Origin of the sequence: Aequorivita viscosa, from assembly GCF_900106795.1 — a bacterium.
GTDB classification, from domain to species: Bacteria; Bacteroidota; Bacteroidia; order Flavobacteriales; family Flavobacteriaceae; genus Aequorivita; species Aequorivita viscosa.
In genome coordinates this window covers 1-57671 of record NZ_FNNS01000005.1, presented here as the reverse complement: position 1 = coordinate 57671, position 57671 = coordinate 1, and the positions used below count along the sequence as shown (strand labels likewise).

The 57671-nt window shown below is 37.4% G+C and carries 40 protein-coding genes, 1 pseudogene and 1 riboswitch (1 of these 42 running past the window's edge); of the genes and pseudogenes, 11 read left to right on the top strand and 30 right to left on the bottom strand.

What is annotated here, in order from left to right; translation table 11 throughout:
• The 9 genes from BLW28_RS03915 to BLW28_RS03875 all read right to left on the bottom strand — a co-directional run.
• Positions 1–253, bottom strand: the 5' portion of a protein-coding gene (locus BLW28_RS03915) for a 3-phosphoshikimate 1-carboxyvinyltransferase (protein ID WP_073215224.1). Its footprint begins 989 nt before the window's first position; only the first 253 of its 1242 coding nucleotides appear in the window; the start codon lies at positions 251–253; its stop codon lies beyond the left edge, outside the window.
• Complete coding sequence (locus BLW28_RS03910; RefSeq protein ID WP_073215221.1) at positions 250–492, bottom strand: hypothetical protein; 243 nt, start codon at positions 490–492, stop codon at positions 250–252. The genes BLW28_RS03915 and BLW28_RS03910 overlap by 4 nt, the downstream gene beginning before the upstream one ends.
• A 1-nt stretch (position 493) precedes the next feature.
• Positions 494–820 (bottom strand): nucleotide pyrophosphohydrolase, encoded by a 327-nt coding sequence (locus BLW28_RS03905; RefSeq protein ID WP_073215220.1) that lies wholly within the window; start codon positions 818–820, stop codon positions 494–496.
• Entirely contained in the window at positions 820–2835 is a 2016-nt protein-coding gene (locus BLW28_RS03900; RefSeq protein WP_073215217.1) for a transglutaminase family protein, read from the bottom strand. Before BLW28_RS03900 ends, BLW28_RS03905 begins: the two co-directional genes overlap by 1 nt.
• A gap of 34 nt (positions 2836–2869) precedes the next feature.
• Complete coding sequence (locus BLW28_RS03895) at positions 2870–4885, bottom strand: transglutaminase domain-containing protein (RefSeq protein WP_073215559.1); 2016 nt, start codon at positions 4883–4885, stop codon at positions 2870–2872.
• Positions 4886–4898: 13 nt separating this feature from the next.
• Positions 4899–6803 (bottom strand): DUF3857 domain-containing protein, encoded by a 1905-nt coding sequence (locus tag BLW28_RS03890; RefSeq protein ID WP_073215214.1) that lies wholly within the window; start codon positions 6801–6803, stop codon positions 4899–4901.
• 139 nt (positions 6804–6942) lie between these two features.
• Positions 6943–7395 carry a D-aminoacyl-tRNA deacylase gene (dtd, locus tag BLW28_RS03885; protein ID WP_073215211.1) on the bottom strand — a complete coding sequence of 151 codons (453 nt, stop codon included), beginning with the start codon at positions 7393–7395 and terminating at the stop codon, positions 6943–6945.
• Between the two features lie 81 nt (positions 7396–7476).
• On the bottom strand, positions 7477–8424 hold the full coding sequence (rsgA, locus tag BLW28_RS03880) for a ribosome small subunit-dependent GTPase A (RefSeq protein WP_073215208.1): 948 nt from the start codon (positions 8422–8424) through the stop codon (positions 7477–7479).
• A gap of 665 nt (positions 8425–9089) precedes the next feature.
• Positions 9090–10172 carry a bifunctional 3-deoxy-7-phosphoheptulonate synthase/chorismate mutase type II gene (locus BLW28_RS03875; RefSeq protein ID WP_073215206.1) on the bottom strand — a complete coding sequence of 361 codons (1083 nt, stop codon included), beginning with the start codon at positions 10170–10172 and terminating at the stop codon, positions 9090–9092.
• Positions 10173–10423: 251 nt separating this feature from the next.
• Between BLW28_RS03875 and gldA the strand changes: the two genes are divergently transcribed.
• Complete coding sequence (gene gldA / locus BLW28_RS03870; RefSeq protein ID WP_073215204.1) at positions 10424–11335, top strand: gliding motility-associated ABC transporter ATP-binding subunit GldA; 912 nt, start codon at positions 10424–10426, stop codon at positions 11333–11335.
• A 135-nt stretch (positions 11336–11470) separates the two neighbouring features.
• Here the strand turns inward: gldA and BLW28_RS03865 are convergent, their stop codons facing one another.
• The 6 genes and pseudogenes from BLW28_RS03865 to BLW28_RS03840 all read right to left on the bottom strand — a co-directional run bounded on the left by BLW28_RS03865 (position 11471) and on the right by BLW28_RS03840 (position 17405).
• A complete protein-coding gene (locus BLW28_RS03865) occupies positions 11471–12220 on the bottom strand; it encodes a head GIN domain-containing protein (protein ID WP_073215201.1) in 750 nt (249 codons plus the stop codon).
• 7 nt (positions 12221–12227) lie between these two features.
• On the bottom strand, positions 12228–13337 hold the full coding sequence (locus BLW28_RS03860; protein ID WP_073215199.1) for an acyloxyacyl hydrolase: 1110 nt from the start codon (positions 13335–13337) through the stop codon (positions 12228–12230).
• A gap of 78 nt (positions 13338–13415) precedes the next feature.
• A complete protein-coding gene (locus BLW28_RS03855; protein ID WP_073215196.1) occupies positions 13416–13865 on the bottom strand; it encodes an OsmC family protein in 450 nt (149 codons plus the stop codon).
• Between the two features lie 78 nt (positions 13866–13943).
• A pseudogene (locus BLW28_RS16115) lies at positions 13944–15023 on the bottom strand (aspartate kinase); the annotation flags it as partial.
• Between the two features lie 40 nt (positions 15024–15063).
• Positions 15064–16071 (bottom strand): alpha/beta fold hydrolase, encoded by a 1008-nt coding sequence (locus BLW28_RS16110; protein WP_073215191.1) that lies wholly within the window; start codon positions 16069–16071, stop codon positions 15064–15066.
• 38 nt (positions 16072–16109) lie between these two features.
• A complete protein-coding gene (locus tag BLW28_RS03840) occupies positions 16110–17405 on the bottom strand; it encodes an O-acetylhomoserine aminocarboxypropyltransferase/cysteine synthase family protein (RefSeq protein ID WP_073215189.1) in 1296 nt (431 codons plus the stop codon).
• Between the two features lie 127 nt (positions 17406–17532).
• Positions 17533–17653: riboswitch (SAM riboswitch) on the bottom strand.
• A gap of 397 nt (positions 17654–18050) precedes the next feature.
• Between BLW28_RS03840 and metK the strand changes: the two genes are divergently transcribed.
• Entirely contained in the window at positions 18051–19307 is a 1257-nt protein-coding gene (metK, locus tag BLW28_RS03835; RefSeq protein WP_073215186.1) for a methionine adenosyltransferase, read from the top strand.
• Positions 19308–19516: 209 nt separating this feature from the next.
• Here the strand turns inward: metK and BLW28_RS03830 are convergent, their stop codons facing one another.
• Positions 19517–21067, bottom strand: a complete 1551-nt coding sequence (locus tag BLW28_RS03830) for a M20/M25/M40 family metallo-hydrolase (protein WP_073215183.1) — start codon at positions 21065–21067, stop codon at positions 19517–19519.
• A 305-nt stretch (positions 21068–21372) separates the two neighbouring features.
• Between BLW28_RS03830 and BLW28_RS03825 the strand changes: the two genes are divergently transcribed.
• A complete protein-coding gene (locus BLW28_RS03825; RefSeq protein ID WP_073215181.1) occupies positions 21373–21771 on the top strand; it encodes a lipocalin-like domain-containing protein in 399 nt (132 codons plus the stop codon).
• A 191-nt stretch (positions 21772–21962) separates the two neighbouring features.
• Here the strand turns inward: BLW28_RS03825 and BLW28_RS03820 are convergent, their stop codons facing one another.
• On the bottom strand, positions 21963–22610 hold the full coding sequence (locus BLW28_RS03820; protein ID WP_073215178.1) for a response regulator: 648 nt from the start codon (positions 22608–22610) through the stop codon (positions 21963–21965).
• A gap of 975 nt (positions 22611–23585) precedes the next feature.
• Between BLW28_RS03820 and BLW28_RS03815 the strand changes: the two genes are divergently transcribed.
• The 3 genes from BLW28_RS03815 (at position 23586) to BLW28_RS03805 (ending at position 27919) form a co-directional block, all read left to right on the top strand.
• Positions 23586–26612: a hybrid sensor histidine kinase/response regulator transcription factor gene (locus BLW28_RS03815; RefSeq protein ID WP_073215175.1), complete on the top strand. Its 3027-nt coding sequence runs from the start codon at positions 23586–23588 to the stop codon at positions 26610–26612.
• Positions 26613–26756: 144 nt separating this feature from the next.
• Entirely contained in the window at positions 26757–27131 is a 375-nt protein-coding gene (locus BLW28_RS03810; protein ID WP_073215173.1) for a hypothetical protein, read from the top strand.
• Between the two features lie 116 nt (positions 27132–27247).
• Positions 27248–27919 carry a hypothetical protein gene (locus BLW28_RS03805; protein WP_073215170.1) on the top strand — a complete coding sequence of 224 codons (672 nt, stop codon included), beginning with the start codon at positions 27248–27250 and terminating at the stop codon, positions 27917–27919.
• Between the two features lie 10 nt (positions 27920–27929).
• On the opposite strand, the gene BLW28_RS03800 is transcribed toward BLW28_RS03805, so the two are convergent.
• From BLW28_RS03800 to alaS, 9 genes are all read right to left on the bottom strand, one after another.
• Positions 27930–29813, bottom strand: coding sequence for a tetratricopeptide repeat-containing sensor histidine kinase (locus BLW28_RS03800; RefSeq protein ID WP_073215167.1), 1884 nt, complete (start codon positions 29811–29813; stop codon positions 27930–27932).
• Positions 29814–29937: 124 nt separating this feature from the next.
• A complete protein-coding gene (locus BLW28_RS03795) occupies positions 29938–30183 on the bottom strand; it encodes a hypothetical protein (protein WP_073215164.1) in 246 nt (81 codons plus the stop codon).
• Positions 30184–30312: 129 nt separating this feature from the next.
• Complete coding sequence (locus BLW28_RS03790) at positions 30313–32307, bottom strand: tetratricopeptide repeat protein (RefSeq protein WP_073215161.1); 1995 nt, start codon at positions 32305–32307, stop codon at positions 30313–30315.
• Positions 32308–32386: 79 nt separating this feature from the next.
• Positions 32387–38614 carry an Ig-like domain-containing protein gene (locus BLW28_RS03785; RefSeq protein WP_073215160.1) on the bottom strand — a complete coding sequence of 2076 codons (6228 nt, stop codon included), beginning with the start codon at positions 38612–38614 and terminating at the stop codon, positions 32387–32389.
• A gap of 78 nt (positions 38615–38692) precedes the next feature.
• Positions 38693–40147 (bottom strand): SUMF1/EgtB/PvdO family nonheme iron enzyme, encoded by a 1455-nt coding sequence (locus BLW28_RS03780; protein ID WP_159431746.1) that lies wholly within the window; start codon positions 40145–40147, stop codon positions 38693–38695.
• A 422-nt stretch (positions 40148–40569) separates the two neighbouring features.
• The gene (locus BLW28_RS03775) at positions 40570–42435 is read right to left on the bottom strand and encodes an outer membrane protein assembly factor BamB family protein (protein ID WP_073215155.1); all 1866 of its coding nucleotides are present in this window, start codon (positions 42433–42435) and stop codon (positions 40570–40572) included.
• A gap of 570 nt (positions 42436–43005) precedes the next feature.
• Positions 43006–43524, bottom strand: coding sequence for a Riean_0653 family protein (locus BLW28_RS03770; RefSeq protein WP_073215153.1), 519 nt, complete (start codon positions 43522–43524; stop codon positions 43006–43008).
• A 132-nt stretch (positions 43525–43656) separates the two neighbouring features.
• A complete protein-coding gene (locus BLW28_RS03765) occupies positions 43657–44640 on the bottom strand; it encodes a GSCFA domain-containing protein (RefSeq protein WP_073215151.1) in 984 nt (327 codons plus the stop codon).
• Between the two features lie 31 nt (positions 44641–44671).
• Positions 44672–47284, bottom strand: a complete 2613-nt coding sequence (alaS, locus tag BLW28_RS03760; RefSeq protein ID WP_073215148.1) for an alanine--tRNA ligase — start codon at positions 47282–47284, stop codon at positions 44672–44674.
• Between the two features lie 259 nt (positions 47285–47543).
• Here alaS and BLW28_RS03755 point away from each other — a divergent pair, with 259 nt between their 5' ends.
• The 5 genes from BLW28_RS03755 to BLW28_RS03735 all read left to right on the top strand — a co-directional run bounded on the left by BLW28_RS03755 (position 47544) and on the right by BLW28_RS03735 (position 50932).
• Positions 47544–48521 carry a M23 family metallopeptidase gene (locus BLW28_RS03755; RefSeq protein WP_073215145.1) on the top strand — a complete coding sequence of 326 codons (978 nt, stop codon included), beginning with the start codon at positions 47544–47546 and terminating at the stop codon, positions 48519–48521.
• Positions 48522–48599: 78 nt separating this feature from the next.
• Positions 48600–48929, top strand: coding sequence for a MerR family transcriptional regulator (locus tag BLW28_RS03750; protein WP_073215143.1), 330 nt, complete (start codon positions 48600–48602; stop codon positions 48927–48929).
• Positions 48930–48941: 12 nt separating this feature from the next.
• Positions 48942–49550: a LemA family protein gene (locus BLW28_RS03745; RefSeq protein WP_073215140.1), complete on the top strand. Its 609-nt coding sequence runs from the start codon at positions 48942–48944 to the stop codon at positions 49548–49550.
• Positions 49551–49606: 56 nt separating this feature from the next.
• A complete protein-coding gene (locus tag BLW28_RS03740; protein ID WP_073215137.1) occupies positions 49607–50071 on the top strand; it encodes a TPM domain-containing protein in 465 nt (154 codons plus the stop codon).
• A 54-nt stretch (positions 50072–50125) separates the two neighbouring features.
• The gene (locus BLW28_RS03735) at positions 50126–50932 is read left to right on the top strand and encodes a TPM domain-containing protein (RefSeq protein WP_073215134.1); all 807 of its coding nucleotides are present in this window, start codon (positions 50126–50128) and stop codon (positions 50930–50932) included.
• A gap of 848 nt (positions 50933–51780) precedes the next feature.
• On the opposite strand, the gene BLW28_RS03730 is transcribed toward BLW28_RS03735, so the two are convergent.
• The 4 genes from BLW28_RS03730 to BLW28_RS03715 all read right to left on the bottom strand — a co-directional run.
• A complete protein-coding gene (locus BLW28_RS03730; RefSeq protein ID WP_073215131.1) occupies positions 51781–51990 on the bottom strand; it encodes a hypothetical protein in 210 nt (69 codons plus the stop codon).
• Between the two features lie 44 nt (positions 51991–52034).
• The gene (locus tag BLW28_RS03725; protein WP_073215128.1) at positions 52035–56042 is read right to left on the bottom strand and encodes a GEVED domain-containing protein; all 4008 of its coding nucleotides are present in this window, start codon (positions 56040–56042) and stop codon (positions 52035–52037) included.
• A gap of 720 nt (positions 56043–56762) precedes the next feature.
• The gene (locus BLW28_RS03720; protein WP_073215125.1) at positions 56763–56996 is read right to left on the bottom strand and encodes a hypothetical protein; all 234 of its coding nucleotides are present in this window, start codon (positions 56994–56996) and stop codon (positions 56763–56765) included.
• An 18-nt stretch (positions 56997–57014) separates the two neighbouring features.
• Positions 57015–57671 (bottom strand): T9SS type A sorting domain-containing protein (locus tag BLW28_RS03715; RefSeq protein ID WP_143036834.1); only part of this gene is annotated, 657 nt, incomplete at its 5' end.

Sequence of the window (57671 nt, the reverse complement as noted above, 5' to 3'; positions counted from 1 at the left end):
CGCCTTCTTTTGCAGCGAAATATGCCGTTAAAAACCGCATAGCCGTTCCTGCATGGTGAACGTTTACGGTTCCATTTACTGTTTTCAAACCCTGCTGAAGAACATTTGTATCGTCACTTTCGGATAGATTTTTAATAGTAATGTTCTGAAATTGCGCTTTTAAAATCAATAACCGATTCGATTCGCTTTTAGAGCCACCAATATTGATAATGCTGTTCTTCGGAAATTTGCCACGTCCGAGAATAGCTTTCATTTTCGAGGATTATTTTCTTTAAGCTTCGCGCTAAACTTTCCGTAGGTGACAAAAAAACCATAAATAAAACCAGCTACAGCTAAGGTTAAGAAGAACACCCAAGGATTTCTTTCGGTAAAGTAAGCAATTTCAAAACCTTCGATAGCCCATTTTATTAGAGCAAACAGCACACCAAAGGCGAGTGCCAATGAAAATACAGATTTCCAAAAACCTTTAGTGTTAATTACTTTCTTAAACATTTTATTTTAGTTTTTCGTTGTTGTGATGTCTATCGTGGTCGCGTTTGGTTTTAATGTCTAGTTTTTTATTAAAAGCTTCTTCCAGATTTACACCCGTTTGATTTGCCAGACAAAGCACCACAAAAATAACATCTGCAAGTTCTTCGCCCAAATCTTTATTTTTGTCACTTTCCTTTTCGCTTTGCTCGCCATATCGACGAGCTATAATTCGGGCAACTTCACCAACTTCTTCGGTAAGCTGTGCCATATTTGTAAGTTCGTTAAAATAGCGAACTCCGTGTTGTTTTATCCAGACATCGACTGCCTTTTGTGCATTTTTTATATCCATTACGCTTTTATAAGTACAACTTTTTCTTTTTCTTTTGAAACTAATAGTTCAAAGAATTTTTTCAAATTTCCATATTCTTCAGGCGAAATAAACGATTGATCTATCGATAGTTCTACAGAGAGCTGTAAATTATTGCCCATTTGCGAGATTAAATATTTATAACCGCCAATGTTTTGACCCAAATCATAAACTATATTTTCGGGTAACGATTCTACTTGGTACCCTTCAGGCAGTGCAATGTTCAAGATGTAGCGATCTTTCATTGGAAATCCAAAATCTATTGGATATTCGCGTGTTTCTGATTTAAAAGGGTTTTCTTCAGTGGCTAAAAACAACATAGGAGAAAAATAAAGTTTTCCTGCCACATCTTCTATTCCTTCGAGTGTTTCAAAATCGTATTGCAATGATACTGGTTGTCCTAATTTATTCAAATTTTCAAATTCAACCGCTGATAATTCAGTTTGGTTTAAATTCTTCTCGAGCGATTTTAATTGTGCCTCTTTACTTAAGTTTTTATATCTCGTTCTGTATTGAAAGGCGTAATTACCAGTATATCTATTTCTAGATTTGCCTGTTACTGATAAATCTGGTTGTATTTCCATACTGAGCATGCTGCTTTTTACCGCAGGAACAAGTGATCGCAATGAAATCCAAGAAGATATACCACCTTCCTTAATTAAGCGACCATCGCCATTGATTATATCCGACTTTAACACTCCCACTTCGGCGTCTTTATTTGTTGCATCTAAAAGAATTACCCCTTGTGGCAATTCTACTGCCGTAATAACGTAATTAAACCCATTACGCGTTGGAAACAACGGAATTCCGTGCGATTTTGTACTCACCAAAACGGGATTGGCTTCTAAATTTGCGTAACGGAGCATTGCGGTCAACATTAAATTGATATCGGCAACGTTTCCAGAACCTCTTTTATACGCGGCTTTCACGCCATCATTAGAGAAATATCCGTAATATCCATTCCAGTTCATTTTTGTTAAAACGTACAGAAATATTCGAGCGGCTTTTTCTTCGGGTTTACTTACTCCCTCTAAAAGCGCATCTATGTCTTTTTCGAAATAATTTCGGCGATTTAATTCTTGTCCGAACGCTTCAATATCATAAATACTTTTTGACACGGCTTCCCAAGTTGTGGAGTAAGTTTTTATAGAACTACCATTAAAATCTTGATAGCTCATTTCAAATTGAAGCGCAGTAGTGTAATTGTTGATGTTTCCGGCGAAAGGTTCTTTTTTCATTGCAGGAACAGATTCCATTTCAATTTCGTAGGCATTTTCTTTAAATTTTACCTGTTGAATTCGAGTTTTAGACTTCATTTCGGATAATCGAGCGTTGTCGCGTTCAGTTATACTAATGCTCATACTTCGATCTTTTACAGTTGAATTTACCTGATATGGGATCCACCCGCGTTGATGGGTTTTGTACTGAAAATATTCTGGAGATTTAAAAACCACACTTACTTTGTCTAACGGAATTTCTTCTTGAAGTCGGAATTCATCAATATTATAGATAAACGGCGATTCTATGGTGTATTTGTATTCAATAACACTGCCTTCTTTAACATCGGGCATCGTTATTTTTGTCTGCGTTAAATACTTGCTCGTTTCTTGATCAAAAATTCCGTCTTTCCCCAGCTTCTCCTTATCTACTTTTCCTTTCGCATTTAGGAAATACGTATAGCCTCTTAGGCCTATTAATTTGTCTTCACTAGACCCTTTATATAGATCGATACTGATGTTGGCCCAATCAAAACCTTCTTTATTATAGATTTTTACACGTTCAAAATAATCGGTTACCATATACCATCCTGAACCTTGCGAGTACTGAAACTCTGTTTTTGTTTCGCGATAAAGTATGGCGGCATTTGCGGTAGGGTCAATGGGATGTTCCTTCTGAAGGAGCTCCTCTTCTGAAACTTTTCCAAATCTGAAGTCTTGAGCAACAGAAAAACTAAAGATTGATAAAAATAATAGGGTAAGTGTAATTTTTGTTTTCATAAAAATAATTTTTAAGCCTAGTTTTTAGAGTCTTTTACACTTTTACAAGAACAACCTTTTCGTTTTCCTTTGCAATTAAAAGTTCAAAGAATTTTTTAAGGTTGCTGTAATCTTCGGCGGCAATAAACGATTGGACAATTGCAAATTCAACAGAAAGTTGTAGTTTATTTGCCATTTGGGTAATTAAGTACTTATAATTTCCAACGTTGTCACCCAGCGTATAAACAGCATTTTCGGGCAGTGATTCCACTTGATATCCTTCAGGCAATGCGATGTTCACGATATAACGATCCTTCATTGGAAACCCAAAATCGATTGGATATTCGCGTGTTTCTGATTTGAAAGGATTTTCCTTTGTCGCCAAAAATACCATAGGCGAGAAATACAGTTTTCCTGCCACTTCCTCTACCCCTTCGAACGATTTAAAGTTATATTCCAATGAAACCGGCTGCCCCAATTGCTCCAAGTTTTTAAATGAATGATTGGATAGTTCAGTTTGATTAAGGTTTTCTTCTAACGACTTTAATTGAGTTTCACCATTGAGACCTTTGTATTTGGCTCTATACTGAAAAGCATAATTGCCCGTAAATCTATTTCGAGCCTCTCCAGTTACCGAAAAGTCGGGTTGAATAGTTACATTTAACATACTGCTTTTTACAGCAGGGATTTGAGAACGCAATGAAATCCAAGAAGAAACACCTTCTTCTTTAATCAATCGTCCATCTCCATTGGTGATATCTGATTTCAAAACTCCAATTTCAGCATTCTTGTTTGTACCGTCGAGAAGAATTAAACCTTGCGGAAGTTCTACAGCTGCAATTACGTAATTAAAACCATTACGCGTAGGAAACAACGGAATTCCGTGTGACTTTGTACTTACCAAAACTGGATTGGCATTTAGGTCTGCATGCCGTAGCATTGCCACTAACATAAGGTTTATATCTGCTACATTTCCTGAACCTTTTTTATAGGCAGTTTTCACACCTTCGTAGGTGTATAAACCATTGTAACCATTCCAATTCATTTTGTTTAAAACGTAATAAAAAATCATTGCAATCTTTTCCTCTGGCGCAGTTACTCCACTTAAAAGGTTATCGATATCATTTTCAAAATAATTATTTCGATTTAATTCTGTTCCAAATTCACTTACTCTGTATATACTTTTTGAAACGTTTTCCCAATTTGTGGCATACGTTTTAAGCGGCACGCCAGGAATGTCAATATAGTTCATTTCAAACTGTAGGGCTGTTGTGTAGTTGTCCAAATTACCTGTAAATGCTTCTTTCTTTAGAGCAGGAACGTTTTCCAGTTCTACGGTATAATTATCCTCCTTGAATTTAATCTCTCTAGTTGTAGTTTGCGGAATTCCAACACCAAAGTTCCTAGAATCCTGCTCCGTTTGTCTAAAGCTAATTGATCTATCACGAGAATAAATATCCACGTTGTAAGGCACCCAGCCTCTTCGATGCGTTTTGTAAACAAAATATTCTGGAGTCGTAAAAAGCACGCTCACTTTATCTACTGGAATGGTTTCTTGAAATCTAAACTCATCAATATTGAAAATAAAAGGGGAATTGATAGTGTATTTGTATTCAATAACACAACCCTCCCGAACATCGGGCATTGTAATTTTAGTTTGTGTAATATATTTATTTGTTTCCTCCTCAAAAATTCCATCATTTCTAAGCTTTACCTCTTCTATCTTTCCGTTGTCGCCTATATAATATGTGTACCCCCTAAGTCCGAGCAGTTTGTCTTCGCCTTCATCTTTATAAAGATCGATGGTAATATTTGCCTTTTCAAAGCCTTCTTTAGCATAAATCTTTACGCGTTCAAAATATTCAGTTACCATAAACCATCCTGAATCTTGCGTATATTGAAAATCGGTTTTGGTTTCACGATAAAGTATAGCGGCGTTTGCAGTGGGATCTAGAGGATGTTCTTTTTGAAGTAATTCCTCTTTTGACACCTTACCAAACTTATAGTTTTGAGCGTTTGAAACACCACAAATCACCAAAAAGAGCACGACAGTTAGGAATCTTAATTTCATAGTGTTCATTTAACTATTGTACGTTCTGTTTTAACAGGACTTTCGTTTTATCCAAACGGGCTATTGTACGGAGAAAGTCTCTATAATTATCGTATTCTGAAGGAGGATATTCGCCTTTTTCAATTTTAATTTTACGGGTATATCGCAATTTATTTTCGGTGGTTTTGGTAAAATTGACTTCGTATTTTCCAAATTGTGTTTCGAGTACAGTAGGTTCTGGAATGGCTTCTATTATGAAGTTTTCTGGAATTTCTATTTCGGCTGTATCTACATCTACATAGCTATGGCCAATATATAGTTTTTGATTTCTGTCTAGCACGCGAGGCGGAATATAACTGTTCTGATTAAAAATATTGGGACTAAAAAGGTAATCGTTCCCCACAGCGTTTGCATAGTTCGGAATATGAATATTCATTGTTTCGGTAAATGCAATACCCTTTTTATCATCATTAAAATTGATATCAGCAATAGAAAATCCGTTAATGTGGCTCCATCGATTTTTATAATAATTATCGATTTCGTCGGCTTTTTTCTTCGGAAGTAAATATTTATCCTCGTACTGTATTCCGTTGGAAACGCTGCTAAATTGGGCAGCTACACTACCGTCTGGTTCAACTTTAACCGCTATATTGTTTATTTGAGTGTTTTCGGAGGCTTCGTATATTTTGGTTCGTACAATTTTCCCACCTTCGGGAGTAATGATTAGTACATTTCTGTCATCGGTAAAACTTCCTATATATCCATACGGAGTGTCTTGGCTTGTACATTCCAACCAAGTAATTTTATCGCCATCTGGCACTCCTAATATTACGTGGTTTCCTTGAACAGAAGCGAAATCGTCCATAATATCCCATTTGTTTACATCCCCGTACAAAATTGTGTAGTAAGACGGTACACCAACAGCATCTAGCAAGGCTTTGGTATAATTAGTCAAGGCTTTACAATCTCCATAGCTGAGTTTATCAACTTCGGAAGCTGGCATGGGTTTCCAACCGCCAATCCCTATTTGTACGCTTATGTATCTCACTTTATTTTGAACAAACTCATACACTTTTCGAGCTTTTCCTTCGTTGGTGGTTTCATTGGCTACCAAACTTCGAACTCTTGCTATGGTTCCTTCGGGAATGTCCCTAACATCAGACAGAAGTTCTTTTTCCATCCATTTTCCGAACTGATCCCAATTGTGAGCAGAACCTAAGGCACCTTTCAAATAAAAGTTATCTAACGCCACCAATACGTTGGGGAATATTTTAGACATTATGGGGCTATGCTCCTCATAGCGAATGGCCTTGAGATTAGTTGCCGAGAAGATTATTTCTTCAGGGGTTTCTTCTATAGTTATATCGTAACCTTCTAAATTTCGAGGTTTATATCGCGGTTTATTAGTAGGGTCATATTTAACTTTGAATACACTTTTTTTGGTGCTCTCTGCATATCCGTTAATTGGAACCCAAGATTCTATAAATGCCGAATCGCCAGACTCAACTTCGCTTTCAAAAACGATAATGTATGGATATTTGGTAGGCGTATAGTTTAAATACAACACTCTAGAGTCTACGTACATGTCGTTACCAGTTCGGCTCACATCAGAAAAATCCCTTTTTTTGAAATAATTGGTTCTCTTTCCAAAAGCGTCGTACACCTTCGCTTCAATTTTTTTTACGCGCGAATTCTTGCTGTAAAATTCATAAAGTTTGGGATCGTTATCACCTTGTTTATTTAAAACTGCTACCACCCTTTTTTTGGTAACCTTCATTTTGGAAATATCGGTTACGTCAATTTCAATTAGTTCGTCCAACACAACACTGTTAGACCTTTCTGTGAGGTCTTTTGGAATAGCTAAAATAGAGTAATTATCCTGAGCAAATAAAGGAATCGTGCAGAGCAACCATGCCAGACAAAAAATACCTTTCATCATTTAAAATATTTTTTAAATAAAATATAAACTTATTCGCTATCAATTGGGCACGGGAGGATTTTTGATGATGCCTAAAATCAAGAGGAATATTGTTTGGCAAGATAATAAATCCCTAAAGGTTAAAAAAAAGTTAATGACGTTATTCTTTGTTTTTTGAATCTATCCAAATAGTCACCGGTCCATCGTTTAGTAAGGCAACATCCATCATAGCGCCAAAACTTCCAGTTGCTACTTTTTTTTCGATTTCGTTTTCTAACTGAAGAATAAAGTTATCATATAACGGAATAGCTATTTCGGGTCGAGCGGCTTTTATAAATGAAGGCCTGTTTCCTTTTTTAGTGCTGGCGTGAAGTGTAAACTGACTTACAACCAGACAATTCCCTTTTACATCTTGAACGGAAAGATTCATCGCTTCGTTTTCATCCGGGAAAATTCGAAGACGTGCTATTTTGCCGACTAACCAATTAATATCTTCATGAGTGTCTCCGGCTTCAATTCCTAAAAGAATAAGCAAGCCCTGGTTTATTTCAGAAAATACTTTTCCGTCTATAGTAACAGATGCTTTTTTCACTCTTTGAATTAGCGCTCTCATTGGAGGTTAAAAGTTAATTGTTGTTGACAACTGGGTTAGTAAAGTTTGAGATTTGCGATTTGGGGCTCGGAATTTAAACGGTTACTTCTCGTAGATATCCTTTCTAAAATGTTCTTCTTCCCCATCCAAAATTTGCAAATAGCTTCTATATCTTGACCAAGCTATTTCTTCGGTTTCCAAGGCTTCTTTTATTGCACATTGCGGTTCTTCAATATGCATACAGTTGTTGAACTTACATTTATCTTTAAGCCTAAAAAACTCTGGGAAATAATCGCCAAGTTCTTCTTTTTCTATTTCTACCACACCAAACCCTTTTATTCCGGGCGTATCTATGATTTTTCCGCCAAAAGAAAGGTCGAACATTTCGGCAAAAGTTGTAGTGTGCTGTCCTTGTAAATGTTGATCGGAAATCTTCGATGTTTTCAAATCAAGACCAGGTTCTAAGGCATTTACTAGTGTAGACTTTCCCGTACCGCTATGACCTGAAAACATACTTACTTTATCCTGCATCAAGGCTTTTACCTTATCTACATTTTTCCCAGTCATTGCAGAAATGCCGATGCACTCATACCCTATATCACGATACAGGGCAGCGAGCAATTTTATTTCCAATAATTCATCTTCGTTATACGTATCAATTTTATTAAAAAGAAGTACAGCTTTAATGTGATAGGCTTCGGCAGTAACCAAAAACCGGTCTATGAAACTTGTAAAAGTAGGAGGATTGTTATAGGTGATTAACAGAAAAGCCAAATCAACATTGGCAGCGATGATATGAGTTTGTTTTGAGAGATTTACAGATTTACGAATAATATAGTTTTCCCGAGGCTCGATATTGGTTATAACTCCTTCGGCTTCAGCTCCTTTTTTATCTATTTCAAACTCCACGCTGTCTCCAACGGCTACAGGGTTCGTGCTTTTAATTCCTCCTATTCGGAATCTTCCTTTCAGACGGCAATTATAAAAAGTACCATTCCCTGCCTTTACAGAGTACCAACTTCCGGTGGATTTATATACGAGTCCTTTCATTTTAATAAAATAGCTGATACAGAAGAAAAAAGAATATTCATATTATTTATATCTGTTGGTTTTTCGAATTACAAAGGTACATTGCATTGTTCTAAAAATCTGAAAATTATAATAAACCGCACTATTTTGTTGGAAGGGTTACCTAATAATTAATCTATCGCACCAAATAGCAAGGTGATTCAGGAATAAAATAAATTTAAGAAAGCCTCAAGTCTATTGCCAAAAACTTAGATTACAGATTACAGTTGACCAATGTCCAAAGATTTCAAAATCGATTTTCATTAAAAACTTGACATTTAGCATGTAATTGTGTATATTAGCAAGTTCTGTCTCTGTTAAGACAGGTGCCGTAACGACTTTATCAACCATAGCACGAAATTTCTGAATTCGTTCTATTGTTTACCGAATTTCCCTTAACAAGCTTCAATTTTTATCTAAAAAAACGGAAATTTCACCCAGACCTGACCCGGACTTAACCCGGACTTAACCTAGACATTTATGGGAGTGTCTATGGAGTAAATATGGGTTTGACACGTCTTTTACCTATCCTTAACCCGTCATAAAATAACTATGCAGATAATATATCCTAAAATAATTATACAGCTACAAATTGACTTTTACCACGCTTTTTAATGGCTGGTTCCTAAAATCATGAAAAGCAATCTCTAATCGTCCATTACCTTCTTCTGATGATCAATAGATTCTTGATGGATCGCTTTATAAATTTTCAGCACAAACTCTTCACTCAGCTGGTTTTCACTTCCCAATTGAATCATTCTGTCGAGAATTTGGTTCCAGCGTTTCACCTGAAGAATAGCAACGTTATTTTTCCGTTTCATCCCTCCAATAGCATCAACTACTTTCATTCGTTTTCCCATCATATCCATAATCTGATCGTCGATTAAATCAATCTGGGAACGTAAGGTGTTCAGCTGGTTTTTGAATTCAATTTGATCCCCTTCAGATTTACGAATTTTTAACCTGTGTAGTCCTTTTTTTAAAGATGCAGGTGTAATTTGTTGATCGGCATCGCTCCACGCATTATCGGGGTCGTTGTGGGTTTCAATCATTAACCCGTCATAATTTAAATCTAATGCAGTTTGGCAAAGGTCAAAGATAATATCGCGCCTGCCAGCAATGTGTGAGGGATCGAGAATCAAAGGCAGATCAGGAAATTTGTTTTGTAAATCGATTGGAATCTGCCACTCCGGATTGTTTCTATAGCGAGTTTTTTCATACGTAGAAAAACCGCGATGAATCACCCCAAGTTTAGAAATTCCAACGGCATAAAATCGCTCTACAGCGCCTAACCACAATGCTAAATCTGGGTTAACCGGGTTTTTGACTAGAATAATTTTATCAGTTCCTCTTACTGCTTCAGCAATTTCCTGAACGATAAAAGGAGAAACAGTTGTTCTAGCACCTATCCATAGAATATCAACATCGTGCTTTAATGCCAACTCCACGTGCGCTGCATTTGCCACTTCAGTTGTTGTTAAAAGTCCCGTTTCTTGTTTGGCTTTTTGAAGCCATTTTAGGCCTGGAGCGCCACTTCCTTCAAAATTTCCCGGGCGGCTTCGAGGCTTCCAAATTCCGGCGCGTAACACCGATGTTTTCGTATTCTTTAATTGATGTGCTATGTTTAATAACTGCTCTTCTGTTTCGGCACTACAAGGGCCAGCAATAACTAGCGGATGGCTTAGCTCAAGTGCGTCCAACCAATTGCGGAATTCTTTTTTGTTTTCCATAAATAACTTTTCAGAAAAAGAAAAGCCCCAAGAAAGGACTTTTTAAAGACGTTAAACCAAAATTATCCCAATCTATGGTTTGTAACTTCCTATGAACTTTAAATTAAGAAATGATAAGGAAGTAAATCTAAATTTCATCGATGCTAAATTACCCAATAAATGTCATTATGGAAACGTTTTAATTAAAATTTAATGTTCGGGACGGTCGCTTCTTGAGAAGAAAATTTATGTAGTTTTGTCAATCTGAAAATATGTCGATAAAAGTAGAAAATATCACCAAAACCTACGGCGAACAAAAAGCGCTGAACAATGTTTCTTTCTCAATAGAGAAAGGAGAAATTGTTGGTTTTCTAGGTCCAAATGGCGCTGGAAAATCTTCGATGATGAAGATTTTAACCACGTATCTTTCCCCTTCGGAAGGCGTTGCGTTTGTGAATGGTTTCGAAGTAGGAAAAGACGACATCGAAATTAAAAAAAGCGTAGGATATTTACCAGAACACAATCCGTTATACTTAGAAATGTATGTTCGGGAATACCTTCTTTTTAATGCGGGAATCTATGCTACAACAAAAGCGGAAGTTGAAAAAGTGATTGCCCAGACTGGATTAATTCCTGAAGCAAATAAAAAAATCGGACAACTTTCTAAAGGGTATAGACAACGTGTTGGCCTTGCTTGTGCGCTTTTGCACAATCCCGATGTTTTAATTCTCGATGAACCTACCACTGGTTTGGATCCAAACCAATTAATCGAAATCAGGAGTTTGATAAAAAATGCGGGGAAAGAAAAAACGGTATTGCTTTCTAGTCATATAATGCAAGAAGTTGAAGCAATCTGCGACCGTGTAATTATCATTAATAAAGGTGAAATTGTGCTCGATAAAAAGCTGGAAGACTTACAAAACAACAAAAAACAAATCATTGAGGTTGAGTTTGATTACCGTGTTGAGGAGGTTGCACTTCAACAACTGCCAAAGATTGAAAAAGTTGAAAATATAATTGGGTTTGTATATCAGCTACACTTTACGACTAATCAAGATATGCGAGCAAAGGTTTTTGATTTTGCACACGACAATGGCTTGAAAATTCTACAACTACACAACAAAAACACTACCTTAGAAAAGCTTTTTGGGGAATTGACTTCACCAGACCCCACAGGTCTCTGAGACCCGTGGGGTCTTTCCATCTATAGCTCAAAATTGATGGAATAATTGCGGATTAATTTTGAGGTGTTTAGTTAAAAATGCAACTTTAAAGATGGAATATTGCTCAAAAAATTAACCAACATCCAACGAGAATTCTCAATCAAAAATCAACCTCCCACGATATAACGCTTCCACTTCAACAACTGGCGGTCTATTTTTGGAGATAACATCGCCCAAACTCACTATTTTTCCTTTGATAGACTGCTGTGGATTTACTACCATTGGCCCCGAGCCGCGGTGATAAATTGTTAAATCCTGAACAATTAAATCTTCAGAATAGATTCTACAATCGCCAGCGTACAGACCAAAACTGGCGGTTGTGGCCTTTCCGCTCAAATAAAACTTTGACAATCCGTTCGCAACAACATTCAGGGTTTCCACATTTAAATCTAGCTTAAAATCCCCATCGGTGTGGTAAATACCTCCTGAGTTAGCATCTTCAGAGAGAAGTGTTAAATCTGGGTAGTGCAAGGTGCCTATACTTTCTATAAGATAGCCCGTACTGCTTCTAATTTCAGTAATATTTGGTGCGGTAACATATATTTTTGTGATTCCATAATCGCGCGCCAAATTGCAGGAATTATTGTTGTGTATTTCCAATTGCCCGTCAACGACAGAAACTTTTACATTTTCAATCAGGTTTTTTCCCGATTCTACAACCACTTTCTGTTCCTGTCCTTGCTGAATAAAAAGTTTTGTCCGATCCCAGACCAGGATTTTGGTGAAAGGCGACACCCCAACTTCACGCTGTACAATGGCTCCTGAACTTTTGAAACAATCTGCTATTTTCTCGGAACTACATCCAGCAAAAAATAAAATCGAAAATAGATAAACGAGGTTCTTCATAGCATTCCTATAATCTTACTCCCACTCCAAATTCCACCGCTTCCGCTTTTGCCCAATGGGAATGAACGGAGACCGTAGCAAAGAAATTATCGTCGAAAAAATAGCGTTTTAATCCTAAGCGGGTATAAACCCTATTTTCAAATTCATAGGGCCAATAAAGATAATAGCCTAATTGAGTAACGGCAGCGACTCTGTTAAACCGCAATTCGTGGCCCACAAAAAGCCCCACACGCTTATAATCTTCATCCCCTGAAAGGCCATCTTCGGGATAGGCGATAGAGCGAAAATTAATCAATTCTTTTAAAAAAGTTGAAAAGAAAACATCTACTCCAAGTTGGAACGTACTTTTATAATTGATTCGTTTATCAGCAAAAAAAGACAACACATAAAATGGATCTTGTCCAAGGCCAATTACACCAGCTTCATTCACGCCCCCTCGAAAAACGAAATTATATGCAATTCTTTCCGCGTAAGTCGAGCTGAGAGAATCCTCCTTGTGGATAAAATCTGGGAATTCTTTGTAATTCAATTGATAGTTAAGTCCTGCGTTTACTGCCAATGTATTTGTACTGGTATTTGGCGCTTTAAAACTTCCGTTACTATAATGGATAAAAATAAATCCTGCGTGAAAACCCAAGCCTTTCCAAATATTCTCGCGGACAAAATTTGCTTTTATAAATGTTGAACTTAATAGCTGACTGCCGTAAACTGTATTATTGTAGTTTGTTTCGGAATTGTAAGGCTTGGAAACATACGCAATTCCTTCGCCTATTTGGAATCTAAGATGACGATTGAAAAAATACCAATTTATATGCCCATACACACCTACGGCATGCCCCAAATACTCATTGTGCAAATTTTGATAGCTCATAGAAAACCCCCAATCTGGGAAATTGTACCTGCGCTCCCATTCGTTAAAACCATAGGTTTTTCTGTTATAGGAAAGCACAAAACCAGTGGGATGTCCTGTAATTAAGTGTTGAATACTCGGATTGTGTTCTACAATGTTTCCATAGAAAAAGTCGGCTTCCAAGGAAATGGGCTTCTTTTCTTCTTCTTGTGAAAAAAGCGAGAAATTCAGAAGAATGAGTAATAAGGCGGCAAGAAATTGCTTCATATTTTTTAAAACGCCAGCAAAGATATATCAATCTTCACGAATGAGTCTTAAAGCTATTTATTGTTTTCAATATGATGTTTAAAGTGATATTTCAATACCATTCAGAACAATACTAAAGGTTACTTTCACAGAAGCTTCCATTGTAATAGACACCGAACAATATTTTTCAAAGCTCAATTGTGCTGCTCGAATTGCTTTTGCTTCGTCGATTTCGCCTTCTAAAAATAGTTTAACGTGTATGGATTCAAACGGTTTAGCTTCGCGGACTTGCCTTCGTTGCCCTTCCACTTCCATTTTATACGAAGTGATTTCCTGCCTTTGCTTTTTCAATATTGAAACAACATCTATTGCGCTACAGCCACCAACTCCCATCAATAAAAGCTCCATTGGGCTTGCGCCATTTGAACGCTGTACTGAGCCTGTCGAAGTAGGTTCGTCGGTTTTACTATCTATATATACTGGGACACCAGAATCACCTTTTGCTTCGAATAAATAAGTGTCGTTTCTTCTTTCTAGGGTTACTTTCATAGTTATATGTTTATACCTAAAAGGCGCTCCACAGAAAAAGCGGGGAACACCTTGCAGGACTTTTAATTGTCGTTTTTATCAATCTTTATCGCTTATCCTCAAAATGTCTCCAAATACACCACGAGCTGTCACGGCTGCGCCTGCTCCGGCTCCTTGAATTACAATGGGATTATCGCCATAACTTTCGGTATATATTTCAAAAATTGAATCACTCCCTTTTAAGGCTCCCAACATGCTGTTTTTAGGAACGCTTACTAAGTTTACATTCAATAACCCTCCAGTTTCTTTTGACAAATCGCCGTGCAAATCTGCCACGTATCTAAAAACAGAATCTTTTGATTGATTCTTTTTTTTAATTTGAAATGGCACATCCAATTCTATCAACCGTTCAAAAAACTCTTCTTTTGAAACATTTCGTAAGTCTTTCGGAATTAAATTCTGAATCGAAATATCTTCAAACTCATTGTGTAAATCCAATTCACGCGCCAAGATAAGCAATTTCCTTCCAACGTCGTTACCACAGAGGTCTTCGCGTGGGTCTGGCTCGGTATAACCTTTGTTAATTGCCGACCTTAAAACAGAACTGAACAGTCGATCTTCTTCAGAAAAAGTATTAAAAATATAACTCAACGAACCTGAAAAAACACCACGAATCCGCGTGATGTTTTCTCCTGACAGATGTAAAAGTTTAATGGTATCTATTAACGGTAGTCCGGCGCCCACATTGGTTTCGTATAAATACTGACGCCTATTTACAGTTAATTTATCACGAAGGTGTTTATAGAATTTTAAACCCAATGTATTTGCAATTTTATTTGACGAAACCAAATGAAAACCGTTTTCTACAAAGGTTGGGTAATTCTGAACAAAGTCGGCATCGGCTGTATTATCAACCAAAATCAAGTTTTGAAGGTTGTTGTTTTTTGCGAAACGAATCACTTCTTCTACACTATACGTATGTCCTGACTTCTTCTTTTCATCCAACCAATTGTTATTTATTCCATTAGGTTGAATCAAAACAGTTTTTGAATTTGCAACGGCGAAAATATTCAAATCTACATCGCGTCGTCGGGAGATTTCCTCTTTCGAGGATATGATTTGATTTACCAAATGACGGCCAACATTTCCGTGACCAAATATTGCGATGTTTATTTTCTTCTTTTTTATATTGTTTAGGTCAATTCGGTCTAAAACCGGACTACTTACTATTTGCGTGCTCATAATTTTTTATTTTCGAAATTTCGTCTGAATTAAATATGGGATTCAGAATTCCCGTTAATTGATCGTATTCTATTAAAAAAGCATCGTGTCCGTGAATTGAGGTAATTTCGGAAAAATGCACATTGCTCTTTTTATTTTTTAATAGTGAATAGGTCTCTTTTATTTCTTCGTTTAAATAAAACCCATCACTGTCTATTCCCACTAAATGAACATTTCCTTCAACTTTTGAAGCTAAGTTGAAAAACTCATCATCAGATTTGAAACCTGTCGTCATCAATAGGTGATTCATCAATTTATAGGCCTGTAGGTGAAAGCGTTTATTTAAACTTTCACCGTGATGTAGCAGCCAACTTTCTACGTTATAAATCGGTGCGACTTCACTTAAACTTCTATTAAATTTCTGTTTAAAAGACAGGGGACTTCTGTAAAAAGTCATTGCGTGAATTCGGGCATCGTGAACAGGGTTTTCGGAATTATTTAAAATCTGCTTTTGCACGCTACACTGCGCAATTAACCAATCGGTAGGTTTCCAATCTGTGGCAATGGGAATTAAATTCTGAAACAAATCAGGCTTTAAGATTGCCATTTGCCAAAGAATACTACCTCCTAAAGAGCCACCTATTGCGGCAAAAACCGATGTTATTTTCAATTGATTTAAGCCCTCTAAAAACCATTGGGCAACATCGTAAATTGAAACAGCTTCATAGTTCTTAATTAAAAAACCATCGTACCCATTGCCTGGAATATTGAATGATAGAATGGTATATTTTGAAGTATCTATACACTTTTTAGGACCAATCAAAGCTTTCCACCACCCATTTTCACCACATACATTGCTGTTACCAGACAGGGCGTGAGTTACTAAAACAACAGGAGCTTCCCTTAATTCCTTTCCAAAAACTTGATACGTTAAGGGAAGGTTTTTTAGGTAGGCACCACTTTGTGAGGTGTATTCTTTTATTTTTAGTTGTTTGACTTTTGACATTGAATAGAATTGAATTGAGTATTGAGACAGCTAACGAATTATACCAATTGTTCTTTAAAAGCACTTTCGAAAGCTTGTTTTAAATCAGTTTTTAAATCTTCAATATTCTCCAAACCAACAGAGAGTCTGATTAAATCCTGGCTCACTCCAGTAGAAGCCTGATCGGCCACGCTCAATTGTTGATGCGTTGTACTTGCTGGGTGAATTATCAATGATTTTGAATCGCCAAAATTGGCAAGGAGTGAAAATATTTTCACATTATCAACTACTTTTTTAGCGGTTTCATAGCCGCCTTTTACGCCGAAAGTAACTAGTCCACTTTGTCCTTCGGGAAGGTATTTTTGTGCAAGATTGTAATATTCATTATTCGCCAATCCAGGGTAGTTTACCCAAGCTACTTCATTTTTAGTTTGCAGCCATTGAGCGAAATTTAACGCATTTTCACTGTGCTTTTTAATTCTGATTTCTAAAGTTTCTAAGCCTTGTAAAATCTGGAAAGCGCTAAACGGACTTAGAGCAGCACCAAAATCGCGAAGTCCTTCAAGGCGTGCTTTGGCAATAAAAGCAGCTTCTTTTAAAACTTCGGAATACACCAAGCCGTGATATCCGGCAGAGGGCTCTGTGAATTCTGGGAATTTCCCGTTGGTCCAATCAAAATTCCCTGCGTCAATTATCACGCCTCCAAGGGTTGTTCCGTTCCCGTTAATATATTTGGTAAGGGAATGGATTACAATGTTTGCGCCGTATTCAATAGGCCTTAGCAATGCTGGAGAGGCAACGGTATTATCTACAATCAGCGGAATTTTATTCTCTTTTGCTTCAGCGGCAATAGCTTCTAAATCTAGAACATCTAATTTTGGATTTCCTACCGATTCGATAAAAACAGCTCTCGTATTTTCTTTGACTGCGTTTCCGAAATTCTCAGGATTAGAAGCATCTACAAAGGTTGTTGTAATTCCTAAACGCGCCAATGTAACATTGAGCAAGTTGAAAGTTCCGCCATACAGACTGCTCGATGCAACTATATGATCGCCAGTTGTAAGCAACGTTAACAATGCAGTGGAAACGGCAGCTGCCCCAGAAGCCGTTGTAACAGCCCCAATACCGCCCTCCAAAGCTGCTAAGCGCTTTTCCAACACGTCGCAAGTTGGATTGTTTAGGCGCGAATAAATGTATCCAGCCTCAGAGAGATTAAATAGGTTTGCGGCGTGGTCGCTGTTTTTAAATACGTAACTGGTAGTTTGGTAAATTGGCACCGCTCGGGTTCCTCCGTTAGCGGTTACATCGTGTCCTGCGTGCAACAAGTTTGTCGCAAATTTGTTTTGTGTACTCATTTTTCTAGTTTTTTGAGTTAATAAAAAAGATTAAAACAAAAGATCAATTCCGAAAAAAGTTCGGAACAATAGAAAAATGTTAAAAAGAATAAATGAAAAGCAATTTCTAGAAAAAGAAATAGTCTTGTCGTTATCTATCGTTGATCTCGATAATTGTCGCGATCGTTGTAGAATGTAGCACCTTCATTCCGGAGAAAGGGTTGCTAAGGCGTCATAGGGTCTAATCCCTCGGCCTTTCTTGATAACATTTCAATAATAATTTGAACTTTGTGAGTGCAAATATAGCATCGGAAAAATTTAATAACCTAATGTTCTGTCAAAATTCTTTAAATAAAACGATGATTCGTATAAATTATCTATTTTTGCCGAGGACAATTTTAGAGGAAAGATTTGACTGATTGCAACCTCTTCTGAATCGGGATTTCCGAGGATGAGACCCCGCATTAAATGCGAGGCTAAAAATGCTAAAGGCAGTGCAAACTCCCCTTGGTCGCGACCGTCAAATCTTCTGAAAAAAAATGACTTATGACTGCTTGACGTGAGACTATAAGACTAAATACTTTTCAATTTCATTTTTGGTCGTACATCTTAAATCATTTAATCCTACGTCGTTTACTATTTTTACAAAATTTTAAATTACAGATTATGGCTTATTTATTTACCTCAGAAAGTGTTTCTGAAGGACACCCAGATAAAGTTGCGGATCAAATTAGCGATGCGCTTTTAGATAATTTTTTAGCGTTCGATCCAGAAAGTAAAGTTGCTTGCGAAACCTTAGTAACCACAGGACAAGTTGTTTTGGCCGGTGAAGTAAAAAGCAACACCTACCTCGACGTACAGACCATTGCCCGGGATGTAATTAACAAAATTGGATATACAAAAGGGGCTTATAAATTTAGTGGTGACTCGTGTGGTGTTATTTCGCTTATACACGAACAATCTCAAGACATTAACCAAGGTGTTGACCGCGCAAACAAGGAAGAGCAAGGAGCGGGAGACCAAGGAATGATGTTTGGTTATGCCACTAAAGAAACCGAAAACTATATGCCTTTGGCATTAGATATTTCGCATAAAATAATGATTGAATTGGCAGCACTTCGAAGAGAGGACGACGAAATTAAATATTTACGTCCCGACTCGAAAAGTCAAGTTACCATTGAATACAGCGATGACAATGTACCACAGAAAATTGTTGCAATTGTAGTTTCAACCCAGCACGACGACTTTGACGCAGATGATAACGTAATGCTCGATAGAATTAAGAAAGACATTAAAGAAATTCTGATTCCACGAGTTAAAAAATTATTTCCAGATCACGTTCAGAAATTATTCAATGATGCTATTACCTATCATATTAATCCAACCGGAAAGTTTGTAATTGGTGGGCCACATGGAGATTCAGGTTTAACGGGAAGAAAAATTATCGTTGACACTTACGGTGGAAAAGGGGCTCACGGTGGTGGAGCTTTTAGCGGAAAGGACCCGAGCAAAGTGGATAGAAGCGCAGCTTATGCTTCGCGACACATCGCTAAAAACCTAGTTGCTGCAGGAGTTGCCGATGAAATTTTAGTTCAAGTGAGTTATGCCATTGGAGTTGTAGAACCTACTTCAATTTTTGTTAATACATACAACTCTAAGAACGTAAATCTTACCGATGGTGAGATTGCTGAAAAAGTTGCAAAGATTTTTGATATGCGCCCAGCTGCCATTGAAGAAAGATTAAAACTGAGAAATCCTATTTATTCTGAAACTGCTGCTTACGGCCATATGGGAAGAAATCCTGAGGTAATTACTAAAACTTTCGAAAGTCCTTACAACGGTAAAATTGAAAGAGAAGTAGAACTTTTTACGTGGGAAAAGCTGAACTATGTTGATAAAGTGAAGGAAGCTTTTGGTATTTAAATTACAACCCCGTTAATTCGGGAAAATATCGAAAACAAATATATCCCAATAATCCGATTTGGGATAAAAACATTTCAATTGATTGCTAGACCCAAAGATTTTAAAAACTTTTGGGTCTGTTTTATGAGTCTAGATTCGATAAAAAAAATCCCAAATTCCAAAGGTTAGCCTTTTGGAATTTGGGATTTGTTATTTGGTGCATTTAATGGTTACATCCCACCCTTACGTTCTGGAGTTCTTGGCGTTGGCCATTTTTGTTGCTCTCCTGTTCGTTCGTTTATCGGCAAATTAATCTGTTCTCGAGAAGTAGTTCCGGGATCTTCGGAAGCCATATACGCCATAATTGCTGCAAGGATTGCGTTGTTTTGCACATCGTCGAATACAATCTTGTCATAAGTATCAAGATTGGTATGCCACGTATAATTCCAGTAGCTCCAGCTTAAAGAACTCAAATTGAAAGCAGGTGCGCCCGCAGCTACAAACGTTGCATTATCTGACCCACCACTAGCTGGCCATCCTGGGAAAGTGGTTTCAATATGTTTGCTAATTGTATCTGGAACAGCTTGTAACCAACGCGAAATATAATCGTATGAATGTAAAAAGCCAGCGCCATTAATTTTTACCGCTCTACCCGTACCATTATCTTGGTTAAAAGCAGCTTGCAGGTTTTTTACGATTTTTGGATTATCTTCAACAAATGCAGACGACCCATTTAGGCCTTGTTCTTCACTTCCCCAATGTCCAGCTAGGATTGTACGTTTAGGGTTTGGATATACTTTTTTAAGAATTCGCATTGCCTCCATCATTACAAGCGTTCCTGTTCCGTTGTCGGTTGCGCCTGTACCTCCATCCCAAGAATCGAAATGAGCAGAAAGAATTACATATTCGTCAGGTTTTTCAGTTCCTTTAATTTCAGCAATCGTATTGAAAGCGGGAGCTACACCCAAATCTTTAGATTCCGCTACTATATGTATTTTTGGTTTATCGCCGTGCTCTACCATTCTGTATAACATTGTATAATCTTCCAACTGAACATCTACTGTTGGAATTTTTTTGGTACGAGCGGCAAAAATTTTATTAGCTCCAAAACCTTTAGACCAGTAGCTGTCGACAATTCCGGCTGCTCCAGCATTTTCTAAGGCAGCAATAATACTTCTTCGGTCGTATCCGCTACGTCTCATATTATCATTCCAAGCTTCTGTTTGCGCTTTTCTTTCATTCTTCATCTTTTCAAAAGATTCTGGTGTTGCCCATTCTTCCCAATTATAATCAGGACGTCCTGTAGGTTGTTTCATTGCAACCAACACGAATTTTCCCTTTACGTTGGGAAGCCATTTTTGGAAAGCTATAGAATCTTTTATTTCTGGAAGTACGATACATTCAGCTGTTACACCTTTTTTTGAAGTTCCTGGGTTCCAGGCCAATTGTGTTCCTCTTAAAGATTGCACTCTAGGATGCATCATATCGATATGGGTAATTCCCCGCTCCCAGCCTTTCCATTCGCCATATTGTTGGTTTTCGGCAGGAATTCCCCAAGACTTGTACTTTGCAACAGCCCAATCGTGCGCTTTTTGCATTTGAGGTGTACCAACCAATCGTGGTCCAATATCGTCCATTAATTCGTGCCCTAAAATTTCGAGTTGCGAATTGTTATATCCTTCATCTAGGATTCCTTGAACGACCCTATCTTTTTCTTGAGAAAACAGTGAAAAGGTTGCAACGAAATAGAAGGAAAGACTAAGTGTAAAAAAGTTCTTCATAAATTAGATTTTGTGTTTGTGGTAGTTTTTACTTGGCGAAAGAGGTAAAAATACAATATATTTTAATTTAGGAAAGGTTCAAATAACTCCACAAATGCTAAAAACATTATTTTCAAGAAGCGAAGGGAACAGTTATGAGCCTTTAAAAATAGGCGACAAGCCTTTTACATTCCGAATTGTATTCATTTCAGCTTATTACATAAAATCACTTTATTACAACTGCCCAATCTTTTTTTTGAAAGTTTTCTTTCTTACTAACAAATAAAATCTATTTTTGCGCACGTTTAATTTAAAAACAAATTATTATGAAAATTGTAAAAAACCTTAGTCTTATTTTATTAGTGGCAGTCGCTCTTATTGGCTGCAGTAAAGACGACAATGGTGGAGATAGTGCTTCACTTGTTGGAACATGGAAATTAACTGCTGCAACTTGGAATGGACAACCAGATTTAGAAGAATGCGATTTAAAAACTACCGTAGTTTTTACTGAAACAACAATGACTACAACTGATTATTATGGAACAGACTGTATGTCGTCTGAATCTTTCACAGTTGACTACACTAGAAGTGGAAACACCCTAAAATTTTCAATCCTAGGAGCGGAAGTTGATTCAGCAGAAATCACTACACTTACTGCAAGTACTTTAGTGGTAACTGACACCGATGACGGTGACGTATATGTTACTACTTTTGCTAGACAATAAGTAACACACTCCCAAACAAAACTAAAGCCATCAATTTAACGTTGATGGTTTTTTTATGCAATTAATTCAGAGGTTGTTTTCACCTACTCAAAACACTTTATTATAGAAATTAAGACCTAACACAGCTTCCTCCTTGCCTTAAAAATGCTTTGGCGGATAAGTTTTGACAACTTTTAGGTGTGATTAAAGCCTTAAATAATATTATGATTTTTAGCTTTTTGAACGGCTTCAATCTTACTGTGAACTTGTAGTTTTTTGTAGATGTTTTCTATGTGTTTTCGCACTGTACTTGGCGACAAAAAAAGGTTGCTCGCGATAACCGTATAACTCAATCCTTTGCTTAATTGTTCTAAAACCTCAACTTCCCGATCTGAGAGTGAAATTTCCTCTTGATCGCAAGGGTTTTTAATATCAATCGGATTTCTTAGCAATTTCAACGTCTTCATTGCAATAGACGGATTCATTGCTGCGCCTCCATTTAGGGTTTCTTTAATTCCTTCGTATAAATCTTTCGGATTAATTTCTTTCAATAAATATCCATCAGCACCCGCTTTTATGGCGTTAAAAATATGCTCATCGTTATCAAAAGCTGTGAGCATTACAATTTTAATATGTGGATATTTCTGTTTTACCATTTGAGTGGTTTCTATACCATTTAAAACGGGCATTTCAATATCCATTAAAATTAAATCTAGATTGTGATTTTCTTCCAATTTAATAAGCAGATCACTACCATTTATCGAGGCGTGTTTCACAATTACATCATCAAAAAAAGAGAGTTTTTCTTTTATGGCGTGGAGAAGAAAAGTGTTATCGTCAACAATGGCTACTTTGATCATCGGTATATAGGTTAGTTAGTTTAAAGATACTGTTTTAATTATTATATCGTGCGCAAGTAGCACCTTAGCAAAAATTCATCACATTACTTTCAACTGGATTAATTGACTGAGGGAATCTAATGTATCCATAAAACATCAAAATATTGATTTGCAATAAAAAGATGCTTTTCAAAGATGATACATTAAAAAATAGCTTCCAATAGGGCAAATGGCGTATTTATTCTTATTATAATTTAATCTTGCCCGACTAAGGTGTTTGACTGCTGTGCTGAAAGACCTAAGACCAACCTATCGTGCCGTGGCAGGCCTGATTCTTACTTCACTTACAATTAAGTTAAATTGATTAAGCAGGGCTTCATATTTAATAAATTATAGTAGTGAACTTAATAGCGAACTAGTATATTATAAAATGCTTTAAGCCCTTTTCGGCTATGGCTAAACGGAATTTTGAAATATTTTACCCGAACATTAATGATTATAAATAAAACCAGTATTGTCCGAGGAAAGAAACAAGACCGCTGCGCTACAAGAACCAAGAGCCAAGACTAGAAACGTAACCCATTATGAATGAGCACTTAAATATTTTAAATCAGATTGCATTTTAATATTTTGGTTTTGTTTAAAAATAAGATAAAAAGGAAGGTCATCATTAAGCTAAATAGCCTAAAATCTTTGTTGGTCTGACTTTAATAGGAATATCTAAATTTTAATCGGACAACAGTGAAATAAAACCTCATTTTTCGTAAAACAAAAGCCTCCTTAACTGCTTTTTAACGTAAAGCTAGCTCAGAATAACACGACAATCAATTGATAGAATTTAAATTTAATTCAGTAATGTTGTATGGAGATTCAACAATCAACCGCATCGGGCGCGTAATTGATTTATAAAACAATCTCGAAAAACAATCCATCAACGTAGCTGTGCGATATAAACGTTTATTAATTGTAATTCTCTTCCTGTGTAGCGTTTCGCACATGCTTTCGCAATCGGAAAACCTACAAATAGTTGATTCCTTGTTGGTTTCGTATAAAAAAGCTTCATCTGAAATAGAAAAGGTAGATTTATTAAATCAATTAAGCTACGAATCTAGAAAGGTAGGCTTACTGGAAAAATCGTTGTTATATACCAATGAAGCCAAGCTAATCACCGATAATTTAACGTATCCGAAAGGTGAAATTGCTGTTTTACTAAACTTCGCCAGCACGTATAGAGAGCTAAAAATGTACCCAGAAGCTATTGCACACACCCAACAGCTTATTATTTTATGCGAAACGGAAAATGAACCGATTAGAAAAGGTGATGCCTACGATAACTTAGCGCACATATATTACGAGCAAGGAAATTTGGCTCTCGCACTAAAAAACCACTTTACAGCTCTAAAAATAAGAGAAGAAGTAGGCGACAACTATGGCATTGGAAATTCTGCAGACAATATTGCTCATATATATTCTTCGCAAAATAGGTATCAAGACGCCATGAAATATTTTATGCGCTCCCAAAATGTTTTTAGAAAAGTGGGCGATATTTCGAGAGAAACGCTATCTACCGCCAATGTTGGTCTACAGCTTTATTTACAAGGAAAATATCCTGCTTCGTTGTTGTGCTATTACAAAGCCCTTGAAAATTACACTTCAATGAACAATGAACAGGGAGTATCTTGGATGTACAGGAGTATTGGCGAGGTGTTAGATGATTCTGGAAACCTTGATAAAGCAAAAGAATATTATAATCGTTCTCTCGAAATTGAGCAAAAACTGAATAATCAGGTAGATATTTCAGAACTATACAGTCTTTTGGGACGGGCTTTTATTGCTTCGGAAGAATATGAAAAAGCATTGGAATATGGCAACAAAGCACTAAAAATTAGCGAAACAATCGAAAGTGTAGGCGGAATTGTTAAAGCAAATTATTTTATAGCCGAGGCACATTTAAGAACAGCAAATTTAGCACAAGCATTAATTATTGCCGAAAAAACGATGCGTTTAGCTACACTATACAATTTAAGTTATTTTGAAGCAATTTTAAGCAAGCAATTAGGCGAAATTAATTTACAACTGGAACAACCAAAAGAAGCTAAAAAATGGTTGCTTAAAGCTATCGAAATGCAAAAAAAGATGGAAACTGGCGTAAATTTATTTGCCGAGTACAAGCTTTTATCTAATGCCGAAGCGGCCGTTGGAGATTTTGAATCGGCTTTTAACTATCAAAAAAATTCAGAAGATTTTTACAATAGTCGGGAAACCCAAAAAGCAGCACAATTAGCGTTTTTATACGAAGCCGAAAAAAAAGCAGCACAATTAAAGTCTGAGCAACAACAAAAAGATTTACTTACGAGTCAGGAATTAAAAAAGAAGCAAGTTGAACGAAATGCCGCCATTATTGGTTTAGGCCTGATGGTTCTTTTAACAATTGCAGTAATTTATTTATTCAGATTGAGAAGCAAGAAGATTGAAATTGAAAGACAGAATTTAGAGTTAAAACGAAGTGAAGCCGAAGCCATAAAAGAAACAGAACGATTTAAATCGAAGTTTATCGCGAATATTTCGCACGAGTTTAGAACGCTTTTAACATTGATTAAAGGCGACATTGAAGTGCTTAACCACGACTTAGAATCCAGTAATATAAAACCATTAGCCGCAATGAACCAAAACGGCGATCGGTTATTGGAGCTGGTAAATCAGCTTTTGGATTTATCTAAAATGGAAAATGGCAAGTATGTTTTAATTTACGAAGAAGGAAACTTACTCGAAAAATTACAAGGTTATATTTATTCTTTTGAATCGTTTGCCACTAAGAAAAATCTAAGTTTTCAAGTTAACATTACTGAAAACGCACGCCAAAACCTTGAAGCCCAAATATGGAGTTTTTCGGCAGATGCGTTGCAAATAATCGTTTCAAATTTACTTTCAAACGCAATTAAATTCACCCCAAATAATGGTGAAGTTAGAACCACTATCGACTTTACTGACGAGACATTAAAGTTATCGGTATCAGATTCGGGAGCAGGAATTTTAGAAACAGATATTCCTAAAATTTTCGATCGTTTTTATCAAATAGATTCACCTTCAAGTAGATTACAAAAGGGCTCTGGAATTGGTTTGTCTTTAGTAAAAGAATTAGCAATGCTACATCAAGGCGATGCCATAGTGAGTAATAATCCAGAAAAAGGGGCTTGCTTTACGGTATTTCTAAAATGCCATCCAGTAGAAGCTCTTGAAATAGCAACCGCTACCCCTATTTCCAATGGAGAAAAACCACTTATTTTAGTTGTAGAAGACCAAGCAGAACTAAGAAAATTTATTTGTAATAGTATAGGTGATGAATTTGAGTTGATTGAAGCCTCAAACGGCACAGAAGGAGTCAGGCTTGCCGAAAAATACATGCCCAATTTAATTATTAGCGATGTTATGATGCCAAAGACCGATGGTTTTGAATTGTGTCAACATCTAAAAAACACAGATGCTACTTCGCATATTCCAATCATCTTACTTACGGGAATGACAGATCAAAGCGATAAAATTAAAGGAATAGAAATGGGCGCCGACGCATATTTAGAAAAGCCTTTTTCGGTGGAAGAGCTTCGATTGCGAATTCGAAATGTATTTAAGCTACTTCAAAACATTCAGAGTAAGTTTAACCTAGGTGGAATTCCCAAAGAAAACGAAATTAAAGGACTGCCAAAAAGAGACTTTGAGCTTGTTAAGAAAGTAAAAACCGCAATTGACGAAAATATTTCAGATCCAAAGTTTAGTGTAGGAAACTTGGCAGAAATAGCTTGTTTAAGTCAAAGTCAATTAACCCGAAAATTGAAAGCAATTACTGGACAAACCCCTTCCGATTTAATTAAAGTTTCGCGACTAAATAAGGCTCTCCAATTTCTTAGAGAAGGGAATAACGTGGCCGAATCTGCTTGGGCCGTTGGTTTTGAAGACCCTCAATATTTCTCTAAGGTGTTTAAACGGCACTTTGGTGTTGCCCCTTCAGAACACACTACTATTTAGACATTTAAAAAAAGTACGCAACCCATTTATGCGGAATTTTTCCATATAAATGCAGAATTTTTACCCTGTTCGAAGTTCATTTCCGTCATAAGTTTGCAGTGATGTTGTCAAGAAGGCAATGCATATAACCAAAACTTAATTATTATGGAAACAAGAACTTTTAAAAAGCTTTTTATCACAATGGTTGTAATATTGGCTACAACTGTAAGTGCTTACTCACAAAACTACGAAGTGTATGACGGGCAAGATTTTTCAGTAATGTTTGTCGTTAAAAATGAAGTTGCTCACGATGTAAAATTTGCAACGAGAGGAGATTCACAATGGACCGGGTTTGAAGTAATCGAAACCAAAAACTGGAACGGGCAAAGTGACACGAACTGTTTATTCACATTTTATGTAATTGATGGTGAAATTAACGCGTATCAAATAGATTACTACGAAAACAATCATATTTGGGTATTTCAAATCGATGACAATTTAGAACAAATTGGCGATGGCTGGAAGCTAAACCTGAGATAATTATTTTTAAAATTCGGGGTAAAATTGAAGCAGATAATCTTCAATTTTACCCCGAATTTTTCAATGAAAAATGCACATATTCCAAGATAGCTTTTACCACATTATAAAAACTCAAAATGATTTTAAATAGAAAAAATGTTATCGTACTGCTCTCGTTCCTTATGGCAATTACAAATGCTATTTCGCAAGAGTACGAAGTTTATGACAACAATGAATTCTCGGTGATGTTCGTGGTAAATAATGAAATTGCCGAAGATGTGAAATTCGCAAATAAAGGCGATTCAAATTGGTCTGATTTTGAAGTAATCGAAACCATAAATTGGAACGGGCAAAGTGACACCAATTGTATATTTAGTTTTTATGTAATCGCTGATGATGTTAACGCCTATCAAATAGACTATTACGAAGATAACCACATTTGGGTATTTGAAATCGATGGCGATTTAAAGCAAATTGGAGATGGCTGGAAGTTAAAAAGAAGAAGCGATAAAACAGAAACCTTAGGCGGAATTGTATTGCAGTATAACTCGAATACTAAAACAGGCTGTTTCTTTACCATTGCCGAAATGGTTGCGGACGGTGTCGCCAAAAGTATAGATGCTAAGGTTACGGATACATGCTATTCAAACAAATATGGAAATGGCGTTTTGATAAACTTTGAAAATGTGCCAAAAACGGCAACCTACGCTAAACCTGTTGAAGGGCAACTTATGAGTTACGAAGGAGTTTGGAAAATATTAGCGGGCAATTATGTTTTTTACGTTTCTAAAATAGAACCGTTTTTTTAGTCGAGAAAAATTATTTCAAAATCAAAACAATACGCGTCCCATCTCCTGCATTTGAAGTAATTTCTATACTTCCACCAATTTCTCGAGCCCGTTTTTTCATATTGTTCAAGCCATTGCCCATATCAATTGCAGCTTGATTAAAACCTATGCCGTTATCAATTATTTCAATTCGGTATTGATTTTCAACTTTTAAAATATTCACTTCAATTTTATCTGCCGAAGCGTATTTTAATGCGTTATTAACTGCCTCTTGGATGATTCTGTAAATATTCATTCCTTCTACCGATGAGAAATCGTGTGCTTCAGTAACGCTATTATCTATAGTAAACGAAAAGTCGGTTTGTTCTGAAGCGTTTTTAGCGTGTTCAATAAAGTTCGCAATTCGCGCCTGCAAGTCTTCCAGCGTTATATTTTCCTTGTTCATTGCCCATATAGTATCGCGCAGTTCATAAATTGTTTGTTGTGTAAAACCGCTAATGCTACTAAGTTTGGACCCTAGTTTCTCACTAATATCTGTAAATCCATACTTCAAATTATCAATACTGGAAATAATAAAAGTAAGTTGGGCACCGATATTATCGTGAAGATCGCGGGAAATACGCAAACGTTGTTCCTGTAGCTTGTTTTGGGTTTCAATTTTTACCAATGCAGCTTTTAATTCGGATTCCTTTTGAAGTTGACGGTTTTTAAGTTTTTGCTGACTGTAAAATAAATACCCTAATAGTGCGAGAACCAATGCCAATCCTAGACTTCCGTAGATAAGTGTGTTTTTTCTTCGGACTTCTAAATCTTTTTCGGCTAGTTGGGCGCGTTGTTGTAAGATTTGATTTTCCTTTTTTTCGGTCTCGTATTTTATTTCTAACTCAGCAACCTTATTATTTGTTTCAATTGTTAAGGTGCTATCCTTAAAAGCAATGAGTTTTTTTTGATATGCTAGTGCCGATTTTAAATCGTTTTTTGCTTCGAAATAATTTGAATAGGTTTCTAATGCTGCCTCAATATCAGCAGTGATTTTCGCGTTGTTTGCGATACTATATGCACTATCTATATATTTTTCAGCCTCCTCTATCCTGTTATTTTCGATTAAGATTGTTGCAATATTATTATAGCTCGAACTAATAGCTGTATAGTTTTTTATTGATTTTTCAATGGTTACCGCCTGTTCGATATAATACAAAGCAGAATCTATTTCTTGCATATAGTAAAAAACCACGCCCACATTATTGGCCGATTCGGCAATACCTTTTTTATCGTTTAAATCGTTTTCTACATCTAGCGAAAATTTAAAATAATCTAATGCTTGTTGTAGTTTACCTTCATTTGCATAGATAATGGCGATGTTGTTGAATGCTTCTGACTGACCTTTTTTATCCTTCAGTTTAACTGAATTTTCTTTGGCTTTATTAAAATATTCGAGTGCCTTATCGGTCATGCCCAAATAGCTATAAACATTGCCGATGTTGTTAATAACCGTATTTTCGCTTTTACGGTCATTACTTTTTTCATAAATAGATAATGCCTCAAGATAATTCTCCAATGCTTCCTCGTACAATCCTAAACTTCTATTAACAGCACCAATATTATTATAAGCCGATGCTTTTATTTTTTGGTCATCTGTTATTGTCAGGGCTTTTTGCGAAAGTTTTTTGGCATTTTGAAAATCTCCAAGCTCCCTGTAAATTATCGCAATATTATTTGTTGTTAAACCTTTATCATAGCGCTTACTATTTGCTATGTTTTTATTTAGTTTAAGTAAAAAGGCTAACGACTTTTGAGGATCTGTTTTATAGACAGATATAATTGAATCATTTATTTTCTCAACGTTCGTTTGCGAAAAACAACTTGCAGCAATGAATAGGCAAATAGGTAAAAAAAGTCTAACAAGAAGTTTCATTACAGCGTATATTTTTTTAATTTAGAAATGAAAGGAAGCCGCTTCATATAATTAATGTAATGCTCGTTTTAAATAAGTGAATTTAATTCTGGAAAAATAAACAAAAATGCGTTTCGGAATATTGTTAATGAATTTCAATATCTGACTGAACAACTAATGCCTCATCAAGATTGTACTGTTGGAAATCATAGCCATTTAGGTTTGAATTTCTATACCTTATCTGGTTTCCGTTAGTGCCTATAGCTCTTTCCAATTCCGAAATAGTTTGACGGTGTATTCGTTCTATTTCGTTCCTCCTATTATAAAACCAAATAGCTATTCCAACAATGGAAAGCAGCAGTACGATGGTTATAACAGTTTGCAGAAACATATTTTAAAAATTAGTTTAAAAGCCTAAAAATAAAAACCTTCCTTCAAAATTGAAATAGGGCAATTGCCCTATAATTTTTAAACATCCTTTAGCCTAAATCGAGAATCAAAAACTTAAAAACCCTCATTCCTAAAATAGAAGTTGAACCATAGTACCCTTGCCTACTTCGGAAGTGATTTTAACTTTTCCTCCTAAATCGGTCGCTCGTTTTTTAATGTTTTGAAGCCCATTCCCAAAGCATATTTCATCCATATTGAAACCTTTTCCGTTATCTCGAATTTCAACTTTATTTGAAAATTTTTTTTCCTTCTCCTTACAGGAATCTTCAGAATTAGAATCGGACAGCTTAGAAATTTCAACTGAAACCTGCGTGGCATCCGAATATTTTAATGCGTTGTTTACTGCTTCTTGAATGATTCTATAAATATTCATGCCTTGAACCGAATTAAATTGAGCTTCTTGTAAAACACTGTTAGCCACATTAAACTGAAAATTAACATCGCTCGCTATCTTGGCCTTTTCAATAAAATTTGAAATACGGGCTTGCAAATCTTCCACCGAAATATCGGTTTTGTTCATTGCCCAAATTGTATCCCGAAGTTCATAAATGGTTTGTGAGGTAAAATTGCTGATGTATTTTAATTTGCCTTTAATCGATGCATCGGCGTCCTTCAATCCAAATTTCAAATTGTCTATAGACGAAATGATGAAAGTAAGTTGGGATCCGATATTGTCATGAAGATCTCGCGAAATCCGAAGTCGTTGTTCTTGCAATTGATTTTGAGTTTCAATTTTTGCCAAGGCAGACCTCAGCTCACTTTCCTTTCGCAACTGACTGTTTTTCAATTTTTGTTGGTTGTAAAAAAGATAACCCAAAAGTGTAAGAACGATTGCCAAGGCTATCATTCCAAAAATGAAAATATTTTTTTGCTCATTTTCCAATTCGCTTTCGGCAAGATTAGCGCGGGTTTCGGCAAGATCTCTTTCTTTTTCAGCAACCTTAAATTTGGTTTCGAGATTTGCAATTGCATCTGCGTTTTCATTCGAGAAAATATCTTCTTTCATTAAAAGCGCTTGTTGTAAATAAGCAGCTCCATTTTCAGGATTATTGAGTCTGAAATAAGTTTCGGAAGCGTGTTGATAAAACTCAATTGTAGCCGTTTTTTTATCGGGAAATTCATTTAGAAAAGCATTTCCCTTTTCAACATATTTTAAAGCCGTGGTTAAATTGCCAGTAGCATTAAAGGCTCGTATTAAATTTGAAATAGTATTCAGATTTGATCTTCTGTCAATATTATTTTCATTTCTTCCTTCCAGCAATTCTTCCAAAAGTGGTATCGCTAGTTGTGGTTGATTTTGCTCGAGATAAGTATCGCCTAAACCGTCAAGGGCGTCGTAGTATTTGCCCAGCTCATTTTCGGCCTTTGCCATTTCAATCGCCCTTTTGAAATTCTGTTCAGATTCGACATAATTTCCTTGCGCTTTCAGCACTATGGCAATATTGGATAAAGAGGTGGCTATTTCACTTTTATTATTGTATCGCTCCCGAACTTCAAGTGCTTTTTTGTGATATTCCAGTGCTTTATCACTTTGTCCCATTTCCTGGTAAATAAGTCCGATATTGTTGAAGTAAGTTCCATCGCCAGAATCAACAGAATTCTCTTTATTGATCTCTAATGCCTGAAAAAAGTAATCCAATGCTACCTGATAATTTCCCTTATTCCAATGGAACATGCCCAGGTTATTAATTATCATTACGGTAATTATTCTATAGTTGTGGGCTTCGCTTAGCGCTAATGCTTTTTCAAAATAATATTTTGCTGAATCTGATTTTCCTGAAACGTCGTTATAAATTCCGTAGGTATTAACCAGTTCGGCCTCTGAGAATGAAACTTTTTTTGTTTTAGCTTGTTCTATTCCTTTTAGAAGAAGATCCCTTGCTTTTTCGGGATTATTGAAGATGTAGTAAAAACTGACTTTATTATATATCCGAAGTCTAACAGAATCATTAGATACTTCGGCAACCTGCATAAGGCTGTCGATTTTCTTCTGTGCAGACTGCGAGCAGAGTGAAACACTCACTAACAGAAAAATGATAAAAAGACGTTTGTGTTTTAAATACATTGTAAATTTTTAACCAAAATACAAAAAAGAGGCTTCCGAATTAACAGAAGCCTCTTTCAAATAAAAATTATTTATGGAACTACATTTTTAAAACTTTATGTGTTCCCACCTTATTCCCTGCTCTAATAACTACAAGGTAAGTACCAGATGCTAATAAGGAAGTGTCTATCGTTGCTGTCAGGCTATTGGTTTTCGTAGTGAAAATTAATTTACCTAACACATCATAGAGTTCAATAGAACTTATAATGTCGTTCGATTGAATGTTGAGCACCTCATCCATTGGAACTGGATATACTTTAATACTCAACATTTGGTTATTTGAAACCCCTAAGCAACCGCCGGTAGTCATTGTTACAGCAAGTCGATTTGTGCTTTCGCATCCATCAATGGTTTGAGATCCATAATAGGTAGTGCCATCGACGATTAAAGTATCGTCTGGAACAATATTCCCATTAGTAGGTGCATCATACCAAATAACATCAACGCCGTCTGTTACAATTAATCCAACAGTTTCACCCGCACAGAAAGTCTGATTTGCTTCTCCTGTAGGGGCTTCAGTGATATTGACTGTTGCAATAACCTCAACCCTTTCAGAAATACATCCATTACTTTCAGATTCTACAAAGTACGAAGTTGTTTCTGAAATACTCGGCGTTGTAAAAGTGGTTCCCGTACCAAGGACAGTTCCGCCCGTTGCTACATCAAACCAACTTATGTTACCAGTATTTGTCGCTGCCATTAAAGTAACCGTTCCTTCTCCACAACGTTCTGCGGGAGTAGTATCTGTTATTTCTGGTGAGTCGTTTACTGTTGCCACTACTTCGGTTCTGCTAGAAACACATCCATTGTTTTCTACTTCAACATAAAAACTTGTTGTTGCAGCGATAACTGGAGTTGTAAAACTGGTTCCTGTACCAAGCGAAGTTCCACCAGTAGCGACATTAAACCAACTTAAGGTTCCTGCACTTGCAGTAGCCATTAAGGTTACGGTTCCTTCATCACACCTACTTGCTGGTGTTGTACTTATAATCGTTGGCGTAGCATTTACCGTAGCAATTACTTCAACCCTAACCGACGTACAATCATCGTTTGCGCTTTCTACATAAAAACTAGTAGTAGCTGTTAGGACTGGTGTTGTAAAACTAGTACCCGTACCTAAGGCTGTTCCCCCTGTCGCTACATTATACCAGCTCAACGTTCCAGAGCTTGCCGCTGCCATTAGAGTTACCGTTCCTGCATCACATCTACTCTCTGGAGTAGTGCTTGTAATAACTGGAACTTCATTAATGGTAGCAATTACAGCCACACGGTCACTCTGACAGTTGCCTGTGTGAGATGAAACATAATATGTAGTCGTACTTGAAATGCTAGGCGTTGTAAAACTAGCTCCAGTAAATAGTGACGTACCACCGGTAGCATTTGCGAACCAGTTAATTGTGCCAGCATCGGCTGTGGCAGATAGCGTTACACTTCCAGGACCGCATCTTTCTGCTGGAGTCGTTCCTGTAATAGTCGGAGCTCCATTTATTGTTGCAACTACTGCTGTTCTGCTAGAAATACAACCATTATTTTCGGCTTCTACATAAAAAGTGGTAGTCGCTGTAATAACTGGGGTAGTAAAACTAGTACCCGTACCTAAAGCTGTTCCGCCAGTAGCCACATTAAACCAACTCAACGTTCCCGCGCTTGCCTGTGCCATTAAAGTTACGGTTCCAGCATCACATCTACTCGCAGGAGTAGTACTTATAATGGTAGGAATTGTTTTAATAGTCGCCGTTACAGCTACGCGTTCGCTCGTACAACTTCCCGAAGTAGCCGAAACATAATAAGTAGTCGTGTTTGAAATACTCGGGGTTGTAAAACTCGGCCCAGTAAATAGTGATGTACCACCAGTTGCATTTGCGAACCAATTAATAGTACCAAAATCTGTACTAGCTGTTAGTGTTACACTTCCAGTGCCACATCTTTCTGCTGAAGATGAATTTGTAATTGTTGGTGAATCATTCACCGTAGCAATTACAGCAGTTCTGCTAGAATTACATCCGTTATTTTCTGCTTCTACATAAAATGTAGTGGTTGAAGAAATAACAGGAGTTGTAAAACTAGTACCAGTGCCAAGTGAAGTACCACCAGTTGCATTTGCAAACCAACTCAATGTACCTGCACTAGCAGTTGCCATTAGCGTAACTGTACCTTGGTCGCATCTACTCGCAGGTGTAGTACTTGTAACAGATGGTGTTGTATTTACAGTTGCAACTACTTCCACCCTGTTTGAAATACATCCAGCATTCGCACTTTCCACAAAATAACTAGTGGTAGTTGCAATTGCAGGTGTTGTAAAGCTAGTACCTGTGCCCAAAGCTGTTCCGCCCGTAGCTACATTATACCAACTTAATGTTCCAGCACTTGCAGTTGCCATTAAAGTTACCGTTCCAGCATCGCATCTACTCGCTGGAGTAGTTGTTACTATGGTAGGAACTGTTTTTACTGTAGCAGTTACCGCCACCCGATCACTTGTACAACTTCCGGATTTAGCCGAAACATAATAAGTAGTCGTACTAGAGATACTTGGAGTTGCAAAACTAGATCCAGTAAATATAGAAGTACCGCCAGATGCACTCGCAAACCAATTAATTGTTCCGTAATCTGCAACAGCTGTTAGTGTTACACTTCCAGCACCACATCGTTCGGCAGGAGTAGTACTTGTAATTGATGGTGCATCATTCACCGTTGCAATTACAGCAGTTCTACTTGAAATACATCCGTTATTTTGTGCTTCTACATAAAAAGTAGTAGACGAAGTAATAACAGGCGTTGTAAAGCTAGTACCCGTGCCTAAAGCCGTTCCACCAGTGGCAGTATTATACCAACTTAATGTTCCAGCACTTGCTGCTGCCATTAAAGTTACTGTTCCAGCATCACAACGTGCTGCAGGTGTCGTACTTGTAATAGTTGGCACTGAATTTACAGTGGCTACAACTTCGGTACGAACTGATGTACAAGAGGCTGTTGATGCCTCTACATAGTAAGACGTTGTAGTTGTTATGGAAGGTGTAGTAAAACTAGTACCTGTTCCCAAAGCAGTTCCACCAGTAGCTGAATTAAACCAACTTAGCGTACCTGTACTAGAAGTGGCTGTTAAAGTAACTGTTCCTGCTCCACAGCGACTCGCTGGTGTAGTGTTGGTTATTAAAGGTAAGGTGTTAATAGTGGCTACCACAGCGGTACGTCCAGACGTACATCCTGCATTTGTAGCTTGTACGTAGTACGTAGTTGTGGCAGTGAGCACTGGAGTGGTAAAACTTACACCAGTTGCCAATATACTACCACCAGTAGCTGAAGCGAACCACCTCAATGTTCCAGCACTCGCTGTTGCACCAAGAGTCACTGTGCCTGAACCACAACGACTTGCTGGGGTTGTAGCTGTAATTGATGGAGTGTCATTTACACTTGCAATGACTTTTACTCTAGTAGAGGTACAACTACCATTATTCGATTCTACATAAAAATTAGTCGTAGTCGAGATAACAGGTGTCGTAAAGCTAGTACCTGTTCCTAAGGCAGTTCCGCCAGTGGGCACATTAAACCAACTCAATGTTCCTGAACTTGCAGTTGCCATTAAGGTTACCGTTCCTGTATCGCATCTACTCGCAGGAGTAGTACTTGTAATAGCAGGAATTGAATTAATAGTTGCAGTTACGGGTACACGATTGCTCGTACAACTTCCTGAATTTGTAGCAACATAGTAGGTAGTTGTAACTGAAATACTCGGTGTTGTAAAACTAGCACCCGTAAATATAGAAGTACCACCGCTTGCACTCGTAAACCAGTTAATAGTTCCGTAATCTGCAACAGCCGATAGTGTTACACTTCCAGCGCCACATCGTTCGGCGGGTATTGTCCCTGTAATTTCTGGAGCATCATTCACTGTTGCAATTACAGCAGTTCTACTTGAAATACATCCGTTGTTATTAGCTTCTACATAGAAAGTAGTAGTCGAAGTAATAACTGGAGTTGTAAAACTAGTGCCAGTTCCTAAAGCGGATCCACCTGTTGCGGTATTATACCAACTCAAAGTCCCTGCGTTTGCTGTAGCCATTAACGTTACCGTTCCTGAATCACAACGCCCAGCAGGAGTCGTGCTAGTAATAGTTGGCAACGCATTTATGGTTGCTACAACTTCGGTCCGAACTGAAGTACAAGATGCTGTTGATGCCTCCACATAGTATGAAGTTGTGGTTGTTATGGAAGGTGTAGTGAAACTAGTTCCTGTTCCCAAAGCAGTTCCACCGGTAGCTGAATTAAACCAAATTAGTGTTCCTGAATTAGCAGTAGCTGTTAAAGTAACTGTTCCAGCTCCGCAACGACTTGCAGGTGTAGTGTTGGTAATTACCGGAGTATTATTTACAGTAGCTACCACAGCATTTCGCGTCGAGGTACAACCAGATGCTTGTGCTTGCACGTAAAAAGTACTGGTTGTTGCAATTACAGGTGTAGTAAAGCTTGTTCCAGTTCCTAAAACGGTTCCGCCAGCAGCTGTAGCAAACCAACTCAATGTTCCAGAACTTGCTGTTGCCATTAAAGTTACAGATCCTGTTCCGCATCGACTAGCAGGTGTAGTATTAGTAACCGAAGGAGCAGAATTAACTGTTGCAATTACTTCTTCCCGTGTTGAAATACATCCTCCATTGTTTGATTCAACATAAAAACTTGTTGTTTCGGTAATTGAAGGCGTTGTAAAACTCGTACCTGATCCCAAAACAGTTCCACCGGAGGCCACGTTAAACCAACTTAGCGTTCCAGCATTTGCAGTGGCAGTTAATGTTACGCTTCCCGCACCACATCTACTCGCAGGAGTTGTGTTCGTAATCGTAGGAAAAGCATTGATTTCAGCTGTAACAGCTATACGAGACGAACTACAAGAACCTTGCGCAGCTTCTACATAATACACTTTTGTATTTGCTAAAGATGGTGTAGTAAAACTAGTGCCCGTAGTTATTAAATTTCCTCCAGTTGCGGCATCATACCATTTTATCGTTCCGAAATCTGATTGAGCCAATAGCGTTACACTACCAGGGCCGCAACGTGATGCGTCTGTGGTAGAAGTTATTGCAGGCTGACTATTTATTGTAGCCACAACTGCTGTTCTAGGTGAAATACAGCCATTCGCACTAACTTCAACATAATAAGTTGTTGTTGTAGCAATTGAAGGCGTATTAAATGTACCAGTGTTACTTAATGAAGTTCCGCCAGCAGCCACATCATACCATTTAATATTACCCGAACTAGCTTGAGCGGCTAACTGAACCGAACCTGGCCCACAACGCTCTCCTGGAGTTGTATTTGTAATGGTAGGTGTATCATTAACAGTTGCAATTACAGCTACTCTTGTAGAAATACATCCATTATTTTCAGTTTCCACATAGAATGTAGTAGTTTCTGAAATTGACGGAGTATTAAAACTTGTACCAGTTCCTAAAGCTGTACCGCCTGTTTCATCGTTGAACCAACTCAAGGTTCCAGCGCTTGCAGTTGCTTCTAATGTAACAATACCAGCATCGCAGCGCGTTCCTGGAGTGGTAGTTGCAATGGTAGGAATAGCGTTTACCGTAATATAATCGGTTAGGGTTTTAGTATTTGTTCCAAACTGATTAACCGCTTTTAAAGTAACATCGTACGTGCCAGGCGTATTATAAACCACCTCTGGATTTTCCAATCCTGAAGTTGCTGGTGTACCACCTTCGAAGATCCATTCCCACACCGTTGGTACATTTGTGGAAGTGTCTGTAAACTGTACAGTATCTCCAACACAAATAGTTGTGTTATCTGCCATAAAATCTGCCACAGGCGGATCTACAGGGCAACTTAGGTTTCCATCGGCACCATACCCATCGCCATCACCGCCAAAATAGGCATAGAATTGAGTTGGTGTATCGCACACGACAGCATCTATCGCATCAACAGCGGAACCAGCAGCATCACCTCCGAAATAGGCATAAAACTGACTTGGAGCATCACAAGTGACTGCGTTTATTGTTTCTAGGGCACTTCCATCGCCAACCCCGCCTTGATAGGCATAGAATTGTGAAGGAGCACCACAGGCTGTAATTTGTAAGCTTTCCATTCCTGCGCCATCACCAGATCCGCCAAAATAAGCGTAAAACTGAGCGGGCGTTGCACAAACCGTGTTATTGAGGTGGTCGTGAGCAGACCCATCGGCTATACCACCCTCATACTGTGCAAACAGCGAACTAGGAACTAAGAAAAAGCAAACCAAAACAACCAATGTTGTTATTGTTGTTTTCATCGTCTAATTTGATTTATAATTAATAATTTCATTTTTGCATTCAGTACTTCTGAAATGCAATACACATCAAATTAGAGATTAACGAACACCGCGCCCACCGTATGTTTGGTTACGTGCTACTGAAGCAGTGCCGCTACGTTGAGAAGTTCTCAAATTAGTCGCAGCTGTAGACCAATCTCCCCCTTTGAAACCAGAACCTAAAGCAGTATCTGGAGCTGGCCAGCTTGCTTGGTTGGCTTCACCTGTATTAGTTAGCGTGCCATCGCCATTATTTCCTGTAAATGCGGCTCCTTCAGCAGTAAAAACGGTAACAGGACGTTCCGATAAATTTCCAGCCATTTCCATTACTCCATAATAAGCAGCTCCCGAAGAAGCTCTTCCAGTAGTACTACGTGCAAAAATACCTGCGCGCGAAGGTCCAAAAGAATTGATGTGTGAATATCCAAGTCCGTAAAAAGATGATCCATTGTTAACAGTGGCAACAGTTTCATCTGGTTTGTTTTTAGTGGATGCTACGATATTATTTGAGTTATACGCAAAGATTTCTGTAGTACCCCAAGGATATTCTCCTGCAACTCTCGCTTCTGGTCCTCTACAAATTTTTTCAAATTCCAGTTCTGACATTGGACGTAATCCAGCCCAATCTAAATAAGCACTAAGATCTCCCCAGCCTAAAAAGTTCATGGCAATATTCTGGCCATCGTCCACGTTATCAGGAATTCCATCTGTAAGATCACAAGCGAAAACTGCTGGCAACACGTTATTATTACCAGATTCAAGTATTTCTATACTATTCCTAAAACCTAAACCAGGAGAAAACGCTTTTGTTCCTGGTGCATTGATTGGGTCTGTTCCTTGACGCGTAACTTGTTGATCGTAGGTAAGTGTATTTAAAAAATCTACGTATTGTTGTTGGGTAATTTCATACTTCATGCTGTAAAATGAATTATAGCCCATTGGGAAAGTTGCGGGAACAGTTACAGAAGAACCTCCAATAGTACCGGCAGGAATCCCACCCGATTGCGAGGCGGCCGTAACAGTAATACTATTAAAGGTGTTTGTAGAAGTTCCGTCACCAATTTCAAAATCACCTTGTGGAATGTATACCATTTCGATAGCAAAAACCTTGTAATTATAGGTTCCAGCCGGTATGTTCATTGCTAATGAAACAGCTGTGGGAGCAATATTCCCACCCCCTAAGGCGCTACGACGAAGAAAAACACCTTTGCCATCTGCTACAGCATCTGCTTGTAGGGGAGATGCGGCAGTATGATCTGCTGATGTGTCGCTAAGATCTGCGTGATACCAAATGTTTGTAGCACAATCTTGATACTTTACAAACACCCATACCGCATCGTGGTTTGCAGGTGCTATATTTGAGTTCCAGCTGTTTTCCCAGCTAATGTCGAAAGTAATATCACTGCCCGATACGGCTGTATTGGCAACAATAACGTTGTTTGCTTTTGCTGCTAAGGTCGTAGCCAAAACACATAGCACTAAGCTAATTTTTGTGAATAAGGAATTTGTTTTCATAATAGATTCTTTTAAAGATTGATAAATGTTTAGAAACATGTTATACAAATATCATTTCTTGATGTGCTTTATTCAATAAGGCAATTGCCGTATAATTCGAAAATAGTGATGTGTTTAAGTGAAAGACTCTGTAAACAACCCACCATAGCAAACAAAATCGATTTATTAGCTCTCTATTTCTATCAATTCATAACCAGAAATCTATGTCGGTCAACAAGGGCAAATAATTCGGTTTATGGTTATAATAAGTCTTTTGTTAACGCATAGACTTCGTCTCATTTTAACTTTAAAGATGTTTTTACAAGTTTCAGAGTTACTTAATGTATAAAAAGTAAAAGCCCCACAGTTAAATATGGGGCTTATGAATCAAAAATGCTCCTCACTTCATTTTTGTTTCAGAAAACAATCTGGCTAGTCGTATTTTATTTTAAATTGTAAGCATAAATAGAATTGTTGTCGGCTTTATAGTATAGAATACCGCCTATTTCATCAACAATGTATTCTGGTTTTTTATCCTTTAAAACAATTTCTTTATGAGTTTTTCCTGTGTCTTTGCTAATTTTTACTAAACCAACGCCGTCATCAAGTTTTGTTAGGATAAATTGATCATTCTTAGTGGCAGCGGTAGCTTTAAAGCGTTTCAACATTTCAACAACCGAAGCACCACTCGCAGCTGCCATTCCTCCAGCCAATGCAGCATCGGTTTCGGCTTGTTGGTCATATCCTGCTAATTTATTTTGCATACCTGAGTGCGCTGCAGACACAGCAACCGTTGCAGTAGCAACTGCAGACACTCCTGCCAAAATTGCTCCCATTGCACTCTTTCCTGGAGCGCGATAATATTCTTGCCACTGTGTTCCGCCATTCCAATCCATAAGTAACATGTTTTGATCGCTAGTTAGCAAGATTCCGCCATTGCGAACTTCTACGTGGGTTGGATCTTCTTTGCCATCAAATTTTGTTTTTGCCAAGGTGCTAACTTCGCCCGATGTGGCATCGACTGCATACAGGGTTTCATCTGCACTTAATAAAAAACGATTGTTTTTCTTGTCGAAAGTAGAACTTACGGCGGCAGCTCGTTTATATTTAAGCGGGTTACCCCAAACTGCTTCGCCCGTATCTAGATTTACAATATTTGCATCTTCTGAAGTTATATAGATAAGACCTTGCGGAGTATGCGCCATTGTTAGAATATCCTCACCTGTTTTTAAAGGCTTTTTGAAAAGTGTTTCTCCTTCAAATGAAATTTTATTGATACCTCCTTGATAGATTCCGAAGAGAATTCCGTCGTCCATTACATAAAAATGCTGCACATAGCCTTTCGTTTTGGGAGCTTTATCCCACAAATCTTCCCCAGTAGCAGCGCTTAAAAAAGCGATATTTGACTCGTTGCTACGTGCAAAAACACTATTACTTCCGCCATCGCTTTGGTTACTAACCACAGCAATGCCTTTTGGAAGAATCTCGAAATTTACTACTTGACCTTTCACTTTGTGGTCATCTTCCCAAAGTTCAGCACCATTTACACCAACCTTATGGATACGTGTGTTTTTTCCGTTATTAACACTTTCAAAAGCATAGATTTCCTGTTCTGAAGCATCTGCTACCATCCAATTGATATTCTTCATATCATTTTGCCAAAGCGTTTCTCCTGTCTGAGCTTTTTTTGCGACTAAACCTTTTGTTGTAGGAACAATTAAATAATCTTTCAACAACAAAACTGTACCGCTAGGTTGCATTCCTGCTCCCATAGTAACTTTTCCGGGTTCGCCAAGATTAAAGCGATAATCTTCTTTACCCGTATTTAAATCGTAGACGCCAACTGCAGTTGCATATTTTTCTTCAGATTGGCGTTGACCAATTACAACTAATTTGTTTTGTGGCATTTTAACATCACAACTGTATGACACTTTCCATCCATTACTTTCGGTGTTAAATAGTACTTGCCCAGACATATAATCTATCACCGTTTTCTTGGCAGTAATATTTGCGAAACCACCTTGGGTTACAATTACATAAGGTGCGTTTGGCACAAAAAACAATTCTTCTGGTTTAACACGGCCATATTCAGTAAAATTAAACAATAGTTGGTTGCTACCTGGCTTTATCCCCACAAGACCATCATTTGTAGCAACCACCATTGTTCCCCCTTGAGTTAATGTCATTTCATTTATTTTAGCTCCAGTGTCGTATCGAAAGTCCGGTTGCTCTGCGCGTTGAGCTAAAGCTGGAGCTTCAACAACGAGTAAAAAGCAAAGGAATGCGTAAAAAAATATTGAGGTTTTCATAATCGTGGTTCTTTAAATTTTATAGGTCAAAAATGCTACTGAATTAAACCAGAATCAATAGGGCAATTGTCGTATTTCCCGTAGTTGGTAGTTGGTAGTTGGTAGTTGGTAGTAAAAAAAAATGTTTGGGTTATAAAACAACATTTTGGACTTTATTCCAGTATTGTCCGAGGAAAGAAACAAGACCGCTGCGCTACAAGAACCAAGAGCCAAGACTAGAAACGTAACCCATTGTGAATGAGCACTTAAATATTTTAAATCAGATTGCATTTTAATATTTTGGTTTTGTTTATAAATAAGATAAAAAGGAAGGTCATCATTAAGCTAAATAGCCTAAAATCTTTGTTGGTCTGACTTTAATAGGAATATCTAAATTTTAATCGGACAACAGTGACTTTATTCAATAAAAAAACCAGAGACAAAACAATCGTTTTATCCCTGGCCCCACGTAAAAACCTCAAACTTGAGATTTTCTTAAATACGTTCTAATTGTTTAAAATTCAATTTAAAGAACCGTTGATAGAAATTTTCAATAATCGCTCACTACACGGCCTACAAAAAAATCTCGTTTTATCTCAATTCAATATTGAATTGACCATCAGTTACCGAAACTGATTCTGAAGGATTGCTCAGATTATAACCTGTAAAGCTAAAAGTCCCTTTCACAACGTTCCCATCAACACTTGACACTTTTAATTGCCCGTTTGAAGTTTGCCCATTGATAGTAGAATAAATTACCACAGTGCTCGGGTCTGGATTGCTGGGATTTGGCAAATAGCTATAAGTCCCTATATTGGTCATATTCAAATCGTATGTACCCACACCATCATAACCAACAATGATCATCTGTAAATTCTCAGAGTTCATAGTACCAGCGCTAACAGCCAAAGTCTGAGCCGCCCCTGAGCCTGACATTTGGGCCACAATTGTTTCCTGAATAGGTGTAAAGGTAGCTCCATCTACTTTGGCCGAGAAAGTACCTGTCCCGCCTTGTGGGTCTTCCCCACCATCGTCGCTTTTACTACAAGATGTAATACTTACAGCAACTACAGCCAGTAATACTAAAATTGTTTTTTTGAATGTTTTCATAATTTAAGGTTTAATTCTCCGTCAAAACGGATACGTAATTAATGTTGAAGCAAAATTGGCACAAAGGAGAAAGTGTCACAATAGGGCAATTGCCGTATATTGAAGGGAGTATGCGAGAGTGCTTTAAACGGATTAAAACAAAATGTTTGAATGTTTTTGCTGAACCGCTTCAATTTTATTTTGAAGATTTTTTTGAAATTTAAGATGTGTTTCGCATTCTGGATTAAACGGCTTGTGAAGCAAACTAGATTGAATACTAGCAATTTCTCTCTGAAGGGATTCTGTTTCGGATGAAATCCATACTTCAGCAAACTTTTGCCAAATTATTTCTATTGCGGTTTTGTTTGGATGAAGCATGTCTTCAGTATAAAAGCGATAGTCGCGAAGCTCATCCATCATAATTTCATACGAAGGAAAATAGGAAGGTTTTTGCTTTTCGATATTAGATTGACTATTATCGATTGGTAATTTTCGATTTATGAAGTCGTGAATTCCTGATATAAGATGTGCTTTGCTTAACGAATTTTCCACAAAACCATTTTTTATATGTCGCACAGGAGAAACAGTGGTGATAAATGAAACCTTCGGATTTACGGCTGTGATTTTTTCAAAAATACATTTTAAACTTTCTGAAATATCTTTAACCGAAAGCAATTCTTTTTTGAAGTTGTTCCTTGGAAGTTTATAGCAGTTTGCCACTATTTCATCGCGCTCTAAATGTCGATAAACCCACGAAGTTCCTAATGTAACAATAATGTGTGAGGAAGTAAAAAGCGCATCTTTTAAACTACTTAATGCCAAATTAAGGTTAGTTAAGCATCCGTTTTTGTTTATAGATGAACGTGCTGAATGCGATTCGAAACATTGCCAAATTCCGTTGTGTTGAAAAATATCTGCTTTAGAAAAAGGAGTATCGGTAATTGCCCTTGTAATAAGTTTTTCTATAGAAACTGAATTGAAAATTACCCCAAACGGATTCTGCAAATTCTGAAACTTGAAGTATTCAAACTTCCCACCAATATTTTCCGAAAAACAACTGCCAAGCAACAGGATTTTTGAAGAGTAATCTATTTGATTTTCTTCTGAGTTTAGTGGTATTTGGGTTTGGAGTTTCATGGTTTGGTCAAACCCCAAAGGGTTTTTGTAATTATTTTAAAAATTCCTTTGCTTTTTCTAAAGCCTCATCAATCCCCGCAGGATTTTTTCCACCTGCCGTTGCAAAGAAAGGTTGTCCGCCACCGCCACCTTGAATGAACTTACCTAATTCCCTGACAATTTTTCCAGCGTCTAGATTTTTTTCAGCAGCCAACTCTTTCGAAATATAGCAGGCAAGCAATGCTTTTCCATCTTGTTCGGAACCAAAAACCAAGAATAGGTTTTCTGTTTCGCCACCCATTTCAAAAGCTAAATCTTTCAGTCCTGCGGCATCGAGGTCTATCTTTTTAGCAAGAAAGTTTACTCCGTTTATTTGCTCGATTTCAGATTTAAGATCGCCTTTTAAGTTTTTAGCTTTATCTTTCAGCAATTCTTTAACCTGCTTTTGCAAGTTTTGATTTTCTTCTTGCAAAGATTCCACTGCTTTTAATGGATCTTGAGCATTGTTTAATGCGTTCTGGATAGATGCAAACGACTCGCTTCTATCTATAAAATATTGTTTTGCGAAATCTCCTGTCAAGGCTTCAATCCTTCTAATTCCTGAAGCAACTGCACCTTCAGAAGTTATTATAAAATGCCATATATCTTTTGTGTTTTGAACGTGTGTTCCTCCACAAAGTTCCATGGAGTTTCCAAATTTAATTGCCCGTACGGCATCACCATATTTTTCACCAAATAATGCAATAGCACCTTCGTCAATAGCCTGTTGGTAGGGAATATTTCGTCGTTCTTCCAAGGTTATACCCTCACGAATTCGAGCGTTTACAAAATCTTCAATTTGTTTTAATTCTTCACTGGTAACCTTTGAGAAATGTGAGAAGTCAAACCGTAAATTCCTGCTGTGCACCATACTCCCCTTTTGGGTAACGTGGGTACCTAATACACTTCGTAGTGCTTGATGTAGCAAGTGTGTTGCAGTGTGGTTTGCTTCTGTACGACTTCTGTATAAACCGTCAACTACGGCATTAAAAGTACCTTCGAGGTTTCTAGGCAGTGTTTTGGCAAAGTGAATAATTAAATTATTCTCTTTTTTGGTGTCTATGATATAAGTAAGTCCACCATCCGCAGCTTTTAAATATCCCTTATCGCCCGATTGGCCTCCGCCTTCGGGATAAAAAGGAGTTAAGTTGAAAACAAATTGATACATTTCGCCATCCTTTTTATTTTCTACTTTTCGGTACCGAGTGATTCTTACTTGGGTTTCTAAGGTGTCATAACCCACGAACTCTTCTACATCGTCTTCTTCCAAAACAATCCAATCGCCTGTTTTTACTTTGGTTGCGGCACGAGAACGATCTTTTTGTTTTTGAAGCTCTGCATCGAATTCCTTTTCATCTAGTGAATAGCCACGTTCGCGTAGAATTAAAGCAGTAAGATCTATCGGGAAGCCAAAAGTGTCATACAATTCAAACGCTTTTCTTCCTGAAATCTCTTTAGAATCGGCTGTTTCAATAACATTTTCTAGTAAAAGCAACCCTTGGTCAAGAGTTCTTAAAAAAGATTGTTCTTCTTCTCGAATAACATTTGTAATAAGGTTTTTCTCTTTTATCAATTCTGGGAAAGCATCGCCCATTTGGTCGCTTAAGGTTTCAACCAACTTATAAATAAAAGGTTCCTTTTTTTCCAGGAAAGTAAAGCCGTAACGTATTGCACGTCTTAAAATTCTTCTAATTACGTAGCCAGCACCAGTGTTGCTTGGCAATTGCCCATCAGCAATAGAAAATGCCACAGCCCGAACGTGATCTGCAATTACGCGAGTTGCAATGTCTTTCTTTTCGTCTTCTCCGTATTTTGAATTGGTTATGGTTTCAATTTCACGAATTAGCGGCATAAACACATCGGTGTCGTAATTACTTTGCTTGTTTTGAAGCACAGTACACAAGCGTTCAAAGCCCATTCCTGTATCGACGTGCTGTTCGGCTAATTTTTCAAGGCTTCCATTAGCTTTTCTGTTAAACTGCATAAAAACCAGGTTCCAAACTTCGACTACTTGCGGGTGGTCTTGATTTACCAAATCTTTTCCAGCTACTTTTGCTTTCTCTTCTTCAGAACGAATATCTACGTGAATTTCGCTACACGGGCCGCAAGGACCTTGATCGCCCATTTCCCAAAAATTATCTTTTTTATTTCCGTTTAAAATACGATCTTCAGGAACAAACTGTTTCCACAAGTTGTAGGCTTCGGTGTCACGTGCTAACCCTTCACTTTCGTCACCTTCAAAAATGGTTACGTATAGAATATCTTTGTCTATTTTATAAACTTCGGTCAATAGTTCCCAAGCCCACTCAATTGCTTCTTTTTTAAAGTAATCGCCAAAACTCCAATTTCCGAGCATTTCAAACATGGTATGGTGGTAGGTGTCCATTCCCACTTCTTCTAAATCGTTGTGCTTTCCACTAACCCGCAGACATTTTTGAGTATCTGCTATTCGATTGCTTTTCGGCTTTCCATTTCCCAAAAAATACTCCTTAAAAGGTGCCATTCCACTATTGATGAACATTAATGTTGGGTCATTTTTAACCACCATTGGCGCTGATGGCACAATAGCGTGTTGTTTGGATTTAAAAAATTCTAAAAACTGAGATCGAATTTCTTTAGACTTCATGTGACTTTAATATTTTTTGGTTTTAAGCTATTTTACGACTACTTTATTAGTAGAAGCATCAATTATATGGCTCAATGAATTTGAAACAATTACATCGCTACTCACCTGTTATAATGGAAATTAAGGACGGATATAGCATGTATTATAAAATTTTCTTAAAATTGGCGGTTATGGAGAAGTGCTAACAATTTCTATATTTGTAAAACGTTACCTTTATTTCGCGCAAAACAGCGTGTGCAAAAATAGCAATTTTTAACGCATGTCTAAGGTTAAATATTACTACGATAGTGAAACACTTTCGTATCGAAAAATTGAAAGAAAGCGAGGAAGAAAATTAAGAATTTTCATCCTTAGCTTTTTGGGTATGTTTCTTAGCGGTTTTTTGTTACTTATAGTATACCTTAACCTCCCTGCGGTTCAAACTCCCAAAGAACTTGCCTTGAAACGGGAGTTAACAAATATGCAGCTTCAGTTTGAGCTTTTAAACAAAAAGGTAGAACACGCCCAGGCAGTTTTAGCAGAAATTGAAGAACGCGACAATAACCTTTACCGAGTTTATTTTGAATCTAATCCCATTCCCGAAGAACAGCGAAGAGCTGGATTTGGAGGAGTAAACCGATATAAAGATTTAGAAGGATTTGACAACTCAAAGCTAATAATAAACACATCGCGAAACCTGGATATTCTAACAAAGCAAATCGTTATACAATCCAAATCGCTCGATGAAATTGCAAATCTAGCTGAAAATAAAGAAAAGCTTTTAGCCGCTATTCCTGCAATACAACCAGTTAAAAATGAAGACTTAACGCGAGTTGCCTCAGGATACGGATACCGCAGGGATCCATTTACGAAAGCCCGAAAATTTCATCACGGAATGGATTTTAGTGCTCCACGTGGTACTCCTGTTTATGCTAGTGGCGATGGAGTTGTTAGCAGGGCCGATAGCAGGGCAACTGGATACGGAAAACACATTGTTATAGACCATGGCTATGGATACGAAAGTTTATATGCACATTTGTATAAATACAATACAAAGCCTGGCGCAAAAGTACAACGTGGCGATTTAATAGGTTTTGTAGGAAATACCGGACGAAGTCAAGGACCACATTTACACTATGAAGTTTTTAAAGACGGCGAACGAATTAACCCAATGAACTTTTACTATGGAAGTTTAACAGCAGAAGAGTTTGATGAAATGCTTCAAACAGCACAACAAGAAAACCAATCGTTAGACTAATTTAATAAGAATTGGAATTAATAGAATAAGTCTGAGGTTAGAGGGAAAATATTCATTATTCATTATTCATTATAAAAAATGCACGTAGATTTACCTGAAAAATTGTATTATAGCATTGGCGAAGTCGCCGAGGCTTTCGGTGTGAATACATCGTTAATACGTTTTTGGGAGAAAGAATTCGATGTATTAAAACCAAAGAAAAACGCCAAAGGAAACCGAAGATTTACTCCTGAAGACATAAAAAACCTCGAACTAATTTATCATTTGGTGAAAGAACGCGGTTTTACACTTGATGGTGCTAAAATTCACCTTAAAGGAAACAAACAAAAATCACTAGATCAGTTTGATATCATACTGAAATTAAAGGCTGTTAAAGCAGAATTATTAAAAATTAAAGAAGAACTATAAAACCTACTCATTATGAAAAAATGGTTACCCCTAATTATTATCCTTGGTCTCATTGTAGTTGTTGGAGGCTGGTTTGCATCTGTAAACAACCGCTTGGTACAATTAGATGAAAATGTAATGGCTCAATGGGGAAATGTGGAAAGCTCATACCAACGAAGAGCCGATTTAATTCCGAATATTGTGAACACCGCAAAAGGATATGCCGAGTTTGAACAAGAAACCTTAATCCGTGTTACTGAAGCCCGAAGTAAAGCGACGGCTATGACTGTGGATCCATCAAAGGCGACCCCTGAACAAATGGCTCAATTTCAAGAAGCTCAATCGGGTTTATCTTCTGCATTATCTAGATTATTATTAACATTTGAGCGTTATCCAGACCTAAAAGCCAATGAAAACTTCAAAGAGTTAATTAACGAGTTAGAACGTACCGAAAACCGTATTAATGTAGAACGAAATAGATACAACGAGACACTGCGGGTGTATAATCCAGAAACAAGAAAGTTCCCTACTAATCTTGCAGCAGGAATTTTAGGATTTGACCAAAAGCCATATTTTGAAGCTGAAGCGGGAACCGAAACTGCTCCTAACGTAGATTTCGATTTTGGAGGTGACAAGAAATAAGAATTCAGTGGGCAATAACCTAGCTAAAAATTGCTCTAGTTAAAAAACATAGAAACATGCCAAAAGTAGAAGATTTCCTTTCTTCCGAAGATCAAGCAGCCGTAATTGGGGCTATTCGCATTTCAGAAAAAAACACCTCGGGTGAAATTCGAGTTCATTTAGAATCGCATTCAAATCCACCAAACACGAAAATAAACGAGCAAAAAGATGCAATAGACCGTGCCGAAGAAGTGTTTAATATGCTGGATATGCAAAACACCAAAGAAAGCAATGGAGTTTTGATTTATGTTGCAGTAGAAGACCGTACACTCGTTATTATGGGTGATAAAGGCATCAATGATAAAGTAGGGCAAGATTTTTGGGAGAGCACTAAAGATATTATGATAAACCATTTTAAGAATGGCGAAATAAAATTGGGATTAGTAAACGGAATTCTAAAAGCAGGAGAACAATTAAAAAAACATTTCCCACATCAAAAAGATGATAAAAACGAACTACCTGATGACATTTCAGTAGGGTAAGTAGCGGTCAGTATACGTTAGCTAGTAGTAGTCAGTAGTCAAAAACAAGATTTAATGAATAGTACACTTCAGAAATATTCCTCAATTCTGTTATTTATCGTTGTTTGGTTTATCTCTGGAAATGTATTGGCTCAGTACGAAATTCCTCCGAAACCATCAAAGGAGACCTCTGTTTATGATTATATAAACTTATTAACTCCATCTCAAAAATCGGCTTTAGAGACCAAATTGGTTCGTTATGCCGATTCTACTTCTACACAAATTGTTTGCATTATAATTGCCTCTTCGAAAGGAGAAGATATTTCCCTGCTCGGTGCAGAATGGGGACAAAAATGGGGTATCGGCCAAAAAGGAGAAGATAATGGTATTTTAATTACTCTTGCCAAAGACGACCGAAAAGTAGATATTAATACAGGTTATGGAATTGAATATCGCATCACCGATTTAATGTCTGAACGCATCATTAACCGCATTATGATTCCGGAGTTTAAAAATGAAAATTATTATGCTGGTTTAGATAAAGGTAGCGATGCTATTTTTTCTGCACTCAAAGGAGAGTTCAAAGAAGACCGTAACTTCAACAAAAAAGAAGGCGGCCACATTCCATTTTTTATAATTTTTATATTCATCATAATTCTAATTTCCCTGATTAAAAAAGGAGGGAAAGGAGGAAAAGGAGGCGGCAATAAAGGCAGTGGACTACTAGACATTTTAATATTATCAAGCCTCGGCCGTTCTGGCGGATTTGGTGGTGGCGGTGGAAGTTTTGGCGGTGGCGGAAGCTTCGGAGGAGGCGGAGGCTTTGGTGGCGGTTTCGGCGGAGGTGGCTTTGGAGGAGGTGGAGCTTCTGGAGGATGGTAGAAAACACACAGCACAACCTCTAGTTTAAAACACACTATTTAGTAATCGTGGCCGACTACGATATTCCACTCGCCGGAAACAACAAACTGACGTATTTTTGTACCGAATACATTCGGGCGGACAGCTGCACTTCAGGATGTGAGACCTACCTGTCGTTCCTTGACAGGCGTAAAACTTACCTCTTAATTGATTGATAATTTAGCTGAATTGATTAGTGTCACTTCTTCAGCATTAATTTTTAGTGGCGAACTTAAAGGCAAACTAGTTTCTATGATAAATATTTTGAAGGTTTGTCGACAATAGCTGAACGCAACTTTAGGATATTTTAACCGAACACTATTGGCTTACGTTATAAAATCAATCTGACCGAAATCTATTTTCTGAATAATTGATTAAGCAGCCAAGTCGTACATACTTACTCTAGCCAAACTGACCGCAGTTGAAGAGCCTTTAAAACCCAGACAAACCTGGTGAAACAAGAGAGGTTTTCCAGAATCAGGAAATTGGAGTTTATACAAACAAAACGGAAATTAACCCGTAAAAAAAGCAACCTCGCCTGTTCCGAACACACTTTACAATCAGTAAATCAACTGTACCTTGAATGCAGACGAAGGGTATATTTCATTTAAAAAAAAATCGATCTAGTGTAAGTTTGGAATCTAAATCAAACACAACTGGTTTGATTATGCGAAGCTCGAGTAGAATTACTGAGAAAATAGATAGAATGCAGAGGTGATTAAAAAAATTGACACTCAACATTATAACAAGATAATAGAGAAGCACTCATTTTGAGCCTTCTCTATTTATATATTATTAAGCATTTTAAATGCTCGAGATTTAAAGTAAAATTATTTCAGTCCTTTAATTTTCTTACGAAGACCGATACAAGCTCCTGCAATTAATCCAATACTTAGGAAGCCATCAATTGGAGCATCTGGAATATTTGGATCACCTCCAGGAAGTCCTATTTGCGCGTTGGCGGTTAAACTTCCAACTACTAAGAGTCCTGTTAGCAAAAGAATTGCCTTTCTGTTAATGGTTCTTTGATTTGTTTTCATGCTATTTGATTTTGGTGCTAAGATAAGTATTATTTTTAAAACTCCTAATTTTTTATTAATCTAAATGTGCTCTGTTCGTCTCGGTGACTTAAGTTAACCAAGTAAACCCCTGAGGATAAACCATTAGCCATTGAAATAAAAATTGTATCGTTATTACATTCCAAGATTTCTTCGAAGAAAGTCCGACCCGTTATATCTGTAATTCTAACTGATAATTGTTCTCCGTTTAGTCCTGGAGCATTTATAAATAAAACATTCCCTTTTAACGGATTAGGATACAAACGAACACCAGAAAGCAAATTACTATCGGCTACATCTAACCGATGTTGAGTACGAATTTTAAAACGATCTGTAGCGATACTCAATTCATCGGCTTTATCAACAAGAAAACTATACACGTTGTCACCACTCTCTAAAAGTGTCGTTGTGCCTGTAAAATTATCATCAAGATAAAACAAGGTTCCCTCTAGTCCATCGATTGTTATTTTCAGCGTGTAATTAGATTTTTGATATCCTGCGATATACAACGAAAACTCTTCCGAAGCCTGAGGCATTTCTCTTTGCTCAAAACTCAATAAAGTGCCATTGTGGTTAATTCCTAAATTTTCATAGAAATTCATCGGTTTTAAAGCATCAGATGCTGTAAGTGCGTTATTGTATTCTTCTTCAAAAAGAATCCCAAAACTATCGTGTAGAGCCCCTCCATTATTGAAATTTTCACTGGTAAACAGCTGTACCGTAAGCATATTACTTGAAGTTATAGTGTTGCGATTAGTTGAAGTGAAATTGCCTGGAGCTTTGTTGGTTTCATTAAAAATTACTTCTGGTGCATTACCCGTAATTGCCGCTTGCGCTCCTTGCCCCGGCTGAAGATACTGGTTTGCACTTGAACCCGATGTATTAATACCAGATGGAAGTAAAACGGTTACGTATGAACCAAATTCTCCAAGACTCGGATCGTAAATATAATACTGATTAGCATTCACATTTGTTGAACCTGTAAATACACTATTAATATTTACGGCGCTCTGGTATGGATTTCCAAACATTACAAAATCTCCAGATTCTGCTTCAGGAAAGCTATGGATATAAGGCCCTGTAACTAAAGACCCAGTAGCCCTAAGAATAGTTTCACTCGAAGCATTGTTATCGTTCAAATCGATTGTTCTGTCGCCTCGAACGAAAAGTAAATACCCCTCACCTGCCGTTAATGTGTTTACATTCGTATTTGAAACTGCTTCAAACTGCTGGGTAGCAACATTCACTTTAAACATTGAAGAATTACCCGTACTTGTACCATCAAAACCATTTTGCTGGTCGACTGTACTTCCAGTAATATGGGTTCCAAAACTTGGGGCAGGATTATCTGTATTACCGACTGCTCCTTCTTGCCAATTTTCGTGAATAGAAGTAGTTGTAGTAACAGCACTGCTTACCATCCTATAAGAACGCTTGTTTTTCATATACCGTTGCACAGTGGCAGTCCCGTTTATAGAAGAGCTTCCTGTTAACATACCAAGCTCACCATTCGAGGTTGCGCTACTCACAAAAATAAGATCGCCGTTATTATTGATATCGCCTGCAACTGTCAACACTTTCTCAACCTGTAAGGTAGCTCCTGAATCAATATTTAAATTATTGGCGGTAATATTGGTTGTAAATGAAACACTTCCGTTTACAATATGAATATTATCTATTGAAGTACTAACTCCAGCAGGATTGGTAGGCGTCCAAGTATTGTTTTGGTATACAAAATTTGTATTTGAAGCTAACACTTGGATGGTGTAATCTTCCGCTTGTCCAGAATGTGCTCCAAGACAAGGGTTCAGGTAATTTGAAGTTCTAAATATTTTTTTAACGCGCATTCTTGTTGATCCCAACATAGCATCTGCAGGAACGGTAATTAACCCTGCAGCCTGTTGTCCATCAGTTCCTGTAGAACCACTAATTGTTTCAGCAATTTCATAAACCTCACCTGCATCATCTAAAACTCCATTTTGGTTCCAATCAATAAATATTACAAATCGATTTTCAAAGACACCATTTGTATTTCCTTCGAGTGCTACCAGATAGTTTGCCCCTAATTCCATAACACCTTCAACCGCTGTAAAATCTTCGTGAGCTGGAGAGCCTCCTATCGCTGCATCGGATCTATTATTTATTCCCGCTACTTCCACTAAAGTTATAGGCTCTATTGTTCTAATAAAATTTAAAGGACCGCAATACGGACTAGGAAATGGCTCTGTTACAATTGACTCGCAATTGCCTTCCCAAACATAAACTCCGTCGTAAATTGGGTCATCTATTCGCCAGGTATTGTCATAAAGTGCTGCAGGGCTGCCCACCGATGTAGAAGAGGTAAGTACCCAATAAACATCGTTTGAATTCGCTGCATCTGTAATAGATAATTCAATCCAATATTTTTTGGAGGAACCAACCTCTCCCGCAAATAAAAATGGGGTTACAGATAATTCTAATTCGTTGACATCAAGTTCAAAGTTATTCCCGATAACAGTTTGGTTGTCGATAGTAACCGATGCTTCAGAACCAATCAATAATCCGGGAAGTCCAGATGAATCTGCATAATAATTAACATTTACATTGGCAATTCCGCCATTGGCAAAAACACTCGCAGTTATATTTGTTAAAGTGAAATTTTCACCAGCTGCAACGGTTAAGTCATTTGCTGCTTTATACACACTGTTAGAAGCGCATACGTAACCATTTTCGAATGTAAAGTCATTAGGGTTTTCTTCTGCACAATTTCCACCACTATCATCACAACTATAAGTTCTAAAAGTTAAATCGGAATTGAGCGTTGGAGAATTATCTAGAAAAAGCTGCCCATCGGTATATGAATTACTTTGAGATCCGGAAAGACAAGGAAGCGTGCTATCACCATCAACAACTATGTAATAAGTATTACCTACAGTTACACTAACGGTCGTATTCCAATAAACATCGACCCAGTTTGAGCCATCTGTTAAGGTTGTTCCACTAGCTAACAAGTTCCCGCCGGTACCTGGAAGCCCATCCCAAAGAGAAAGCTCCACATTCAATCCTGAAGAGGGAGTGGTGAACTTTACACCCACACCCGCTGCATTTGGTTCAAGTGGCAAGTAAGATTGCACCACTTCTTCAATGCTTACATCTGCCACGCAACCAGTGTCTACATCCTGATTTACCTCTACAATAGGCGTTTCACAAGTATTTCCACCGCCAATAGTTTCGCAATCACCTTTCCAAATATAAACACCATCCATTGTTGCATTTGGAATGAACCAGCCATTATCGTATTGCGCAGAAGGACTACCAACAGATGAAGAGGAAGTTACTACCCAATGTACATTTCTAGTTCCACCAGTATCGGTTACAGAAAGTTCAATCCAATATTTTGTGGATATATTGCTCTGTCCTGCAAACAAAAATGGAGAAACAGTCATTTCAACTTCACGCACATCAAAACCGAAATTACTTCCGATTACAGTCTGACTATCAATAGTTGCAGAAGCCTCAGAACCTATTAATGTTCCAGGTAGCCCAGAAACACTAGAGTAATAGTTTACTTTAACATTGGTTATACCGCCATTGGCAAAAATACTCGCTGTTATATTAGTTAACGTGAAGTTTTCTCCAGCCGCCACAGTAAGATCATTCGCTGTTTTGTATGGACTTGATGCCGAAACGTAATACCCATTTTCAAAAGTAAAATCATTTGGATTTTCTTGCTGACAAAAAGTATTGGTGTTTAAAGGCCGCTCATTAATAGGAGAAGTTTTAAACGATTTAAACGAGGCAGCTGTCCGCTCAGGATTGTTTACAACGCCTGGCGTATCGGCTAGCGTTCTCGGTTTTTGAGTATTCACGAAGCCTGTTGAAGCAGAAGTTTCATTAAAATTAGCATTTATAGCTCCAACAAAAGCACCGCTGTTTTCATTTTTGTTTTGGTTATACACCATAGGATTATCAATCCTATTTTCTCTAAGCGAAGGAGTTTGAGATATCCCGACAGCCCCAGCAAGCATTAAAATCAATAATATAATTTTCTTCATAACTAATTAACTTGTAATTTTTTAACCTATAAAAACGCAAATCTTTAGCAACCTAAAAATGCTTTTTAAATTATTGTGCAACATTAATCAATTTCATTTAGATAATTAGAAAAGAGAGGTGCCTATTTCAAACCCTCTCCCCGTAAAATATAAACTCGAAAAGCATTTTTTCGAACATGTAAACCAATAACCCGCAAACCTTCTTTTCATTTCTGAAAACTAAAATAGAAGCGTATTAAAATTCATCATACAGCCACGAGAGTAAGATATTCTCTACCAGCAAAGTCACCTACGTGTGTATTGTTCAACCAACTACTTCAAAAAATATTGTAAACAGGAGTACGAATTGTATTAATTATTTTCATTTTTTCGATGTTAGCTCTAATATAATGAATATTATTTTAAATCTCATCATTTTAAGATTTTATACCATAAACAACCGATTTAAATATTTGAAATTCCGTTCCTTCAAAACTAATAGCTGATTAAGTATTTGTTTAAAAAATATTGTACTATAATAAGGTTGCGTTTAAAAATCTCATTAGGGTTTATTGCAATACACCCAACATGAATGTACCTATAATAATTATGGCATGAATTCACCACTATGAATTTATACACTGAAATCTTGGAGTAAGCAAATAAGAAAAGGACCCAAAACTGGATCCTTTTCTTCTACTAAACACTAAATATTACCAAATGTTCTTATTTTCCGGATAATTATTCCTTCAATCCTTTTATCTGCTTTCGCAGGCCAATGCAAGCCCCAGCGATAAGGGCAATACTCAAGAATCCGTCTATAGGGGCATCTGGAATGTTTGGATCTCCACCAGGAAGTCCAATTTGTGCATTTGCAGTTAAGCTACCTACGAGCAAGAGTCCTGTCAATAACAGCATCACTTTTTTATTTGTGTCCCTTTTATTTGACGTCATACTATTTGTTTTTGTTTTCATATAGCTTTTGCTTTAAGGTTATTTCTCTTTTATCAATCTATAAGTTTGAGCTTCGCCACCGTTTTTAAGGGTAACAAGGTAAACACCTGAAGCAACATTGTCGCCCATAGGCACCGTTACTGTATTGGCACGGCAGTCTAAGGTTTGTTCGGAGATTGTTCTTCCTGTAAGGTCGCTAATACTAACAGATAATTGCTCCCCGTTTAGTTTTGGTGCATTGATGTAGAATGTATCTCCATTCAATGGGTTCGGGAACAATCTGATGCCAACCAATAAACTGTTGTCATCAACTCCTAAACGTTGCGCTGTTCTAATTGAGAAACGGTCGGTTGCAATGCTCAACGCATCGTTAGGGTCAACCCTAAAGCTGTACGAGTTTTCTCCAGCTTCTAACAACATACTTGTACCAGTGAAGTGATCATCTAAGTACAAGAAATTAGCTTCCAAACCTTCAACAATAACCTTCAAAGTGTAATCAGATTTAGTATAACCTATTGAGTACATTGGGTACACCTCAGCAGCTTGTGGCAACGCCCTTTGCTCGATGCTTAAGTAGGTTCCGTTTAGGTCCCTTCCTAGATTTTCGTAGAAGTTCATAGGCTTCACTGCATCGGCAGGGGTTAATCCGTTGTCATTTCCTTCAGCAAATATAATTCCGAAGCTATCGTGTACGGG

Coding starts and splice junctions, on each gene's coding strand:
- metK (WP_073215186.1), top strand. CDS start 18,051: ATGGCTTATTTATTTACCTCAGAAAGTGTTTCTGAAGGACACCCAGAT.
- BLW28_RS03790 (WP_073215161.1), bottom strand. CDS start 32,307: ATGTATTTAAAACACAAACGTCTTTTTATCATTTTTCTGTTAGTGAGT.
- dtd (WP_073215211.1), bottom strand. CDS start 7,395: ATGAGAGCGCTAATTCAAAGAGTGAAAAAAGCATCTGTTACTATAGAC.
- BLW28_RS03785 (WP_073215160.1), bottom strand. CDS start 38,614: ATGAAAACAACAATAACAACATTGGTTGTTTTGGTTTGCTTTTTCTTA.
- alaS (WP_073215148.1), bottom strand. CDS start 47,284: ATGAAGTCTAAAGAAATTCGATCTCAGTTTTTAGAATTTTTTAAATCC.
- BLW28_RS03910 (WP_073215221.1), bottom strand. CDS start 492: ATGTTTAAGAAAGTAATTAACACTAAAGGTTTTTGGAAATCTGTATTT.
- BLW28_RS03805 (WP_073215170.1), top strand. CDS start 27,248: ATGATTTTAAATAGAAAAAATGTTATCGTACTGCTCTCGTTCCTTATG.
- BLW28_RS03860 (WP_073215199.1), bottom strand. CDS start 13,337: ATGAAGCAATTTCTTGCCGCCTTATTACTCATTCTTCTGAATTTCTCG.
- BLW28_RS03775 (WP_073215155.1), bottom strand. CDS start 42,435: ATGAAAACCTCAATATTTTTTTACGCATTCCTTTGCTTTTTACTCGTT.
- BLW28_RS03810 (WP_073215173.1), top strand. CDS start 26,757: ATGGAAACAAGAACTTTTAAAAAGCTTTTTATCACAATGGTTGTAATA.
- BLW28_RS03840 (WP_073215189.1), bottom strand. CDS start 17,405: ATGAGTACACAAAACAAATTTGCGACAAACTTGTTGCACGCAGGACAC.
- BLW28_RS03740 (WP_073215137.1), top strand. CDS start 49,607: ATGCCAAAAGTAGAAGATTTCCTTTCTTCCGAAGATCAAGCAGCCGTA.
- BLW28_RS03825 (WP_073215181.1), top strand. CDS start 21,373: ATGAAAATTGTAAAAAACCTTAGTCTTATTTTATTAGTGGCAGTCGCT.
- BLW28_RS03895 (WP_073215559.1), bottom strand. CDS start 4,885: ATGAAATTAAGATTCCTAACTGTCGTGCTCTTTTTGGTGATTTGTGGT.
- BLW28_RS03765 (WP_073215151.1), bottom strand. CDS start 44,640: ATGAAACTCCAAACCCAAATACCACTAAACTCAGAAGAAAATCAAATA.
- gldA (WP_073215204.1), top strand. CDS start 10,424: ATGTCGATAAAAGTAGAAAATATCACCAAAACCTACGGCGAACAAAAA.
- BLW28_RS03905 (WP_073215220.1), bottom strand. CDS start 820: ATGGATATAAAAAATGCACAAAAGGCAGTCGATGTCTGGATAAAACAA.
- BLW28_RS03820 (WP_073215178.1), bottom strand. CDS start 22,610: ATGATCAAAGTAGCCATTGTTGACGATAACACTTTTCTTCTCCACGCC.
- BLW28_RS03900 (WP_073215217.1), bottom strand. CDS start 2,835: ATGAAAACAAAAATTACACTTACCCTATTATTTTTATCAATCTTTAGT.
- BLW28_RS03830 (WP_073215183.1), bottom strand. CDS start 21,067: ATGAAGAACTTTTTTACACTTAGTCTTTCCTTCTATTTCGTTGCAACC.
- BLW28_RS03795 (WP_073215164.1), bottom strand. CDS start 30,183: ATGTTTCTGCAAACTGTTATAACCATCGTACTGCTGCTTTCCATTGTT.
- BLW28_RS03855 (WP_073215196.1), bottom strand. CDS start 13,865: ATGAAAGTAACCCTAGAAAGAAGAAACGACACTTATTTATTCGAAGCA.
- BLW28_RS03730 (WP_073215131.1), bottom strand. CDS start 51,990: ATGAAAACAAATCAAAGAACCATTAACAGAAAGGCAATTCTTTTGCTA.
- BLW28_RS03755 (WP_073215145.1), top strand. CDS start 47,544: ATGTCTAAGGTTAAATATTACTACGATAGTGAAACACTTTCGTATCGA.
- BLW28_RS03735 (WP_073215134.1), top strand. CDS start 50,126: ATGAATAGTACACTTCAGAAATATTCCTCAATTCTGTTATTTATCGTT.
- BLW28_RS03720 (WP_073215125.1), bottom strand. CDS start 56,996: ATGAAAACAAAAACAAATAGTATGACGTCAAATAAAAGGGACACAAAT.
- BLW28_RS03815 (WP_073215175.1), top strand. CDS start 23,586: ATGCTTTCGCAATCGGAAAACCTACAAATAGTTGATTCCTTGTTGGTT.
- BLW28_RS03745 (WP_073215140.1), top strand. CDS start 48,942: ATGAAAAAATGGTTACCCCTAATTATTATCCTTGGTCTCATTGTAGTT.
- rsgA (WP_073215208.1), bottom strand. CDS start 8,424: ATGAAAGGACTCGTATATAAATCCACCGGAAGTTGGTACTCTGTAAAG.
- BLW28_RS16110 (WP_073215191.1), bottom strand. CDS start 16,071: ATGTCAAAAGTCAAACAACTAAAAATAAAAGAATACACCTCACAAAGT.
- BLW28_RS03875 (WP_073215206.1), bottom strand. CDS start 10,172: ATGGAAAACAAAAAAGAATTCCGCAATTGGTTGGACGCACTTGAGCTA.
- BLW28_RS03750 (WP_073215143.1), top strand. CDS start 48,600: ATGCACGTAGATTTACCTGAAAAATTGTATTATAGCATTGGCGAAGTC.
- BLW28_RS03800 (WP_073215167.1), bottom strand. CDS start 29,813: ATGAAACTTCTTGTTAGACTTTTTTTACCTATTTGCCTATTCATTGCT.
- BLW28_RS03890 (WP_073215214.1), bottom strand. CDS start 6,803: ATGATGAAAGGTATTTTTTGTCTGGCATGGTTGCTCTGCACGATTCCT.
- BLW28_RS03725 (WP_073215128.1), bottom strand. CDS start 56,042: ATGAAGAAAATTATATTATTGATTTTAATGCTTGCTGGGGCTGTCGGG.
- BLW28_RS03770 (WP_073215153.1), bottom strand. CDS start 43,524: ATGAAAACATTCAAAAAAACAATTTTAGTATTACTGGCTGTAGTTGCT.
- BLW28_RS03865 (WP_073215201.1), bottom strand. CDS start 12,220: ATGAAGAACCTCGTTTATCTATTTTCGATTTTATTTTTTGCTGGATGT.
- BLW28_RS03780 (WP_159431746.1), bottom strand. CDS start 40,147: ATGAAAACAAATTCCTTATTCACAAAAATTAGCTTAGTGCTATGTGTT.